Raw genomic sequence first — 57,671 nt, 5'->3', positions numbered from 1 at the left:
TATATTGGAATGAGCTTTAGGTATCCTAACAACGTAAACTCCAGATCCTTTCTTAACTTCTACTAATTTTTCAACTTCCAGCATTACCATTGCTTCGCGAACAATAGTTCGACTTACTCCAAATTTTTCAGAAATTTCTCGTTCAGTCGGTAGCTTATCTCCAACAGCATAAATGCCTTGAGATATATCTCGCTTAAGATACTCCCCAATTCGGGTATATGTTCTATTAGTGATATTTTCCATATTTTTTCCAAAATTGGTATTCCAATTTTTTATTTTTGTGATTTGTGTCACAAAAATAATATTTTGGTATTCCAAAATGATTTTTAATGTCCCATAATCATATCATAGTTAAATACAACAAGTAATTTTTATTCCGTCAAGAAAACATGGGGAGTCTAAATATGACAAAGTTAATTAGAGCTATATGCTTAGAAGAGCCTAATAAAGTATCAGTAAAAGAAATTACGTACCCTCAAAAAGGCAATAATGACGTACTTATTCAAGTTGAATCAATGGGAATCTGTGGGTCGGATATTGGGGCATATAGAGGTACAAATCCGTTAGTAACCTATCCAAGAATACTGGGCCATGAGATTGTAGGCAGAATTATAGAAAGTGGAATTGGTATGCCTGAAAATGTAAAAGTTGGCGATCGCGTTATAGTCGATCCCTATGTTTACTGTGGTAAGTGCTATCCGTGCTCAATTGGTAGAACAAATTGTTGCGAATCATTAAAAGTTATTGGTGTACATATTGATGGGGGGATGCAAGAGGTTATTAGACATCCTGCTCATCTTATAACGAAAGTACCCTACAATCTACCGATCAACCAACTACCTCTGGCTGAACCTTTAACTATCGCTTTACATGCTTTACATAGAGCAAACCTAAAAGAGAATGAGCATATTGTTATTATTGGTGCGGGAGCTATCGGATTAATGGCTGCATTAGTTGCAATTCAATATGGAGCAACCCCTATTTTAGTCGATATTTTAGATGAACGACTTGAGTATGCGAAATCTTTAGGAATAGAGCATATCATCAACCCTCAAAAGGAAGATGACAGGAACAAAATCAAAGAAATCACAAACGGTCGCATGGCAGAAGTCGTAATGGAGGCTTCTGGTGCAAATAGTTCTATAAAAAACACTCTATATTATGCATCTTTTGCCGGTCGAATTGCACTAACAGGGTGGCCAAAAGCAGAAACACCATTACCAACTAATTTAATAACATTCAAAGAACTAAATATCTATGGTTCTAGAACAAGTAAAGGTGAATTTGAAGAAGCATTAAATATGCTTTCTACACATAAAATTAATGCATCTAATATCATTACCAAAAGTATAAATTTTGAGGAAATCCCTAAATTTATTTCTGAATTATCAAACAACCCAGAGAATTATTTAAAAATTAATGCTATTTTCTAGATAGAAAATCAAGAATGAGGATAAAATCATGAGAAAAAATATATTGAGTAAATTATTGCTCGCTTCTAGCATACTATTTAGTGGTAGCGTTTTTGCAAAAACAATTATTAAATTAGGTCATTATAATTCTGATATGCATCCATCGCATATAGCATTGCAAGAATATTTTAAGAAAACAATTGAAGATGAAACAGATCATCGATATGAAATTAGAATTTATCCTAATAACCAATTAGGTGGAGAGGATCAAATTGTAAATGGTTTACGTAATGGTACTATTGAAGCTGGTATTACAGGTTTATTATTACAAAATGTCGATCCTATTTTTGGTGTATGGGAGTGGCCCTATCTCTTTAAAGACAATCAAGAAGCAAAAAAAGTATTAGAGTCTCCAATTGCAAATGAAATTGGTCAAAAAATGGAAAAATATGGTATTAAATTACTTGCTTATGGTATGAATGGATTTCGTGTCATTTCATCAAATAAAAAATTAGAAAAATTTGATGACTTCAAGGGGTTACGCTTAAGAGTTCCATTAAACTCATTATTTGTAGATTGGGCAAAAGCAATGAATATTAACCCACAAAGCATGCCGCTTAGTGAGGTATTTACGGCATTAGAACAAAAAGTTATTGATGGTCAAGAAAATCCTTATATGCTAATTAAAGATTCTGGTTTATACGAAGTACAAAAATATATTATTCAGAGTAACCATATCTTCTCTCCCGGCTTATTACAAATTAGCTTAAAAACATGGAATAAAATTCCTAAAGAAGATCAAGTTATTTTCCAAAAAGCAGCTAAATTATATCAAGAGAAAGAATGGGAATTAGCAATAGAGAAAGAATCTGAAGTTAAAGAGTATCTTGCTAAGCATGGAAATGAAATCATTGTCCCTAATGAATCATTCAAGACTGACATGATAAGTGCTTCAAAATCTTTATATGATGATTTTTATAAAAAGTATGATTGGGCCAAAGATATTGTTCAGAAAATTAATGATGCTAAATAATAAAATATAAATATATCCTCCACTTTAATTCTATTAAAGTGGAGGAGTAAGGAAATAATCTCATGAAAATAGTAAAGTATTTGGATAAAATATTAGAATATATTTCTATATCGGCTTTAATTATTATGATTTCACTCGTCTTTTTCAATTCATTACTAAGATACTTTTTTGATTCTGGTATTGCTTTTTCGGAAGAGTTTTCCAGGATTTGCTTTGTATATATGATTTTCTTAGGAATAATTTTAGTTGCTAAAGATAAAACCCATTTGACAGTTGATATTATTACTTCATCCTTGCCTGAAAAATATAAAAAAATAGTATCACTTATTTCTAATTTATGTGTTCTGGTTTCAATGATATTCATCGCTTTTGGTGCATTACAATTAATGGCTTTAACATATACACAAAAAATGCCTGCAACAGGAATATCCTCATCTTTTCTATATTTTGCAGCAGTTATCTCATCAGTCTCATATTTCTTTATTGTTATATTTAGTGTAATAAAAGATAACAAAAAGTTTTTGGATAAATAGGAGATTAAAATGTTACTATTATTTTTAGGTAGTCTATTTTTCTTATTATTTCTTGGGGTTCCCGTTGCTTTATCAATGCTACTAAGTGCAAGCATTATGCTATATCATCTTGATATGTTTGACACACAATTAATTACAGAAAATTTTGTAATGGGAACTAATAATTTTCCCCTAATGGCTATTCCGTTTTTCATGCTTACTGGGGAAATTATGAAACACGGTGGAATATCAGAAAGAATCATTAATTTTGCTACAAGTATGGTAGGGCACATTAAAGGTGGATTAGGTTATGTTGCAATCATTTCGGGGTTAATCTTTGCAGGTTTATCCGGTTCTGCTGTTGCAGATACCGCAGCATTGGGTGCAATACTTATTCCAATGATGGTTTCAAAAAAATATGATGCAGCCCGTTCCACAGGACTTATTTGTGCTGCAGGTATTATCTCTGTTGTTATCCCTCCTAGTATTCCTATGATTATTTATGGCATTACTGCAGGTGCTTCTATAACTAAGCTATTTATGGGGGGGACCGTTCCCGGTTTGTTAATGGTTTCAGGATTATGGTTTGTCTGGAAAATTCTTTATCGGAATAATGATTTAAGTTTAGAAAGAAAACAAAGTGGAAAAGAGAGATGGTGCGCATTCAAAAAAGCATTCTGGCCTTTACTTCTACCTGTAATCATTATTGTTGGGTTAAGAGGAGGAATTTTTACACCAACGGAAGCGGGAGTAGTGGCAGCAATTTATGCTGGATTAGTTAGTGCAGCTTATAGAGAATTAACATTAGCTAAATTAAGAGAAGTTTTTATCGGAACGATTAAAACAACCTCAATGGTAATGTTTGTTGCAGCGGCAGCAATGATCTCAGCCTTTGCAATAACAGTTGCTCAAATCCCAACTGAATTAGTTCAAACAATTAAGGGATTAACTGATAGTCCAACAATTCTAATGCTAATTATTATGCTATTTTTATTATTAGTAGGGTGTGTGATGGATTTAATTCCGGCTGTATTAATCTTTGTACCGGTATTATTACCTCTATTAAGAGCATATAATATTGACATTGCTTATTTCGGTATCATGATGGTAATTAATTTATCTATTGGACTAATAACTCCACCGGTTGGAACTGTATTATATGTTGGTTCCGGAATATCTAAATTAGGAATTGGAAAGTTATCTAAAGGTATTTCTCCATTCTTACTAATATACGCAATTATTATGCTGTTAATGGTATTTTTCCCTAATATCGTGATTGTTCCAATGAATTGGTTATCTTAATGGAGTAGAAATATTATTTCTAATTTAATAATGAAAAAAGTTGTATTTATCGGCAAATGTATGATTGAACTGAACAGTAAGCCATTCAGTGAAATGAGGCAAAGTTATTGTGGTGATACATTAAATTCAGCTACTTATCTGAGTCGAATTAGTTCTCATGATATTCAAGCTCATTATGTTTCTGCATTAGGTACGGATAACTTAAGTTTGCAAATCCTAATGTAGTGGTTTGTGGAGAAACAATTAATCAGGTCAAAAAACTGGGATGAGATGGAGTGTTTAGTCAAAGAAGTAGTTGATTTAACAAGATAAAATGAGAAGCTAAAGGAAAAGTGCGGTCATAAAAATTATTGTTTTTTGACCGCACTTTTTCACTATGCCTTTTTTAAAAACTCAGATTTCAGCATGATTTTGCCACAATCGATATTATGATCGCCCTTGGCTAAACGGATATTTTTGAATTTTGTGCCTTTTTTCAGGACTTCAGATGAACCTTTCAATTTTAGATCCTTGATTAAAAGTACATCATCACCATCCGCAAGTAGGTTGCCGTTACTGTCTTTCACAATAAGTTGCTCGTCATTAGATTCAACGGGTTCAGCACTGTTCCATTCATAAGCGCAATCCGGACAAACAAAGTTTACTGAATCATGATAGACATATTCACCGTGGCATTTTGGGCAAGCAGGCATTTGTTCCATAAATTATTCCTTTATTATTCAATTATGATGAATGCGCAAGTATAGCAAAAAATGAGACATTCACCAAAAGTGCGGTTGCTTTTGAATAGTAGTTTTTTAGGTGAAATGGGAACAACATTTCGTGGCTTCTTTGTTTCAGAAAATATTCTATGTTTATAATCTGAAAGACTATATTTCTGGGCTGGTTTAAACCATTACAAAGCGGATTGAGTCTATATTTATAAATATAAAACCAGCTAGTAAGCTGGTTTTATTGGTTTAGAGGGGATTAGTTCAAATCGTCAATGATAACGTAAATTTGAGAAACGGGACCGTGAACACCGACAACTTTAATTAACTCAATATCTGCGGTAGCACTTGGGCCGGAAATAATATTGATGCATGATGGCATACGTTCTCCGACCAGGGCTTTTTCATGAAGAATTTGAGCTAATTGAGCGACACGGGGAAGAACTGCACTTTTACGAATGACGACAATTGATTTTTCAGGCAATAAACTTGTTGAGCGACCATTTCCCTTAGCGGAAAATAAGACGACACCGCCTGATTCCGCAAGCCCATATTCGCCATGTACGATACCAATATTTGCCTTGGCTGATTTTATGATATTTTCGTCACTACTATCGTAGTTCCACACGTAACTATCGAAAGTGTTTTTTACAGCATCTATAATACCAAGATTTTCGAGGCGGGAATCATGGTTAAGTACAATGCTACCGCCACCATATTTTTCACAGACATCTAAGATCGCTTTTGTAACATTTTCTTCCGTTGTTTCAACGATATCCACTAATAAAACTTTAGCGAAATTCATAAATTCATCACAAAGCTCGCTTTGAGATAAATGTGTTAAGCGAGTCGAAGGATAGTCATTTAACGGCTCTTCCATCGGGGTTGGCTCTAGTTGTCGAGCTCTGCCCATTTTATTTGCAAGTTTATTTAAGAAATTTTCTCTGTTTTCTAAATTCATTGTTATTAATTCCTTTGTCTGAATTATTTCCGTTTTGCAAACCATTCACGGAAGCTTTCACCATCGCTAGTCGGTAAATCACGGGCTTTTGTCCATTCCCCCAATGCACCCGCTTTAATAGCAGGTTTCCCATTTTTGATAAATTTACTTATGACTTTTGCACCTACTTTAACTCCCATATTCCAAACACTAGGGTGGGAATTAGCAAATGTGAATCCTTTAATTTCCAACTGTTCGATTTTTGGGGTAATACCTTGATCTACCATTTTTTCACGATGTTTAAGAATGAGTTGGGCTAGCGGAATTTTAACCGGACAAACACTGTTACATGCATTACACAGTGAACAAGCATAAGGTAATTCTTTAAACTCTTTATAACAGCCTAGCAGGGGAGATATGACAGCACCGATTGGTCCCGGGTAGATTGAACCATAGCCGTGTCCGCCGATTTGACGATAAGCAGGACAGGTGTTTAGACAAGCTCCACAGCGAATACAGCGTAAAACTTCTTTGAATTCACTTTCTAAAATCGCCGAGCGTCCATTATCGACAATTACTAAATGGAAATCCTCCGGACCATCAGCTTCATTTTCTAGACGCGGACCGGTGAGCCAAGTATTGTAGGCGGTTAATTTTGCGCCTACGGCACTGCGACAAAGCATTGTAATTAGTACATCGACTTCTTTAAAGGTTGGTGCGATACGTTCCATTCCCATTACAGCAATATGTGTTTTCGGAACCGTCGTGGCTAACCGTAAGTTTCCTTCATTGGTTACTAAACAAACCGAACCTGTTTCAGGTACGGCAAAGTTACAGCCTGAAATTCCAATATCCGCTTTTAAGAAATCTTCTCGTAAAACTTTACGGATAAACGCATTCATTTCTTCCGGTTGCTCAGTACCTTCATAGCCCAATACTTCATGTAATTCTTTTCGAATACGGTGGCGATCTTTATGGATAGCCGGTACAACAATATGAGAGGGCTTATCGCCAACAATTTGGAGTAAATATTCACCTAGATCCGTTTCAACGACTTTTATTCCTTCGGTTTCTAAAACTGAATTTAAACCGATCTCTTCCGTTACCATTGATTTTGATTTAACAATCGTTCTAGCCTTTTTCTCTAGCGCAACTTTACGGATATAATCGCTTGCTTCTTCAGCCGTTTCAGCGAAAAAAACGTGTCCCCCATTTTGAGTAACTTTTTCGCTTAATTGATATAAATAGGCATCTAAATTAGCTAAAACGTGATTACGGAATTGTTTAGAAAGATCACGCCATTCTTCCCAATGCCCTAATTCATCAACCATTTTTTGGCGGTTGGCACCAATGGTTTCCTGAGCCTTGATTACCGCTTTACGCATGATTTCATTGTGAATCTGCTGTTCGACACGTTCTTTAAAAGGAAGGTTGCTAGTTTGTAAATGGGACATATTAAACTTCTCCTTGTTGCATTAGAACTTCTGCAATATGCATAACTTTTACTTTTTTACCTTCGCGTTGTAAACGCCCGCCAATATTAATTAAGCAACTCACATCTGCACCAATTAAATAATCCGGTTCAACCTCAGTAATATTTTTTACTTTCTCTGTAACCATTTCTCCGGAAATTTCCGCCATTTTAACTGAAAATGTTCCGCCAAAACCGCAACAGGTCTGTTGATTGTGAATAGGAAGAAGTTCTAAACCTTTTACGTTTCGAAGCAAAGCGAGAGGCTCATCGACAATACCGAGTTTACGGCTTAAACTACAAGAAGGATGATAAACAGCTTTGCCCGTTAATGTGGCCCCGATATTGGTTTTTCCGAGAACATTGACGATAAAATCCGTAAGATCATAAAAGCGTTTTGATATATTTTCTGCTCGTTTTGCCCATTCGGTTTCACCAAATCGATTAAAATATTCAGGATAATATTTAATTGCAGAAACGCATGAACCAGCTGGAGAAACGATAGGATGATCATTTACTTCAAAGGTTTCAACTAAATTTTTCATTCCGGCTAATGCTTGTTTAGTATAACCGCTATTTATAGCTGGTTGCCCACAACAACCTTGTTTTTCTAGGAAAATGACATTGCACCCTAATTTTTCGAGTAAGAGAACGGTGTTTTTTGCAACACCGGCTTTTACAACATCTGCAATGCAAGTTACATAAAAATTTACATTCATTTGATATGCCTATTAAAATTAAGAATAAGAAAAAATCGTATTTATAATACTGTTATAGTACAAAAGGAAGTATAAATACTTCCTTTTAGGTTGAGTAAAATCTAAGTTTGTAGTGTTATTTCTCTACATTAAACGTTGAAAAACATTGGAATAATAGTTAATGCCACTACCGCTGCAATAACACCATACACAAACATTGGTATGACAGTTTTCTTAATAATCGCACCTTCTTGGTTTTGAATATTTAAAACTGAGTTTACCGCAACGATATTATTAATACAAACCATGTTCCCCATCGCACCACCAACAGATTGTAACGCTAGAATGAGGCTTGTCGATAACCCGGTAATTTCTGCGGTTGATAATTGAACACTACCGAAGGTGAGATTTGAGACGGTATTGGAACCTGAGAAGAACGCCCCCACCGCTCCTAAGTAAGAAGCGAAGAGAGTCCAATATTCTCCGGTTGCTTGAGCAAAGCTTTTACCGATAATTTTCACCATTGAAGCATCACCGCCAACAAGCATCAAGTTTACCATGATTAACGCACCGACAAGTGCATAAAATGGGTTTCTGGATTGTTTCAAACTACCAATAAAAATCTCTTTGGTTTTTTGAGTGTTCATTGTAAACAACGGTATACAAATTAGAACGGTAATAATAAATGGAATTAAAGCCGGAACATAAAGTAACTTGTAGCTGGCACTTACATTTGTCCCGAAAATTTCTTTTAAGCTGAAAATTAAGCCTTTGCTGATTTCAAATTGTCCGAGAGAGCCAAGTTGTAATGCAAACCAAGTTGTTGCATCGTTCATCATTGCTTTGAATGGCAACTGTTGAATACGGGTTACGATTAAAAACAAAATCAGCAAGCCTGTTGGCAATAATGCTTTAGCTACTTCTTTACCTCTGATTCCCGTATTATCTAATGTATTTTCTACTTTCGTTAAACCGATACCTTTATTAGCTACAAATACGGAAATAAACATACCGATTGCACCGCCAACTAAAGACGGGAATTCATAATTTATTTGTGCAAGGAAGAAATAAGGGATAATGCACGCAAAAATACTAATATAAATAAACACAATATTTTGGCGGATTTCCTTTCCTGAAACGATAAAACGTAACGCAATGAGTGGAATGACTAATGCGGCAAAAGCATGAATAATTGCCGTCATTGAACCTATTTCAAGTATTTGACTCTCTGCTAAATTTAACGGACCAAAGCCAAACCAAGTTGGCGTACCTACCGCCCCAAAAGAAACGGGAACTGAGTTCATAATTAATGCTAAAACGGCAACTTTTATTGGATTAAAGCCTAAGCCGACAAGAATAGGAGCGGCAATTGCAGCAGGTGTACCAAAACCACTGGCACCTTCAATCATAAAAGCAAAGGCCCAACCGATAATCATTATTTGTGCGACCGGATTTGGGTTGATTTTACCTAACCATTTACGCAATGTATCGGTTACACCGGACGTTTCTGAAAAACGATTGAATAAAATCGCTCCGAAAATAACCGTAATAGGAGTTTGCACCGCAATGATTGCAGAAACGATATTGGCACTGACTGTTGAAATATCGGTACCAAAATAAATAAGTTGAATAATCAGCACAACCACGGCAATCCAAGGAAGAGCAACATAAGAAGGGAGAGCATTACGTTTTACCATTAGATAAATAAGTAAAACAATTGGAAAGATACTAAAAAAAAGAGCCATAGGATTCCTTATATAACTAGGGGTTCTTTAAGATTGTTACGTCAATTGGTAGTGAATTGTAAATAAGTTATTAGATAAATAAAGTAAAATGTTGAAAAATTGTGACTTTGATCATAAAAATTATTCAAACCTATTGAATGGGTACTTAAAAATAGTTAACTAAAAAGTGCAATCAAAATTGACCGCACTTTTTAGTTTTTTAACATTATTGTTTACGCCAAATTGTACCGCTTGGTCCGTCTTCCAAAATAATGCCCATTGCATTGAGTTCGTTGCGGGCAGTGTCGGCAGCAGACCAATCCTTGGCTACTCTGGCATCATTACGTTGCTTGATTAAATTTTCTATCTTAGCGATTTCTTCATTATTAGCTCCCGACTGCAAAAATTGTTCGGGATCTTGTTCAAGTAATCCGAGAATGTTTGCCAATTCGCGTAAGCGGGCAGCCAAACCGTCTGCCAACTCTTGATTTTCTGATTTTAATTTATTGATTTCTTTTGCCATTTCAAATAAAACAGAAATCGCATTGGGTGTGTTGAAATCATCATCCATTGCATTACGGAACACTGCAACAAAATTTTCTCCGCCAAAAGCGACCGCACTTTGATCCGTTCCTCTCAATGCAGTATATAATCGTTCTAACGCACTGTGAGCGAGATTTAAGTTTTCCTCACTATAATTTAGCTGGCTGCGATAATGGGCGGATAACAGAAAATAACGTACACTTTCGGCATCATAATGGCTCAGTACATCACGAATCGTAAAGAAATTGCCGAGAGATTTCGACATTTTTTCTTTATCGACCATAATCATTCCGGAGTGAATCCAGTAGTTGACATATTTCCCGTCGTGAGCACAGCATGATTGGGCAATTTCGTTTTCATGGTGTGGGAACATTAAATCGGAACCGCCACCGTGAATATCAAAATGATTACCGAGTTGTTTACTGTTCATCGCCGAGCATTCAATATGCCACCCCGGGCGACCGGCTCCCCAAGGTGAATCCCAACTCGGTTCGTTCTCTTTTGACATTTTCCATAGTACGAAATCCATCGGATTTTTCTTCACATCGGATATATCAACCCGTGCGCCGGCTTGTAATTGCTCTAGATCTTGACGGGATAATTGGCCGTATTCTTTGAAACTTTCCACATCGAACATTACATCCCCGTTTTGTGCGACATAAGCATGCCCTCGCTGAATTAATTTTTCAACGAGTGCAATAATTTCAGGAATATGATGGGTGGCGCGCGGTTCAAAATCCGGACGTAAAATATTCAATGCATCGAAATCCTTGTACATTTCAGCAACCATGCGATCAACTAATTGTTCGCAGGTTTCTTGGTTTTCTAATGCTCGTTTGATGATTTTGTCATCCACATCGGTAATATTGCGTACATAGGTTAAATTGTAGCCTAAATAACGTAAATAACGGGCGATCACATCAAAGGAAACAAACGTTCGTCCATGACCGATATGGCATAGGTCATAAACCGTGACACCGCACACATACATTCCCACGTTATTTTCACGAATAGGTTTAAAAATTTCTTTTTCTCGGGTTAGGGTATTGAAGATTTTTAGCATGGTTAAGCTCGTAGAATATGGTAAAAACTGACCGTACTTTATAGCACTTTTAGCTTGATTGTGGAATAATGTAGCCCTCAATTTTTCATAAGGAAAACAAAATGGTTACGTTACACACAAACTTTGGCGATATTAAAATTAAATTAGATTTTGATAAAGCCCCTGTTACGGCAGAAAATTTCTTAAATTACTGTAAAGAGGGCTTTTATAATAACACAATTTTCCACCGCGTAATTGATGGATTTATGATTCAAGGTGGCGGTATGGAAAGCGGAATGAAAGAGAAAAATACCAATGCGCCAATCCAAAACGAAGCGGCAAACGGATTGAGCAATAAACGCGGCACTATTGCAATGGCACGCACCTCTGACCCGCATTCGGCAACGGCACAATTTTTTATTAATGTAGCGGATAATACTTTTTTAGATCATCGTTCTAAAGAAATGTTTGGTAAAAACGTTGTGCAAGAATGGGGCTATGCCGTGTTTGGTGAAGTGGTTGAAGGCATGGATGTGGTAGATAAAATCAAGGGTGTAAAAACAGGGAGTAAAGGTTTTCACCAAGACGTGCCGACGGAAGATGTGGTGATTAATTCCGTTAGCGTAGAATAAAGAAAGAAACCTGAGCTTTGTCTCAGGTTTTCTTACTTAAAATAACCAATGGGGAAAACATTAATGGAAGAATTGATTAAAATTGTTGAAGCAGAATATGAGGATTATCAAAGAGAATATTACCTTAATGCAATTCATTCTCTTACGGAACAAGAACAAAATAATTTGCTTGCTTTGATAAATAAAATGAGAAAAGCAGGTTCAAAGAAACCGTTTTCTTGGGCAATCAGTGAAATTAAAGAAAATATCCCTCAATTTGCTCGATTTGCTGTTTTAAGAGAATTGGAAAAAATTAATCGTGAGGTGAGCAAGCATATTTACTATACCCAAGAATATGCGGAGGAAAGCGATGAATTTATCGCATTACATAAAAAAGTGAAACAATGCCTTTCTCCTGAAGAGTTAGAAAGGTATTTGCAACTCTATACACAAACAGTTACTGAGCAATTTATTTCTTTATTAGATGAGGGGAATCCTCGTGCAGGAGAACCTAATTGGGCATTATCGGAATTGGATAGTGATTGTTGTCATTCCCGTTTTATAAATGGGTTACATGAGGAAGAGGATATTAGCGATGAAATTGATTGGCTGTTGATTGAGCAGGAAGATCAAGAGTAAAATAATAGCGTTTGACTAAATTAAATAACTATGCTTTTTTTCGATACTCATACCCACCTTGATTATTTGCAGCAATTTACCGGCGAATCCCTTTCACAATTAATAGGAAATGCCAAGCAAGCCGATGTACAAAAAATTTTGATTGTTGCGGTGCTCGAACGGGATTTCAAAACAATCCAAAAAATGACCGCACTTTATCCGCAAAATTTATATTACGGGCTAGGCTTGCACCCGCTTTATATTAGAGAACATTCGGAAAATGATTTATCACTGTTAGAACAAGCGTTGGGACAGCGCGATAGAAATTGTACGGCGCTGGCGGAAATTGGTTTGGAACGAGCGATCCCCGATTTATTAACGGACGAACTTTGGCAAAAACAATGCCATTTTTTTGAAAGTCAGCTTTATTTTGCGAAACAATTTGCTTTGCCCGTGAATATTCACAGCCGAAAATCTCATGATCAAGTGTTTACCTTTTTAAAACGCATTTCATTGCCTAAATATGGCGTGATACATGGTTTTGCCGGTAGTTATGAGCAAGCCAAACGGTTTGTGGATCTTGGTTATAAAATCGGTGTCGGTGGCACCATTACTTATCAACGGGCTAATAAAACCCGCCAAGCGATTGCAAAATTACCTTTGGATGCCTTGGTGTTGGAAACGGATAGTCCTGATATGCCGGTGTTTGGTTTCCGAGGGCAACCGAATCGTCCTGAGCGGATTGTGGAAAGTTTTAAGGCATTGTGTTCGTTACGCAATGAATCACAGGAATTGGTCAAACAGGTGATTTGGGAAAATAGTATAAAGTTGTTTGGCTAAAGTTTAAACCGATGAATCACCTGATTCGCCGATCCCCGCCAAACCAAGCTTGGATCGGCTTTTTCTTGTTCAAATTTTCCGTCAATGAGGACATCAATATAGGGTAACATAGCTCGCTGATTTTCATCCAGCTCTGCTAATTTGTAACCTGTCCATACCCAAATATCTTTGTCGGGGCATTCACGTTTTACCCGTTGTACGAAAGGCAAGAGCGTTTCTATGTTGCGAGGATGTAATGGATCGCCACCGGACAGTGTTAAACCTTGGCGTTTGATACGGGTATCCTTTAAATCACTGATAATCTGTTGTTCCATCGCCTCATCAAATACTACGCCGGCACTGAACGACCAACTTTTTTGGTTGTAGCAAGCCTTGCAGCCATGGGTACAGCCACTCACAAAAAGAGTACAGCGTGTTCCTTCGCCATTCACTACATCAACGGGGTAATATTGTAAATAGTTCATTTTGCCCATTCCTGAAAAGTGCGGTTTAAATTCTCGTCAAATTCATCATTGTGTGCAATTAATCTTTGCAATGGTCATTTAATTCTTGCATAATAGCGCGCAGTCGCATTGCGATATCAATGGAAACCTTCTCGGTCTCTCGCAACGGTGTCCGGTTTACCCGGTCAGGTTCGGAAGAAAGCAGCCAAAGTCGGAATTTCTGTGTGCCGAGAATAAGCTGGGAAGGTTTCCGCCCAATTTCTTCTTTTTCTTATATCCGTTCCACTAATCGTTTGAAAAATCCGTTTTCTTTTTTGATTAGACTGTCGTAATTGCCTTTTTCAATCAATTTCCCTTCATCTATTACACAAATTGTGTCAAATTGTTCAATTGCAGTTAAACGGTGGGTAACCATGATCAGGGTTTTGTTTTCCGCATGTTGTAAAATTAAACGTAAAATTTGGCATTCCGTATCGCGATCAAGCCCCTCTGTGGGTTCGTCTAACAATAAAATCGGCGCATTATTTAATAATATTCGTGCAATTCCCAGGCGGCGCTGTTCACCGCCGGAGAGAGGGCGACCGCCGTCACCAAGCCATATATTTAATCCCTGTGTTTGATCTAATAATTTGCCCAATCCCACTTGGTTGAGTACCTCGATCATTTTCTCATCGGAGATTTTTTCGTGGGCGGCAAACTGTAAATTTTGACGTAGACTATCGCTAAACACATGTACCCGCTGAGTTAAAAAGCAAAATTGCTCACGTAACGTCTGTTCGGAATAGAGTGAAACGGGTTTATCTGCGAGTAAAAGCTCTCCCTGATTGGCATCATAGTTGCGTACCAATAATTGCAGTAATGTTGATTTTCCGCTCCCCGTTTTACCAAGAACAGCAATTTTTTGCCCTTGTTCCAAATCAAGCATGAGGTTGTCCAGTGCAAGATTTTCTCTTTCAGGATAGGTAAAACTCAAATTCTTTGCAGAAATTAATCGCTCTTGCGGTTTAAATTCGGCGTTGCCTTGAAATTCAACTAAGGGTTGTTGTTCAATAATATCGGTTACTCGTTCTGCTGCGGCGATGATTTGACCGATATGCAAAAATGCTGTACCCAGTGGCATAATAATTTCAAAAGCAGCTAACGCCGCAAAGGTGAAGAGAGCAATAAAGGCAGCTCGATATTCGTTCGTACCAAAATCCGCTTGGCTGCTAAACCACAACATTGCACAAATGAGCAAGCCGTTTAGGAAGAGGACAAGTGCGGTGGAAAATCCGCTTAATTTTGCTTCTTTGGCTTGATCCGTTTGCCAATTTCTCTCAGTTACCGCCATTTTTTCTTTTACTTGTTTTTCCGCATTAAACAATAGGAGTTCGGCTTGGGCCTGAATAAATTCCAAAAATTGTGTGCGGTAATTGGCTCTAGCATGGATTAAAGGTTCGCCAAACTGTTTCCCTAAACGATAGAAAATGATTGGAATCAGCACTAATAAGAACAATAAAAATGCCCCTAAACCCAATGCGAGCGGTACATTAATAAAGCTTAAACCAATTGTCATGGCAATCGTGATAAAGATTGACGTGAAAAAAGGGGCAAGTAAACGTAAATAAAGGCTGTCTAGGGTATCTACATCAGAAACCAGGCGATTTAACAAATCACTGTTACGATAGCGATTGAGTACGGCTGGGCTTAAGGGAATAATTCTCTTAAATACTTGGACGCGTAATTGAGCTAAAATACGAAAAGTGGCATCGTGAGTGACGATTTTTTCAAAATAACGTGCGATCGTGCGTCCAATCGCCAACCCTCGCACGCTGGCGGAAGGATAAAAAAAGTTAAACAGCGTACCAAGTCCGGCAATAGCGGTTGCTGCCAAGAACCATCCCGATAAGGTAAGCAATCCCATACTGGAAGCCAATCCGGAAATCATTAACACTAAACCTAAAATTAACGGTAATTTGGCAAACTTAAATAAACGTATAAAAGGCAGTAATGCACGCATTATTGGATATCCTGTTGTCGTTGAGCGAGTAATTCGGCAAAAAAACCGTTATTTCTGAGTTGTGAAAAATCACCTCTCTGAACTATTGCACCTTGTTGCATCACCAAAATTTGATCGCATTGTTTTAATTCTTCAATGCGATGGGTAATCATCAACGTGGTTTGATAACAGCTTATTTCACTTAAAGTTTGTAGCACTAAATTTTCAGATTGGGCATCGAGGCTTGCTGTCGGCTCATCAAGTAAGATCAATTTCCCTTTTCTTAAAAGTGCGCGTGCAATGGCAAGACGTTGCGCCTGCCCTACCGAAATGCCCAAACCGCCGTCTTTTATCTCGTGGTCTAAGCCTAGTTTATCGGTAAACTCTTTAGCCTGTGCGAGAGATAAGGCCCGATCAATTTCTTCATCACTTGCCTGAATATCGCCAAGCAGCAGATTTTCTTTGATTGTACCTTGCAATAACAAGGGATTTTGCCCTACCCAAGCGATATGTTTGCGCCAGTTTGCGAGATCGCTTTCACGTAGTTCTTGCCCGTTGATTTTTAATGAACCTTGATAAGGCAAAAAACCTAAAATAGCATTTATTAGAGAGGTTTTTCCGGCTCCGCTTTGCCCGACTAACGCCACATTGTGATTGCTCGGAATATGAAAACTAAGCGGTTGGGTGAGTGGTACTCCTTGGGAGGAAAGTACGACTAAATTTTCTGCCCGAATTTCAACCGCACTTTCAAAGGTGATCGTACGCTTATTTTGTTGAGTGGTGAGGTAATCGGTTTCTAAAAAATCGACAATGACATCAGCCGCCCCGATACCGGCGGCGCGATCGTGATAATAAGTGCCGAGGTCGCGTAGCGGTTGATAAAACTCCGGTGCGAGAATTAAACAAAAGAAACCGATAAAAAGGGTAAGCGGTGCGCTGTAAGTGCCAAATTCTATTTGTCCTAAATAGCTGAAACCAAAATAGACTGCCATTAACGCAATAGAAATAGAGGTAAAAAATTCCAAAACGGCAGAGGATAGAAAGGCGAGTTTTAGCACATCCATTGTGGTTTCACGGAAATGCTCCGTTGTTTTTTCAATGTGTTGGATTTGTTCGGAAGAGCGGTTAAAAAGCCGTAAAGTTTCAAGTCCGCGTAAGCGATCCAAAAATTGCGCACTTAAACGGGCGAGAGTGTCCATATTCTTCTGGCTACTGTCTGCCGCAGCAATCCCCACAAGAATCATAAAGAGCGGTATTAAGGGCGCCGTAACCATTAGGATTAATGCTGCTGCCCAATTTAGCGGAAAGACCGAGATCAAAATAACTATCGGGACAATCACGGAAAGGCTTTGTTGCGGTAGGAATCGGGCATAAAAATTATGTAAATTTTCTACCTGTTCCAGCATAATGCTTGCCCAGCTTCCGGCCGGTTTTTGATTGATTGTCGCCGGCCCGACAAGGTGAATTTTATCCAGAATTTGCCGGCGAATATGATTGCGTAATTGGCGGCCGGCTTCAAAACCGATTTTTTCGCGCATCCATAAAATTAAGGCGCGTAAAGCAAAACTGAAAATTAAGCCGATAAAATAAGGAATGAGTTCGTCACGCGGTATATTCTGCATGATAAGTTTATCAAGCAAGGTTGCAAGGAGATAAGTCTGTATCACCAAAATGATGGAAGAGAATGTGGCAAGGGCAATATTAGCGCGCATTAATTTTTTTATTGGTTGCTGTTGCGCATGTAGCCATTTTTGCAGGTATTTTTGACGAAGTTTGTCCATAGGTTCTCGTTCATCCTAATTCGGATAGAATAGACGGGCGTGAATTTAGAAAATCCACGCACAATGATGAGTAACGGGATGTGTTAAGTTTTACCTTACACATCCTGCAATTTATTTCTGAGCATCTAGATAACGTTCGGCATCCAGTGCAGCCATACAACCTGTTCCGGCAGAGGTAATCGCTTGACGATAATTGTGATCCATTACATCGCCCGCAGCAAAAACTCCTTCCACGGAAGTAGCGGTAGCATTGCCTTCAAGACCGGATTTTACCACTATGTAACCGTTATTGAGTTCGAGCTGCCCTTGGAAAATCTCTGTATTTGGTGAATGTCCGATTGCCACAAATAAGCCGTCAAGATTCAATTCTTCTTTCTCGCTGGTTTTGGTATTTTGCAGGCGTAAACCTGTAACACCCGTATTATCGCCTAATACTTCGTCTAAAGTGCGGTCGGTATGAAGCACAATTTTTCCTTCCTCAACTTTTTTGTAGAGACGGTCGATGAGGATTTTTTCTGCGCGGAAACTATCGCGACGGTGGATTAAATGAACACAGCTTGAAATATTGGCTAAATAAAGTGCCTCTTCCACCGCGGTATTACCGCCGCCAATGACTGCAACGGGTTTGTTGCGGTAAAAGAAACCGTCACAGGTCGCACAGGCAGAGACACCACGACCTTTATAATTCTGTTCCGAAGGCAATCCCAAATAGCGAGCGGAGGCGCCGGTTGCAATAATTAAGGCATCGCAAGTGAATTGTTGCACATCACCATAAAGTTTGAATGGGCGGGTAGATAAATCAACACGGTTGATATGATCAAAAACAATTTCCGTATCAAATTTTTCCGCGTGTTGTAACATACGTTGCATTAAGCCTGAGCCGGTCGTCATTTCAAAATCACCCGGCCAATTTTCTATTTCATCAGTCGTTGTGAGCTGTCCGCCTTGTTGTAAACCTGTTACGAGTACCGGTTTTAAATTTGCCCGTGCAGCGTAAATTGCCGCGGTGTAGCCGGCAGGACCAGAGCCTAAAATTAAAAGTTTTGCATGTTTAATATCTGACATAAAGTATCCTTAATTTTTAATGAGTTAGTAGACAAATTAATTCAATTTGCATGGCGGATTATCCGTTTTTTTAATAGAGTAGGGAATAAAGCAAGCGCCGAAACTTGTTTGTTAATGGATCGGCGTTGCCCATTGCACTCAAAATAGAGAGAAATTGCTGTTTTACTTCGCCATTTTGAGCATCTAATTCTTTCTTTAATATGCTAAAAAGGAGAGAAAGTGCCTCTTCATTGCGGTTTGCTTGATGAAGTTGTATGGCAAGTTTAATGGCAATTTCCGTTGTCGGGGTTTGGGCATAGTCTGCAGCTAATTGTTGAATTTCCGGTGTATCGGCAGCTTGAATTAGTAATTCTATCTGTGCTTGTAAGCCTTGCCAGCGGCTATCACGGTCTTGTAATGGAATCTGGTTTAAGATTTCTTGTGCCGGTTCGGTTTTTTTCATTGCAATGTAGGTTTCCGCATAGAGTAGAGCAATATCACTGTTTTTCTTGTCGGAGAGTTCCCACGCCTCTTTTAATAGAGGTAATGCGGCATCATAATTTTCAACTTGCAAGAAATCCAAGGCTTGGTGAAATTTAATCTCTTCTTCTTTTGGTAAAATGACGCTTAAGCGTTGTAACAGCGATGGCTGATCCAACGCACCGGGAAAGGCATCCAAGGCTTGTGCTTCTTTGAATAAATAAGTGGTGGGTAAGGCTTGAATACGGAATTGTGCAGCGATAAGCTGTTCTACCTCACAATTCACTTTACCGAGAGTAAATTGTCCTTGATATTGTTCCGCCAAGCGTTCCAATAACGCTAAAAAATCCGCCGATTCTTTATGGCTCGGCGCATAAAAGTTTACTACAAGCGGTTTTTCAAGAGACTGTTGAAGAACTTCGGTGAGATTTTGTTCATTAATCTCAATAATAAAAGGAAAATCAGCCATTGTTTATCCTTGTTCGGAAAAAATAATGGCTGATTTTAGCAAAGTGCGGTCAATTTTAGAAATGTTTTACAAATGGAATCGCTCTTTCGGGTTAGAGAATGATACTGCCGATTAGCGAGATAATGAAGCCGACTAAGCCAATTAATGTTTCTTGAACCGTCCAAGTTTTAAACATCGTTTTCGTATCAATTTCTAAAAAACGACTAACCAACCAAAATCCACTGTCATTTACGTGTGCCAAGACTGTTGCTCCGGAGGCAATTGAAATAACAATGAAACAAAGATCGAATTGGCTAAGTCCCGTTGTTGCAGCGACAGTTGGGGCAATTAAAGCAGATGTCGTTGTGATGGCAACGGTAGCGGACCCCTGTGCTACACGTAATGCTGTTGATATAACAAATGCCGCAACAATAATAGGCATCCCTGTATCGGATAACATAGAGGCTAATTGATCGCCGATACCGCTAGCTCGTAAAACGCCGCCGAACATTCCGCCGGCTCCGGTTACTAAAACGATAGCGCAAATCGGACCAAGTGCGTTATCACAGATTTTTTCGATTTGTTCGTAACTTCTTTGTTCTTTGAGTAAAGCAATTGAGACAAGTAATGTAATTAACAATGCGATTGGCGTTTTTCCTAATAAACGTAAACTTTGTACTAATAATGAAGAACCATCAACCATTTTCGCTACGGTAAGCGTATATAAAACAGTATCTAACATGATTAAACATAATGGAAGTAATAGAATGAAAAGTACTTTTTTAAAACTCGGAGGGGTTAAAGTCGTTTCATTTATTGGTGTGACATTTAAAAATGATTTTGGTAGCTCCAGATGAAATTTTTTACCCAAATATGTGCCGTATAGATAAGCGGCAAAGTACCATGTTGGAATAGCAACAACTACTGCAACGATTGTTAGTAAACCGATGTTTGCACCGAGTAGTTCTCCGGAAGCAACTGGGCCAGGATGTGGCGGAAGGAAAGCATGAGTGACAGCAAAGGCACCTGCAGCAGGAAACGCATATTTAAATAAAGAACCGCCAAATTGTTTTGCGACACTAAATATTATAGGAAGCATCACAACTAAACCGGCATCAAAGAAGATCGGGAAACCAAATAAGAGAGAAGCGATACCTAAAGCAAAAGGTGCCTTTTTTTCTCCAAATTTATTGATGAGTGTATCGGCTAATACTTTTGCACCACCGGTTATTTCAAGTAGTCGGCCTATCATTGCACCAAGCCCGACTAATAGTGCCACTGAAGCAAGAGTATTTCCAAAACCGGTGAGAAGGGTTGGTAATATTTTGTCTACGGGAATGCCTGTTGCGATTGCGGTAAGTAAACTAACAATTGTTAAAGCAACGAATGCATGGACATTAAATTTAATAATTAATAGCAATAAAACTGCTATTGAGGCGACAAGAATGAAAATTAGCATAAATTATTTCCCTTATTTGATGTAATAACCTAAACAGCCGCAAGCATTCCGCCATCGACAAATAGCAAATGACCATTGACAAAATCAGATGCTTGTGACGAAAGAAATATAGCCGACCCGATTAATTCTTCCGGATCTCCCCAGCGTGCAGCCGGTGTTCTTTTACATAACCATTCTGTGAATTCTTTATTTTCTACCAAAGGTTTTGTCAATTCTGTTTGAAAATATCCCGGAGCGATAGCATTCACTTGAATGTTATAACGAGCAAGCTCGACACACATTCCTCTTGTGAGCATTTTTACCGCACCTTTTGATGCCGCGTATGGCGTAATGGTATCCCGCCCTAACTCACTTTGCATTGAACCTATATTAATAATTTTTCCTCTTTTACGCTGCACCATATATCGAGCAACGGCTTGTGAAATAATAAAAACAGCTTTTTGATTGACTTGAATAATGTCGTCAAAGTCTTGTTCGGGAAATTCACAAAACGGATAGCGACGCTGAATGCCTGCATTATTAATTAATACATCGATTGGACCGATATTTTGTTCAATATAGTCAATAGCTGTATGGACTTCAGCAGTATTTGTCACATTAAAAGAAACGGGATAAGCAATAAACCCGTTGTCATTGAATTCTTTGGCTATTTTTTCAACATTTTCTTGTTTTGTACCGTTAATGATAATTTTGGCCCCTTGTTCGGCGAGCCCTTTTGCTAGTAAGTATCCAATACCTCGTGTAGATCCTGTAATTAAAATATTTTTATCTTTTACTGAAAAGAAGTTTTTCATAGTGATTTTTCCTCTATGAGAATATTATTTGTACTTTTGAAATGTCATTTTTATTTCCCGCCATTTTTAGTGCATCTTCGAAATTTTTAAATGAAAATTTAGCGGAAAGTAGCGGTAGCGGATTGACTTTATTGGTTGCCAGCCAATTGACTGCTGTATTAAATTCTTCAACAAAACGGAATGAACCTTTCCAATTAATTTCCTTGGCAATTAAGGTCATTAATGGAAAGTTAGGGATATTGCCCCCCATGCCAATTTGTACAATTGTGCCCTTTGCTTTAGTCACTTCTAAACAACGTTCAATTGAAGAAGGATGACCTGAAGCTTCAAAAGACACATCAAATTCACCTTTGTGTTGCGCATACTCTGAAAAATCATCATTAGCATGAAGTACTCTTGTTGCCCCCATTTCTAGGGCTAAATTTAAGCAACGCTGACTAATATCGGTACAAATGATTTCTTGGGCTCCTAATGCCTTTACTGAAGCGACAACCAGGCAACCGATTGGACCGACACCGGAAATAAATACACGTTTTCCTCTAAGATCTCCTCCTTGTTTTGCCGCATGAATCGCCACTGCAAGAGGTTCTGCAAAAACCATTATTTCATCATCAACATCCTCCGGATAAGTAATACATTGGGCGTTATCAACAATTTTATATTGTGTAAACCCGCCGTCTACGTGAGGGTTATACATAGCGCTACCGAAGAAACGCATAGTTTCACATTGATTAATTTCTCCCGATAAACAATATTTACAACTGTGGCATGGTTTACTCGGATTTATTGCCACTTTTTGATTTATACGTAAATTGGGGTCATTTGTTTTTACGATTCTACCAATCACCTCATGTCCTAAAATCATGGGATGTTTTACCGCAAAATTTCCAACTTTTCCGTGTTGATAATAATGTAAATCTGAGCCGCATATTCCTCCGCGAGAGATTTGAACAAGTGTTTGGTGTTGATCGTTATCATCGTATTGCACATTTTGTTCAATAATTCCTACATTCTCTGCACTTTTAACCACACAGGATAATGTTTTAATGTTCATATTTTCTCCTTTTACACATAAGATATGTTACTGGTAACATATCTATTTATCACAATTTGGTAAAGGTACTTTTTTCATAAATGTGATCGACTTCAAAGAAATTGTGATAATTGTTTATAAGTGAGCGTAAAAATGTAGAATTTTTGTGATGTTTGTCACAAAATAAAATGTTACCAGTAACAATTTATCAAAATTCTTATATGATTAAGAAAAATAGTTGTGAGGCATGTTATGAGTAAAGGAAAAAGTTTCATCCTTATGGGTGTTTCAAGCACAGGCAAAACTTCCGTTGGAACAGAAATTGCACACCGTTTAGGGATTAAATTGATTGACGGCGATGATCTTCATCCGCGTGCGAATATTATTAAAATGGGGAACGGGTACCCGCTCAATGACGATGATCGTGCCCCTTGGCTTGAGCGCATTCGCGATGCCGCATTTAGCCTCGAACACAAAAGTGAAGTAGGTATTATTGTTTGTTCGGCATTAAAGAAAACGTATCGGGATTTGATTCGTGAAGGTAACGAAGGTGTCAAATTTTTATTTTTGGCAGGATCTTTTGATTTAGTGCTTGAGCGTATGAAACAACGCAAAGGACATTATATGAAAACGGAGATGTTAAAAAGTCAATTTGCTACCCTTGAAGTTCCGGGGGAAGATGAGCCGGATGTGATTCATATTGATATTGACGCTAGCTTTGAGGAAGTCGTAGAGCGCTGTATTAACGCACTTAAATCACTATTTTGACGATAAAAGTGCGGTTAAAATTGACCGCACTTTTACATACTCTCGCCAAGATGAATATGAAAGCCAAGATCGATCATTTTTTCGGTGAGAGGTTCATTATTCAATCGGGCTAAGAGTTCTTGGGCTGCCGTTTTACCGATTTCCAAACGCGGTGTGATAACAGTGGCCAATTGGGGGCTAACGGAAAAGCCCGCATCATGTCCGTGAAACCCGGCAATAGCAATTTGTGTAGGAATCGTAATACCTAAGCGTTGGCATTCAAATAATGCGCCAATGGCTAAATCATCGTTTGTGCAAAAGATACCATTGGTTTCAGGGCGTTTTTCGAGAATTTGACGAAGCTGTTTTCCGCCTAAGGTAAAAGATGAAGGTTCTTCGGTGATTAAGCTATAGGGTTCAAGCCCATATTTTTTCATGGCTTGTTCATAGCCCTGCATTTTTAGCTGGGTACGTTTATCCATTCGGGCGGTGAAATAGACTACATTTTTATACCCGCGTTTAATCATGGTTTCCACCATCGCTTGTGCCGCAGCGACATTATCAAATCCAATCACTTGTTGAATACCGGGTTGTGTACTATCCATAATTTCAATCACCGGAATATTTGCTACTTCAATCATTTTGAGGGTTCGCAAAGAGTGGTAATTTTCTGACAAAATCAGCCCGTCCACATTGTACGAAAGTAAACTTTCAATACGTTCTTCCTCTTTTTTAACACTATATCCGTAATGTGCCAGCATAGTTTGGTAACCGGCTTGGTCTAGGATAAGCTCAATCCCTTTTAATACATCGGCAAAAACATGATTGGTTAGTGAAGGAAGCAATACGCCAATGGCTTTACTCTTGGCATTTGACAGAATTTCAGGTGCTCGATTGGGAATATAACCAAACTGTTCAATCGCCGCCGCGATTCGGGTTTGGGTTTCTTGTGCGACGGAATCGGGGTTACGCAGATAACGGCTTACCGTCATTTTGGTGATACCGAGGTGAGCCGCAATATCTTGTAGGGTAGGGCGTTTATGTTTCATTGAAAGTCAGACTGAATAATGTATTGCGAAAGTATAGCAAAAACATTTGATTTTTTGACCGCACTTTTGTGTGAAAAAAGGTATAATTTGCCATCAATTTATCATAAGGAAACGGTATAGTGAACGAAATTCGTTTAACACAATACAGTCATGGTGCCGGTTGAGGCTGTAAAATTTCGCCTAAGGCGTTAGGGACAATTTTACAAACGCAACTTAAACATTTTGTCGATCCTCATTTATTGGTCGGCAATGATACGGCAGATGATGCGGCGGTGTATGACTTGGGAAATGGTACTGCGATTATCAGTACCACGGATTTTTTTATGCCTATTGTGGATGATGCCTTTGATTTTGGTTGTATTGCGGCAACCAATGCTATTAGTGATATTTTTGCGATGGGCGGTAGGCCAATTATGGCGGTTGCTATTTTAGGTTTCCCAATCAATAAACTACCGGCAGAAATTGCGCAAAAAATTGTGGAAGGGGGGCGATTTGCTTGCCACCAAGCTGGTATCTCCCTTGCAGGGGGGCATTCTATTGACGCTCCGGAGCCGATTTTTGGTTTGGCGGTAACCGGTGTGATTAATACCGAAAAAGTGAAAAGAAATGCTTCGGCTCAAGCCGGTTGTAAACTGTACTTAACCAAACCTTTGGGAATTGGGGTACTTACCACTGCAGAGAAAAAAGGTAAATTAAAACCCGAACATCAAGGATTGGCGACCGCAACAATGTGCCAAATGAATATTATCGGTAGCCAATTTTCTGAAGTGGACGGTGTAACCGCAATGACGGACGTAACGGGTTTTGGTTTACTCGGACACCTACTTGAAATTTGCGAAGGTTCAAACCTAAATGCCGAGCTATTTTTCGATAAAATCCCTATTCTTGGAGGCGTATCGGAATACATTTCGGAAGGTTGCATACCGGGCGGTACGATACGTAATTATGACAGCTACAGGCATAAAGTAGGCGGATTAACGGATTACCAAAAAGCCGTATTGTGTGATCCGCAAACCTCCGGCGGTTTGTTAGTTGCGGTGAAAGCGGAAAGTGAAAAAGAAATATTAGCGATTGCGCAAAACGCCGGTACTGATGTTTATGAAGTGGGCGTACTGAAATCAAGGGAAACGGAAAGCCCAATCTTTATTGAAGTGGATTAAAAAAGCGGGGAATGAATTCTCCGCTTTTTGTTAGATTCTTTGTAAAATCAAATTACCCATCATTGAAATATGTGCCGGTTCGGCATTGAGACAGGGAATATATTGATAAGATCGCCCGCCGTTATTGAGAAAGTTTGCACGATTTTCTTCATCAATTTCTTCAATAGTTTCTAGGCAGTCCGCAGAAAAATTAGGGCAAACGACAGCAACTTTTTGAATACCTTGCATACTGGCGGATTGTAAGAATTTATCGGTGTAGGGCTGTAACCATTCTTCGCGTCCAAAGTGAGATTGAAAGCTCATATTCCATTGATTTTCCGTTAAACCGAGCCTATCCGCTACGGCAATGGTTGTTTCTTTACAATGTTTACGATAATAATCGCCCGTATTTTCGTAACGTAGCGGAATACCGTGATATGAAAATAATAAAAATTCGTCAGGATTTAACCGCACTTTAATGGATTCAACCAAGGCGTTGATGTAGTTTTCGTCTAAATGATAAGAGTGAATAAATTCAAAAGGAACAATATTGCGAGTGCTCTTTAATGCTCTTGCGAAAGCATCGAATAGTGCGCCGGTCGTAGTACTGGAATACTGAGGATAAAGCGGCAACACAATAATTTTTTCCGGCTGATTTTCAAGTAATTTATCAACCGCACTTTGCATAGAAGGATTGCCGTATGTCATGGCAATTTCTATCTGTACATCAATATCTTTTGCATCAAAATAGGCTTGTAAGGCTTTTTGCTGTTGTTTTGTAATGGCCAGCAACGGTGAACCCTGTTCTGTCCAGATCGCCTGATAATTTTTAGCAATGCGTTTGGAGCGTAAAGGAAGAATTACGGTTTTGAGTAAAGGTAACCATTTCCAAGAGGGTAAATCGACAACGCGTGGATCGCTTAAAAATTCCCATAAATAACGGGAGATTGCCGAAGGGGTTGGTTGGTCAGGCGTCCCTAAATTGGCTAAAATAACACCGATTTTTTTTGTTTTTGTCATAAATTTATAATAGAAAGGGTTAATCGTGAAACGTGGCAAAGTTTATCCTGATCGTTGCGGATGTCAATTTGCCAAACATGGATATTTTTACTCAAATTGATAGGCGTAGCCTTTGCTGTAACCTTGCCTTCACGTACCGGACGAAGATGATTTGAGCTAATATCCAATCCCACAGCGGCTTTACCTTCCTCCACACAAAGCAATCCGGCAAGCGAACCGACGGTTTCCGCCAGAGCAACAGAAATCCCCCCGTGTAATAGACCAAAAGGTTGTGTTGTGCGGTGATCTACCGGCATTGTCGCCTCAAGCCAATCTTCACCGAAAGCAGAAATTTCAATTCCAAGATGCCCAACGGCACAGTTTTTACCCATTTCGTTGAGTTGTGAAAGAGTAAATGTTTTTTTCCAGATCATTTATTGTCCTTAATGTAAAATCCCTCTTATCGGTAAAAGAGGGATAAGAAAGAGGGGTTATTTTTGACCGATTAATACTTCCAACAGTGCTTGTATCGGATGTTTTAAGGTAATATTCTCATAGCGTTTTACCTGGCTACGGCAGGAGTAACCGGTTGCTAAGCAAAAGTGCGGATCTTTTCCATGGAGTTTTTTACCCCATGAAATATCGTAAATTTCACGGCTCATGGTTTGGTTTTGTCGTTCGTGGCCAAATACACCCGCCATACCGCAACATCCCACTTTTTCTACCGTTAGTTGTTGCCCGAATTTTTCAAAAATTTGTTGCCACTCTTTTGGGCTGTTCGGCATAAATGTGGATTCCGTACAATGAGGAAAGAAATGCCAAAGGAAAGTGCGGTCAAAAGCCGGGGTATTTTTCAATTGAGGGTTTAAATCCGCAGAATGGAGTTGTATTTTTAACCATTCGTGCGCACTAAGCACATGAAAATCACCACGTTTTTCCTGTAATGCTTCCTTATATTCGTCACGATAGGAAAGCACAATAGCAGGATCAACTCCCACCAGTGGTACACCCAGTTTGGATACACGGTTAAGAAATTCCGCCTGATTTTCGGCTGTTTTGGCAAAACGGCTTAAGAAGCCTTTTACATGTAGTGCTTTGCCGTTTGGTTTAAAGGGCAGAACGATAGGTTTAAAGCCTAACATTTGCGTGAGTGCCACAAAATCCCGTACGACTTTGGCATCGTAGTAAGAGGTGTAAGGATCTTGCACAATGAATAACATTTTTTCTTTTTCTGTCGTGCTTACACTTTCTAATTCTTCCAATGATTTACCATGATAGCCAATTTCTACGAGCTGTTGTTGTAAATTCGGTATAGAAAGTAGCGGCAAATCCGTCATCCCGATAACTTTCTCCGCTAATCGTTGAGTTGTCTTTAATTTTGTAAAATAATTGAAGAAGTTAGCCTGTTTAGCCATATAGGGGGCGGCAAATTCTAAATTTGCTACAAGATGATCTTTCACAGGGCGTAAATAGCGGCTGTGGTAAAAATGGAAAAATTTTGCACGAAAAGCCGGTACATCGATTTTTATCGGACATTGGCTGGCACAAGCCTTGCAGGCGAGACAGGTATCCATAGCAGTTTTTACTTCGTGGGAAAAATCATAATCCCCCCGCCATTTTTGTACGCTATGGCACAGACGGGCTACAAGTGCGGTCAGTTTTATTTCGGTTTTTTTGAAATCTAACTTATCTGGCGTGATATTTTCATTGGCGAGTAAGCGTAGCCATTCGCGTACCATAGCGGCACGACCTTTTGGGGAGAAAACACGGTTTTTGCTCACTTTCATGGAAGGGCACATAATGCTGTGTTCATCAAAATTAAAGCATAAACCATTACCGTTGCAGTTCATTGCCCCTTTAAATTCATTCCGTATTTGAATCGGAATCTGACGATCATAGTCGGCCCGCATAGGGGATAAAATGGCATAAAGTTCATCTGCGGAACCTAAAGGAGTGCAGATTTTGCCGGGGTTTAGGCGATTATGGGGATCAAAGAGCGATTTTATATAGCGGAGTTCATTCCAAAGTTCCGGCGTGAAGAATTTTTCACCATAGTGGGAGCGAACGCCTTTACCGTGTTCGCCCCACAATAAACCGCCGTATTTAACGGTAAGTTCTGCCACTTCATCGGAAATTCCTTTGAAAAGTTTGACTTGTTCTTTATCGCATAAATCCAATGCCGGGCGAACGTGTAATACACCCGCATCTACATGACCGAACATACCATATTGTAGGTTATGACGGTCTAATAGGGCACGAAATTCCGTTATGTAATCGGCAAGATGTTCCGGCGGTACACAGGTATCTTCCACAAAAGGAATAGGTTTTGCACTACCTTTAGCATTGCCGAGTAAACCTACGGCTTTTTTACGCATTGCATAAATACGCTCAATGGAGGGTAAGTCGGTACAGACTTGATAGCCGATAATATAATCTTTTTGCTCGGCTATTTTTTCATCTAATTCTTGGCAAAGTGCGGTCACTTGGCGATGAATTTTTTCTTTATTGTTACCGGCGTATTCCACGATATTTAAGCCAAGAATCGGATTGTTTTGTTCTTCCGTTAAAAGTTCGCTTACCGAGTGCCAAATAATGTCTTGTTTTGCAAGATTTAGTACTTTGGAATCCACCGTTTCGACAGAAAGTGCGTTAGCTTTCAGCATAAAAGGCGCATTGCGTAGCGCAGCATCGAAAGAGCTATACTTTATATTAATAAGAGTACGATATTGCGGAATCGGTAATAAATTAAGTTTTGCTTCGCAAATAAAGGCAAGAGAGCCTTCAGAACCGGTAAGTAAACGGGTGAGATTAAATTCGGTTTCATCTTCATTAAAAACATTTTTTAAATCATAACCGGTCAAAAAACGATTAAATTGTGGCAAATTCTTAACAATACTGCTACGTTTTTCTTTACAACGTTGTGCGATAGTTTGATGGAGTGTTTTGGCCGTTTCATTTAAACCGAGGGTATCAATATGATCGAAAACAGCCTGAGATTTGACCGCACTTGTATCAAGAATTTCTCCATTGATTAAGACGCTACGTAACGCTAATACGTGAGTGGAGGTTTTTCCATATTGTAGAGAACCTTGTCCGGAAGCATCGGTATTAATCATTCCGCCCAAGGTGGCACGATTACTGGTGGAAAGCTCGGGAGCAAAAAATAAGCCATATGGTTTCAAAAATTGATTGAGTTGATCTTTCACTACACCTGCTTGTACCCGTACCCAACGTTCTTCAACATTCAGTTCTAAAATAGCGGTCATGTAACGGGACATATCTACAATAATGTTGTGATTGAGTGCTTGTCCGTTGGTGCCTGTCCCACCGCCGCGCGGGGTAAAAGTGAGCGATTGAAAGTCGGGTAGATTCGCTAATTTTGTGATACGCACGACATCCGCCACTGTTTTTGGGAACAATATAGCTTGCGGTAGATATTGATATACGCTGTTATCTGTAGCGAGACTTAATCTATCGGCATAACCTGTCGCAATATCCCCTTCAAAATGTTGTTTTTTTAGCTCTACAAGGTAACGTTGAACGCTTTTATCAAGTTGTGGCGTGTTGGAAAGACGAGGTAGCATAGTATCATTCGTAAAATAGGAAAAAAGAATAGGGTGATGATATATGATGTAAAAAAGAATGTCGATTTTTACAGTGGCAACCTAATATAAAAAAGGGGGAAAGCAAGGTAAAACAGACGAGATTATTACTGAACAAGAATTCATTTATTGCATTGATTGTTTGATAAATAAACAAAAATGACAAAAAAAGTTTGATCTTTGAGTTTTTTATAGGATAATAATCCTACTTTTGAGCATTCCTTTGGCGATACAAAGGAATTGAATTTGTCAAAAGGATAGATATAGGGCAAATTCAAAACCCTAGTTAAGCAAATGTTTAGAGTGTTACTTATTTTATAAAGTTCATTGTAGACAAGGAAACTTTTCTTATTTTTATCAATCGATGACTAAATAGAGGACATCAAAATGAAAAAAACTGCAATCGCATTAGTAGTAGCTGGTTTAGCAGCAACTTCAGTAGCTCAGGCAGCTCCACAAGAAAATACTTTTTATGTTGGTGCTAAAGCAGGTTGGGCATCTTTCCATGATGGTTTAAAACAATTCGATTCAAAATATGTTGGTCACGAAGATGGTTTCGGTGTTAACCGTAACTCTGTAACCTACGGTGTTTTCGGTGGTTACCAAGTTTTAAACCGTGACAATTTAGGTTTGGCTGTAGAGTTAGGTTACGATGATTTTGGTCGTGCTAAATTCTCTAAAGGCGAAAAAGTTGTTTCAAAACACACTAACCATGGTGCACACTTAAGCTTAAAAGGAAGCTATGAAGTGTTAGAAGGTTTAGATCTTTACGGTCGCGCTGGTGCGGCATTAGTTCGTTCAGACTATAAAAATGCTAAAGGTAGTGCTCAAGATGGCGCTTGGGAGGGTGTTCGTGCCCACAGCTTAAAAGTATCTCCGGTATTTGCAGCAGGTGTTGAGTACGCATTACCTTCATTACCAGAGTTAGCATTGCGTGTTGAATACCAATGGTTAACTTCAGTTGGTAAAGATAACAAAATTGTAGAAAATGCAGACTATACTCCGTGGATCGGTTCTGTAACTGCTGGTTTATCTTACCGTTTCGGTCAAGGTGCTCCGGTTGTTGCACCTGAAGTTGTAAGCAGAACTTTCAACTTAAATTCTGATGTTACTTTTGCTTTCGGTAAAGCAAACTTAAAACCGCAAGCACAATCAACTTTGGACGGTATCTACGGTGAAATTGCACAGGTAAGTAGTGCTAAAGTAGCAGTTGCAGGTTACACAGACCGTATCGGTAAAGATGCAGCAAACTTAAAATTATCACAACGCCGTGCAGACACTGTTGCTAACTATTTAGTAGCTAAAGGTGTTGCAGCACAAGATATTACTGCAACCGGTTACGGTGAAGCAAATCCGGTTACTGGCGCAACTTGTGATGCGGTTAAAGGTCGTAAAGCGCTTATCGCTTGCTTAGCACCGGATCGTCGCGTTGAAATCGCAGTTAACGGTACTAAATAATTTTATTTAGCTGTCCGTTGATGGATTAAATAGAAAAAGGCCTAAACTTCGGTTTAGGTCTTTTCTTTTAGTAAGAAGAATTTTTTAAATTTTATTAATGGGAACATTATCATGAAAAAATGGCTTGTTATTATCCTTGTTGTTATCGTGGCAGGATTTACTTTAATGTCTAGTTATAACGGTTTAGTTAAAGCGGAAGAAGAAATTGATTCTGTGTGGGCAAACGTAGAATCTTCTTATCAACGCCGTGCGGATCTCATCCCAAATTTAGTAAATACAGTGAAAGGTCAAGCAAATTTTGAACAGCAAACCTTAACGAATGTGATTGAAGCAAGAGCAAAAGCGACACAAACTAAAATTGATCCTTCAAATATGACAGAAGAACAACTTGCACAATTCCAACAGGATCAAAATCAAGTGGGATCAGCATTATCCCGATTGCTTGTTACTGTTGAACAATATCCACAGTTAAAAGCCCATGAAGGATTTATGAATTTACAAGCACAGCTGGAGGGAACGGAGAACCGTATTAATGTTGCTCGTAATAAATTTAATGATGCAGCTCGAGTATATAACCAGAAAGTGCGTCAATTTCCAACAAAATTTGCCGCATTGATTTTTGGGTTTAAAGAAAAACCTTATTTTAAATCTGCATCTGGTGCTGAAAACGCTCCTACTGTGAATTTTAATTAAGGTAGAAATGATGAGATTCTTTTCAAGGATTCCTGTCGATAAAAAACAAATAGAGGCGGCGATTGCTCGCCTTGAAAATGAAAGTTCGGCGGAGCTACGTGTTTATATAGAGCGCAAATTGCCTAAAACTTCAGTAGGATTCTCAGCAGTAGAACGTGCTTTGCAAGTGTTTGATGAACTTGAAATGCATAGGACCTCCGCACAAAATTCGGTATTGATTTATGTGGGATATAAGGATCATCTTTGTGCGATAATTGGGGATAAAGGGATTCATCAATTCGTTAATGAAGCTTATTGGCAGCAACAATGTGATTTAATGATTGAGCAATTTAAGTTAAAGGCTTACACAAAAGGTATTGTAGAGGCAATTGAGCGCATTGCCGATAACTTAAAAACACACTTTCCTATTCAAGTTGATGATAGAAATGAATTGCCAAACGAGGTGATTATTCATGACTAAACTTTTGCAAATAATGAAAAGTGCGGTTGTTTTTATCTTCGTTTTTTGGGGATCTTTTGTCTTTGCCGCACAGTTTCCGCCTACGCCAAATCCTTTCCATTATGTGAATGATTACACCAATACGCTTTCCTCACAGCAACGGCAACTTCTTGAAAATAAACTGGCCTCTTATGGAGAGGCAACCAGCTCGCAAATTGCCGTTGTGCTTGTACCGACTACAGGTGAATATGAAATTGCGGATTATACTTTTGCCTTAGGAGATAAGTGGGGAATTGGGCGTAAGCAACTAAATAACGGCATTTTAATGTTAATTGCAAAAAATGATCGCAAAGTATTTATTGCGACAGGGCAAGGTTTAGAAGGGGTATTACCGGACGCTTTTTTATCTCAGGTTATCCGCAATGCAATTTTACCTCAATTTAAACAAGGGCAGTATGCACAGGGTATTAATGACGGATTAAATGACATTATTGCCGCGAGTCAAGGGGAATACGGTGCTTATCAAATGGAAGATAGTGAGTTTGATAAATATATTCCTTTCATTATGGCGTTAGTGTTTATTGCTTTTGTTGTGTTTGGCGAATATCAATATCATAAAGATGAAATTTATATCAGCCCGAATCAGCGTGATCAATTAAATAGAATTGTGCGTCAATCCACATTATCCCGCCGTCGCGGAGGCTCTCGTTTTGGTGGGGGATTCGGTGGATTCGGCGGCGGTGGTTCATCGGGAGGCGGTTTTGGCGGCGGAGGATTCGGTGGCGGCGGTGCCGGCGGAAGCTGGTAAACCTGACATGATTACTCAAGTTCTAATTTGTGATACCTCTAACTTATGTTAGAATACACGCCTATATTTTTTACGGGGAACATTATGGAAACGTTAGACAAAATCAAAAAACAAATCAGCGAAAACCCGATTTTAATTTATATGAAAGGTTCACCAAAATTGCCTTCTTGTGGCTTTTCTGCTCGTGCGGCAGAGGCATTAATGAACTGCAAAGTGCCTTTTGGTTATGTGGATATTCTTCAGCATCCGGATATTCGTGCAGAGTTACCTGCTTATGCTAACTGGCCGACTTTCCCACAATTATGGGTGGAGGGTGAATTAATTGGCGGCTGTGATATTATTTTGGAAATGTATCAAGCAGGCGAGCTGCAAACATTATTAAGCGAAGTTGCAGCAAAACACCAAGAAGCGTAATTTTCAGTCCTTAAAACCCGTTTATTGCGGGTTTTATTTTGTCTAAATTTAACAGTTTTGTTTTAAGGTGCTTGTATATTTTTAAAAGTTTATATAGACTTTTAACCCTTAGTCGGGGTGCTAACATTGTTTGGCTGAGAGATACCCGTGAACCTGAAACAGATAATGCTGGCGTAGGAAACTAACTCTTTTCATTAGGCTGTTTCTTCATTTCTATTTTTATAAGGACAGTACAATGAAGAAAATAATCCTCATTTCAACCGCACTTTTTGCCTCCTCTGTATTTGCGCAAACTACCGTACAATCGCTCACTGTTTATACTTATGACTCTTTTAGTGCCGATTGGAGTGCCGGGCCGAAAGTCAAAACCGGCTTTGAAAAACAATTTCCACAGTGTCGGTTAAATTACGTTGCCTTTGATAATAACGGTACTTTGTTTAATCGCGTACGCTTAGAAGGAAAAAAAATTAAAGCGGACGTCGTATTAGGTTTAGATAATCATCAAATTGATGAAGCCAAGAAATTAGCAATGTTTGAACCTAACCAAGTAGATCTCGGTAAATTGGCATTACCGCTAAAATGGGATGATCACACATTCTTACCTTTTGATTTTGCAAAATATGCCTTTATTTACGATAAAAATAAATTAACTAACCCGCCAAAAAGTTTGAAAGAATTGATTGAGCGTAAAGATCTAAAGGTGCTATATCAAGATCCGCGTACCAGTAGTATCGGGCGCGGTTTATTACTTTGGGTAAATGCCCTTTATCCGCAAGCGGAAGCACAAAATGTCTGGAAAACCTTGTCAGAACACACGGTAACGATTACAAAAGGTTGGACAGAAGCCTACGGTGCATTTTTAAAGGGAGAAGGGGATCTCGTGTTAAGCACAAACACCTCGCCGATTTACCATATTCTTTCTGAGCAAAAAGATAATTATATGGCTACGGAATTTAGTGAAGGCGGTGTATTGCAAGTGGAAGTCGTTGCTAAAGTGGCGAACCGTAATAACGCTTGTGCGGATCACTTTCTTGATTATTTGATTTCACCGGAAGCACAAGCCGATATTGCGAAAAATAATGTGATGCTACCGGTTATTGATAGCCCTATCGAAAGTCATATTGATGCGCTAAAAAAACATACTCAAAATACGCCGGTACTGGATACCTCAAAAGTCACGGGAGAACAATTAAAAACTTGGATTAATCAGTGGCAAAAAGCACTTTCTAAATAGTTTCTAATGATATCGTTGTTTTCTCATCCGCATTTCCGTCCTCGTCATTATATTGGCGGAAGTGCGGTTATTTTTTTCATTGTTTTGCTTTATAGCACATCGCTTTCTGCGGTATTTTCCGTCGGTGGAAATTATTCTTGGGAGGCTTTCAAGCAAGATGATTATTTACATCAAGTTATCTTTTTTAGCTTCGGGCAAGCCTTTTTATCGGCGTTGTTTTCCGCACTAATCGGGGCATTATTTGGAAGTGCATTTTTTTATCAGCCTTTCCCGGGAAAACCCCTTATTCAGCGTTTACTTTCCCTTACTTTTGTGTTGCCTGCGCTTTTAGCGATCTTTGGTTTACTCGAGGTTTATGGCACGGAGGGTTGGCTAAGCCGGCTAATGCAGTGGCTAGGGATTAATTGGAAACCGACAATTTATGGGTTGAAGGGTATATTAATTGCACACCTCTTTTTTAATATTCCCCTTGCCGCTAGGGTAACACAACAAGCCTTGCAAGCTATTCCCTCAGAGCAACGTCAATTAGCCGCACAATTAAATATTCAAGGCTGGCAATTTTTTCGTTTAATTGAAATACCTTATCTTAAAAACCAGCTTTTACCGACTTTTGTCCTCATTTTTATGCTGTGTTTTACCAGTTTCACCATAGTGCTTTCTCTCGGTGGCGGACCACAAAATAGCACCTTGGAAGTTGCTATTTACCAAGCGGTTTTTTTTGAATTTGATTTTCCTAAAGCAGCTTTATTTGCCTTGCTTCAATTTGTTTTTTGTTTTGTATTATTTGGGGTATCCCAAATTTTTGCTAAACCGCCAGAAACTAATCTTTCCCAGCGCTATATTTGGTTGATGCCACCATCAAGTGTGGTCAAAATTTTTAATATTTTTGTGTTGTTTAGCGTATGTTTATTTCTTTTCATACCATTGCTGAGTATTGTGGTGGAAGGTTTGAGCGCACCGGAATGGCTTAGTTTTTGGCAAGATCCCCAAGTATGGAAAGCGTTAATCTACTCTCTTTCGATGGCACCTGCTTCAGGTGTATTGGCGATAGTATTTTCTTTTTTATTACTTTTGCTTTCTCGTCAGCTACAATGGCTTCATTTCTCTGTGCTTGCAACGCTTGTTCAAACCGGTGGTATGATGATTTTAGCCGTACCGACGCTAATTCTCTCGGTGGGATTGTTTTTACTTTTACAGGAAATTGATTTTAGCAATATTCATTTATTTTTAATTGTCGTGCTGTGTAATGCGTTAGCCGCAATGCCTTTTGTCATTCGAATTTTAAACACGCCGATGATGCAAGCCATGCAGTATTATGAAAAATTATGTTTATCGCTAAATCTTAAAGGGTGGCAGAGATTCAAATTAATTGAATATCCCTTATTAAGAACACCGTTAAAATATAGCTTTGCTTTGGCGACAACACTCTCTTTAGGCGATTTTACGGCAATTGCATTGTTTGGCAGTCCGGATTTTACTTCTTTACCGCACTTGCTTTATCAACAAATCGGACAATATCGGAGTCAAGACGCAGCGATTACGGCATTGATTCTGCTTAGTTTATGTCTTGGATTATTTATGTTTATTGAACGCAATAGGGAGAACAATGATTAAATTAAAACAGGTGAAATTTAATTATCAATCCATGCCGATGATGTTTGATTTACATATTTGTAAGCACGAAAAAATAGCGATTATCGGTAAGAGTGGTGCGGGTAAAAGTACTTTATTAAATCTGATCGCAGGTTTCGATTATGCCAATGAGGGGGAAATTTGGCTTAACGGTGAAAATCATACGAGAACTGCACCTTATGAGCGCCCAGTTTCCATGTTATTTCAAGAAAATAATTTGTTTACTCATTTGACTGTTGCGGAAAATATTGCGTTAGGCTTAAAACCGAATTTATCCCTTTCAAAGGAAGAGAAAATACAAATTGAACAAGTGGCAAGTGCGGTTAATTTACAGGATTTTTTAACGAGAAAATCGACCGCACTTTCTGGTGGACAAAAACAGCGTGTTGCACTGGCACGTTGTTTGTTACGTGATAAACCCGTTTTATTATTGGACGAGCCTTTCTCCGCACTTGATCCGCAATTACGGATGGAAATGTTAAAATTGCTCGACCGGTTATGTGATGAAAAGATGCTAACCTTACTGCTTGTTACCCATCAGCCGAAGGAATTGGAAGGGTATATTGATCGTATTATTCATATCCATCAAGGACAAAATTTATAGGAAAAAAGTATGACAACCACACAATCTATTCAATTAACTGAAATTACCCGTCATCCCTCAGTGGAGTATTGGTCTGTTTGTAAAGTAGAAGCATTGTATGAAACGCCTTTTTTGGAGTTGATTTATCGTGCTGCACAAGTGCATCGTGAACATTTCAATCCGCAGGCAATTCAACTTTCGACATTAATGTCAATTAAAACCGGTGGTTGTCCGGAAGATTGCGGCTATTGCCCGCAATCGGCACGTTATCAAACCGGTGTGCAAAATCAGCAATTATTGGATGTGGACGAAGTGATTGCCAAAGCCAAAATTGCCAAATCTCGAGGTGCGGGGCGATTTTGTATGGGGGCGGCGTGGCGCGGTCCAAAACCCAAAGATATGGGTAAAGTAACGCAAATTATTAAGGCGGTGAAAGAACTTGGTTTGGAAACTTGTGGTACGTTCGGATTATTACAAGACGGAATGGCTGAGGAATTGAAAGATGCGGGATTGGATTATTATAACCATAATCTTGATACGGCACCGGAACATTATCATGAGGTTATCGGCACGCGCCGTTTTGATGACCGTTTAAGTACCTTAGGTAAAGTGCGTAAAGCAGGTCTAAAAGTATGTTGTGGCGGTATCGTGGGAATGAATGAGAGCCGTAAAGAGCGTGCTGGTTTAATTGCCAGTCTTGCGAATTTAGAGCCTCAGCCTGAATCAGTTCCCATTAATCAGTTAGTCAAAGTGGAGGGAACCCCCCTTGTTGATGCGGAAGATTTAGACTGGACGGAATTTGTTCGTACAATTGCCGTTGCACGAATTACGATGCCAAAAAGTTATGTGCGCTTATCGGCAGGACGCCAAGGGATGACGGAAGAAATGCAGGCTATGTGTTTTATGGCAGGCGCTAATTCTATTTTCTATGGTGATAAATTACTCGTTACCGGTAATCCTGAAGAAGATGGCGATCAATTACTTATGGCAAAACTCGATCTTGAACCCGAAACAGAAGAAAATCGAAAAATATTTGAACGATAGAGCAAAGGGGATAAAAAGTGCGGTTAATTTTAACTGCACTTTTAGTTTTTAGTTATTTTCTAGATTCAAATTCCGCTAATGCTTCGTCAAATTGTTCGGCAACAAGTGGGTGCACAGGGGCGAACACAGAGGAGCTGAGCGTAATAAATGAACAAACTAAGAAACCGGGGATAATTTCGTAAAGTTGGGATAAATCTTCCCAACCTAAGAATTTCATTAATGGGCTCCAACCGACTACGGTTACTGCCCCTGATAACATTCCCCATAATGCTGCTTTGGAACTAATATTACGGTTGAATAGCGAAAGAATAACTACAGGTCCGAATGCCGCACCAAAGCCTGCCCAAGCATAAGATACCAAGCCCATTACTTTAGAGTTGGGATTTTGAGCGATTACAATGGCAACAACAGAAATGACTAACACCATTACGCGACCAATCCATACTAATTCTTGACTTGATGCATTTTTACGGAAGAATCCTTTATAGAAATCTTCGGTAATTGCAGCGGAACACATTAATAATTGAGCGGATAACGTACTCATGACTGCGGCTAAAATTGCCGATAAAACTACTCCGACAATCCATGGATTAAACATCACTTTTGAAAGTTCAATAAAAATAGATTCTGCGTTTTCGAGCGAGATATTTTGGTGAGTGAAATAAGCCAAACCAAAGTAACCTGCCGATACGGCTCCCCCTAGACAGAGGAACATCCACACAATACCAATAGTACGTGCCTTATTAAGTGCTGACACAGAATCTGCAGCCATAAAGCGAGCTAATATATGTGGTTGTCCAAAATAACCTAAACCCCAAGCAAGAGCGGAAATGACGCCAATTCCTGATACATTATGTAACCAGTTACTATATGGAATATTTGTTGCGGCGGACTTGGTGGCTAACGCTGCGTTGAGTTCTTCCCACCCGATATTCACGAACGCCATTACCGGTGCAAGAATGAGTGCAAAAATCATTAAAGAGGCTTGAATAGTATCACTCCAAGAGACAGCCAAATAACCACCGATAAAGGTATAAGCGATAGTGGCAATTGCACCCAACCAGAGAGCAGTATAATAATCCAATCCAAGTAAACTTTGGAACAATTTTGCGCCTGCGACTACACCAGATGCACAGTAAATAGTGAAGAAAAATAAAATAATGGAGGAAGAAATAATTTTTAACGCTTTTTTCTGGCGCGGGAAGCGTTGGGCGAAAAATTCAGGTAAAGTAAGAGCGTTGTTATACTTTTCAGTGAAAATACGTAAACGACCGGCGACAATTTTATAGTTCAGAAAAGCACCGATAGTCAGCCCGACAGCAATCCATGCTTCGGATAAGCCGGAGAGGTAAATTGCACCCGGCAATCCCATTAAGAGCCAACCGGACATATCGGAAGCTCCGGCGGACATAGCCGTTACAAAGCTTCCCATTTTTCGTCCGCCGAGAATATAATCGTCAAAGTTCCGGGTTGAACGGTAGGCATACAAACCAATGCCTAAAATGACCAATAAATACAAGCCAAATGTGATGTAAATCTGCATAGCTTTACTCCTGTTATTAAGGTACTGTTTTTGTAGGAAATTATTCAGCCATTTAAATAATGATCTATTAGGCTAAATAAATTCCATTTTACAAAAGGCGATATTTTCGCTTGTTAATCATAAAAAGAAAACAAAGATCGCTATTTTTTATAAACTTTTTAAATCAATGTTCTTCTGCTGCCATTAATGATGTATTTCCTCCGGCAGCTGTTGTGTTATAGCTACGAGAGAACTCATCATATAAAGGTAATAAGTCTTGTATTGTACGCCAGTCGAAACATTTAAAAATGGCTTTACTGTTTTCTGCTAACCATAGACGACGTTGTGTATCAAGTGCGGTCAAATACACACCTTTTTGACAGTGTCCGAGTTTGGTACCGACTCGAATACCAGCTAGGTGACTTTGGGCAAGCGAATGACTAGGTTCAACCAAAACAGTAAAACCTGCTGATAATAGTTTTTCTGCCGCAGACTGAGAAGCTGATAAATCGCCATTAAGGATTGCAACCTCGCAAGGTAAATAGGCAAGGCTATTATGTTCGCCGGTAATACTTTCCAATACCGGTTTAGATTGTGGGAGGCTGTTTTCATCACCAAATTGGCTGTAATAGTTTGGTGTACGGGTTAGGCGTTGGAGATAAAATTCTCCGCCTGCTTTAGGCCCCGTACCGGATAAACCGTGCCCTCCGAATGGTTGTACTCCCACGACCGCACCCACGATATTTCGGTTGATGTAAAAATTACCGCAATTGAGGTGTTTTTCCACGAAATTCATTTGTTTACGAATTCGACTGTGGCAACCTCCGGTTAGGGCATAACCTTTTTCATTGACTTTGTCGAGAATATTGACGAGGTCTTCTGTGCGATAGCGAATAATATGAAGAAGAGGGCCAAATACTTCTCTTTGTAGCTGATCGAGATTATCCAACAGATAAACGGACGGAGCGATAAAATACCCGCCTTCCGGCACAGCCAGCTCAGTATAAGCAACTGCCACTTTACGCATATTGGCTTGATGATTGAGCAAGTTTTGTTTTGCTTCTTCGTCAATAACAGGGCCAATATCGGTTTCAAGTAAACGCGGATCTCCGAGGCTTAACTCTTTCATTGCTTCGCTAATCATTCGATAGTATTGATCGGCGATTTCTTCTTGTAATAACAGAATACGAAGGGCTGAGCAGCGTTGACCGGCCGAATCAAAAGCGGAGCTTAATACATCTGCAACCACTTGTTCCGGTAAGGCAGAGCTATCGACGACCAGTACGTTTTGTCCGCCTGTTTCCGCAATCAAAATGGGATCATTATCTGCAACAGCTAAACGTTTTTCGATAAGTTTTGCCACTTCTGTTGAACCGGTGAATACGACGCCGTCAAACGGTTGTCGGACGAGTGCCGCCCCGAGCTCTCCTGCCCCTAATACTAATTGTAAGGCTTCTAGCGGAATACCGGCTTGGTGAAGTAATTTTACCGCAGCATAAGCAATGAGTGAGGTTTGTTCCGCAGGTTTGGCAATAATCGCATTACCGGCAGCGAGAGAGGCGGCAATTTGACCGGTAAAGATTGCTAATGGGAAGTTCCAAGGGGAAATACAAAGTACTTTGCCACGGGCCTCACCAAGTTTATTGATAGTAGCTAGACTTTCAAGTTGATTTGCATAATAGCGGAGAAAATCAACCGCTTCACGGAGTTCCGCAATAGCATTCGGTAACGTTTTACCTGCTTCAATCATCGCTAATTTCATCAATAAACCGTGATTTTCTTCATAGAGATCGGCAGCCTTGCGTAAAATATTGGCTTTTTCGACCGCACTTTTCATATTCCAGTTTTGGTTATTAGCGGCTGAAAATACTGCTTGCGCTTGATCGATTTCTAAGAAACGTATTTCACCGACAGTTTCTGTTAGTTTTGCAGGATTTTTCACATACTGTGCGGCTTGTTGGTTTGGGGCTGTTAGTAGGGTAAGAGATTCCGCATTTTCAATTTGAGCGTTATTCAAGGCTTGTTCAAGTTTTTCCAATACCAGCTCGTTGGTTAAATCAAAGCCGGCGGAATTAAGACGATCGTGAAATAATTCAAGGGGTTTACGTACCAGTTTATTGGGTTCGCCATTGGATTTACTATACAGTTTCCACGGCGGTGTAACTAACTGAGAAACAGGAATACTCTCGTCCACTAATTGATGAACAAAGGAAGAATTTGCACCATTTTCAAGCAAACGACGAACGAGGTAAGCAAGCAAGGTTTCATGAGTACCTACCGGAGTATAAACACGTACTTGTTGGTTGAAGTTTTCATTACCTACGATATTGTCATAAAGGTTTTCCCCCATACCGTACAAGCATTGAAACTCAAATTTTTTTCCTTGTCCGAGTTCATAAATGGTACACATTGTCAGAATATTGTGGGTAGCGAATTGTGGGTAGATAACATCCTGTGCCTCCAACAATTTTTTGGCGCAAGCAACATAGGCAATATCGGTATGGTTTTTACGGGTGAAAAGTGGGAAATCATTTAAACCGTCGGTTTGCGCCCATTTGATTTCACTGTCCCAGTAAGCGCCTTTTACTAGGCGGATCATCAAATAATGTTGTTTTTCCCGGGCAAGATTGATCAAATAATCTAAGACATAAGGACAGCGTTTAGAGTAGCTTTGTACAACAAAACCAATCCCCTTATAATCTTTGAGTTCCGGTTCATCAAGTAATTTTTCGACTAAATCAAGAGAGAGTTCAAGGCGATTTGCTTCTTCCGCATCAATATTTACACTAATGTTATATTTTTGTGCCAGTAAGAAGAGTTGTTTTACACGAGGATAAAGTTCATTCATTGTGCGAGCATATTTTGCTCGATTGTATTTCGGGTGAATGGCGGAAAGTTTCACAGAGATACTATTACCGTTGTAAATATTTCGATCAACGGCATTTTTACCGACTTCTTCAATGGCATGTAAATAATCATTGAAGTAACGATCCGCATCGATCGCGGTCATTGCCGCTTCACCCAGCATATCGAATGAGAAAGTAAATCCTTTTTTGTAACGGGGTTGGATGTGTTTAAGCGCTTCATGTATATTTATGCCTGCGACAAATTGTTTCCCTATAATTTGCATAGATTTCACCATGATTTGACGCATGATAGGTGCTGCGAAACGGGAAAAGATATTTTTTAAATTATCGGTGAGTTGAGCCTCTGTAAGATTTTCACTGATTTTTCTACCGAACATCAAACCATAACTGGCGGCATTAATGAAAAAAGATTTTGAGTTGCCCAGATGAGATCGCCAATTACCGTCTTGCAGTTTTTCGTAGATAAGATCATCACGGGTTTTGTCATCGGGAATACGCAATAAGGCTTCGGCCAAACACATCAATGCAACACCTTCTTCAGAACTTAAAGAAAACTCTTCCATCAAGGCGTCCGCACCATATTGTTTTTGTTTAATATGACGTAGTTTATTAATGAGTTTGGTTGCATGATCCGTGATACGTTTTTCTTGTTGTTCGGTAAAATCAAGCGTTGTCATTAGTTGATCAACTGCTATTTTTTCATCAAGACGATAATTTTTAGTAATGATTCGGCGTTTGGGAGAATAAGTTCTAGAAAGTGAAATAGACATTTGATAATCCTTTGTTTCTATTGTGTTGCAAGATTATTTTTTGAAAGTAAATCTATTTAAATAAAATGTAAATAAGAGCTTTTGAGATTTGTGAGTAATATCACAGAAAAAACGTGTAGTTAGAGAGGAATATAAAAAAATCCTCTTATTTATAAGTTTAATAAGAGGATTTGGAGTGATTAAAGATGTTGATTAATGAAGTTAGCTAACTGACCTTTTGGTAACGCGCCTACCTGTGTTGCAACCACTTCACCGTTTTTCATTAAAAGTAAAGTCGGAATGCTGCGTACACCGAATTGACCGGCAACCAGCTGGTTTTCATCAACATTGATTTTTACAATTTTTACTTTGTCTGCAAACTCCGGTGCAAGTTCGTCTAATACCGGTGCAATCATTTTACAAGGGCCGCACCATGGCGCCCAAAAGTCAACTAAAACCGGAACATCCGAACGTAATACATCCGCTTCAAATGTTGCATCTGTTGTGTGTAATACTTGGCTCATTTTTATTTCCTTTGTCTGTGAATGATGCCCTTATGTAAGGGCATTTTGCGAAATTACAAGTGCGGTCAGAATAGCACGAGTTATTTAAAAATACACTTATTAATTTAATTACTAAAAGCTAAGAGGGGTAAACTAAGTTTTCACAAGGTTTGCCTGATTTTAGTTTATATACATTGTCAAGTGTGACATCAGCAATACTGGTTAATGCTTCTTCCGTTAAGAAAGCTTGATGACCGGTAAGTAGCACATTATGACAAGAAGAAAGGCGGCGGAACACATCATCTTGAATGACTTCGTTAGATTTATCTTCAAAAAATAGATCGCGTTCATTTTCATATACATCCATACCTAAGGCACCAATTTTGCGTTGCTTTAGCGCATCAATTGCCGCCAATGTATCAATGAGAGAACCGCGGCTTGTATTTATGATCATGACTCCATCCTTCATCTTTGCAAAAGCTTCACGATTGAGTAAATGGTAATTTTCCAGCGTAGCGGGACAATGTAAAGTAATTACATGAGATTTTGCATAAAGCTCGTCAAGTTCGACATATTTTGCACCGAGTTCCTCAGCTACAGGGTTTTTAAAAGGATCATAAGCAAGAATATGCATACCAAAACCTTTTAAGATTCGAATAACGGCAATCCCGATTTTACCCGTACCGATGATTCCTACTGTTCGTCCGTACATATTAAATCCAATAAGTCCTTCTAAAGAAAAATTGGCTTCACGGGTACGTTGATAAGCACGATGAATCCGTCGATTAAGTGTCATCATGAGACCGACGGTATGTTCAGCCACGGCTTCGGGAGAATAAGCCGGTACCCGAACTACTTGAAGTCCAAGGTCCTGTGCGGCCTTCAAATCCACATTATTGAAACCGGCACAACGCAGAGCGATGACTTTTACGCCAAGTGCGGTCAATTTTTCCAGTACTTTTCGGCTTCCGTCATCATTGACAAAAATACAAACCACTTCGCAATGTTCCGCCAGACGGGCTGTGCTTTCATTCAACATGAAGTCGAAAAATTCAAGACCAAAACCATATTTTGCATTAATTAATTCAAAGTATTTACGGTCATAATTCTTTGTACTGTAAACTGCAATTTTCATCTTACCTCCAAGGATTATTTCAGGTGAGAAAAGGCCTGAAGTAAATCTGCTTTGATATCTTCTATATTTTCAATACCTACTGAAAAACGCAATAAGGTATTGGTGATACCACGAGCAATACGTTCTGTTTCCGGAATATCCATATGGGTTTGGGTTGCCGGATAAGTAATAAAACTTTCTGTTCCGCCAAGACTTTCCGCAAAAGTGATGAGCTTGATAGATTTTAAGAACGTGTTGATCCAGTTTTCATTTTTCAAACGAAAAGAAAGCATTCCCCCTTTATTTGGATAAAGAACCGATTCAACATGTGGTTGGGATTTTAAAAATTCAGCGATCGCCTGAGCATTTTCTTGATGACGTTTCATGCGTAGAGAGAGGGTTTTCATTCCACGAATTGTTAACCACGAATCAAAAGGAGAAAGTACTGCACCGGCGCCATTTTGAATATAAGCGATACGCTCACAAAGCTCTTGACCTTTTGCCACAATTAAACCGACAAGGACATCATTATGACCTGCAATGTATTTCGTACCGCTATGAATAACAATATCTGCCCCTAAATCTAATGGGCGGGAAAGCACGGGGGTTAAGAACGTATTATCGACGATTAACATTAATTGATGTTTTTTAGCAAGTTTTGCGATTTCCGCTACATTGCATTCTTCCATTAATGGATTGGATGGTGTCTCAATAAAAATTGCTTTGGTATTGGATGTAATAGCAGCTTCAATTTCTGCGGTAGAAGCTGTATTAACGTAAACCGGTTTGACACTATTATTCTTTTTGTAAGAAAAATCTAAAAGGCGATAAGTTCCGCCATAGACATCGTTTGAAACAATCCACTCATCCGGTGCGGTAAAAAGGGTCATTAATACTTGGATTGCCGCCATACCGGATGAAAATGCAAAGCCCTGCTCTCCGTTTTCTAATTGGGCGATAGTCTCTTCTAATACGGCACGAGTCGGGTTTTTTGTACGTGTATAATCAAACCCCGTGCTTTCACCAATGCCACGATGCCCGTACGCAGTAGAAAGAAAAATTGGAGTAGAAACCGCACCGGTGCGTTCATCGCTACGATTACCTACTTGGGCGAGTAAGGTATCAATAGAGTATTGTTGTGTTGTCATAATATCCTCGAAAATAATTTGAAAAAAGCGACCGCACTTTTTTATTAAAAAACAATGAAAACATTTTGGCATAAAGCCTAAAGTGATAAAAGAAGAAATTAAGGGATGGCAGTAAATTTCATTTTTTCATCATTTATTGTAAATAATTTAAACGAAATGAAGTTTTTTTAGACGGTTAAGATTTTTTTTAAGATCTATGATTGACAGCGTTTAAAATTTCCGTAAAATGCGCACCACTAACAGCGAATGCGGGAATAGCTCAGTTGGTAGAGCACGACCTTGCCAAGGTCGGGGTCGCGAGTTCGAGCCTCGTTTCCCGCTCCAATTACTGGCGTGTTAGCAAAGCGGTTATGCACTGGATTGCAAATCCATGTAGCTCGGTTCGACTCCGGGACACGCCTCCATAATACGCTATAAGTTAGTTTGCCCGAGTGGTGGAATCGGTAGACACAAGGGATTTAAAATCCCTCGCCTTTCGAGGCGTGCCAGTTCAAGTCTGGCTTCGGGCACCATCTAATAGCTGCTAACTATTCGCTGAAAAACCTCTTTAATATCCTATTCTTAGGGTCGTTAGCTCAGTCGGTAGAGCAGCGGACTTTTAATCCGTTGGTCGAAGGTTCGAATCCTTCACGACCCACCAACTATTTATTTCTAAATTCAATTGTAAAATCCTAGTATTTCTGTCATTGATAGTTATGTACTAAAGGCGGCTCTACTAAAAGTACAAATACTGCGAATAGTAGTGCGTTTTACACTTATCATTAACAGTTCTTAGCGAAAGAATTACTTTTAGGGCACCGCGTTGAAGAATGCTCTCGTTCAGGTAACTCTCCAATACGTTTTTAATTGTAGATTGCGCATATACTTTATCCTGTTCCAAAGGAATTCCTTTTTCCTGCTTCTAATTCAGCACGACTTTCGAGTTAATTTTGTGAGCTAAAAACTACTCATATCCAGTCTCTTTAAATATCATATTTTTCTCCAGTAATGTAATAAAAGTAGCTTTTTCCAAAGAGAAAGGTCTTATCTGGAAAGGCCAAAAGGCTTATATGTATTTAGATATTTTTTACAGTACAAAGAAGGCTAAGGGACATGAGGATATTGCTGTACGAGTTTAATTTATTTTGTATGAATATTAACAAAGATTATAGTGTATTTTATAATCAAGCGCATAAATTCAATCATTTAGTTTAAAGTATGAAAACAGTATTTAATAAACTCTATACCATTACATTATTTTCGACCATGCCATTATTTGCTTTTGCTAATAAACCGGAAAATTTTTCCCGTTTAAACCAAATGGATGCACTTCAGCAGCAACGTCAACAACAAAATCAACAGGCACAAGAGAAAATCCTGCAATCTAAGCCTGATGTTCGTTTAGAGACGACAGATCACAAAAGCTTAACCTTATCTGACAAAGAAACGCCTTGTTACCCTATTCATCATATCACGTTGGTTGATTATTCAGCCAAACACTCCTCTTCTGAAAGCCAATTCCAATGGGCATTAAATCAAGCTTACAACGATTTAACACTTACTCTACCGCATTGTTTTGGCGGAGAAGGAATAGGGATTTTGATGAAACAAATTCAAAATCGAATTATTGAAAAAGGATACGTGACCACACGTGTTGTGATACAAGAGCAAGATCTGAAAAGTGGTTCCTTAGTGTTAACGGTTATTCCCGGCAAAGTAGGGAATACCATCGTTGAGGATAGAGGCAATGTTCCACGTTTTAGCCATTTACATGCTTTAACAGGATTCACCTTTTCAAAAGGTGATCTTTTGAATATAAGAGATATAGAACAGTCGCTTGAAAATCTTAAACGTGCGCCAACAGTAGAGGCGAATATTGAGTTATTGCCAAGTGAGAACGAGGTAGGTGTTAGTGACATTAAAATTAGTTATCAACAAGCATTGCCTTTCCGAGTGAATTTAAGTTTGGATGATTCGGGTTCGAAGTCAACGGGGCAATATCAAGCAAGCGGAACCTTATCTCTTGATAATATGTTTTCTGCTAACGATCTTTTTTATACTTCTTTTACACACAGTTTAAAAACTCACAATGATGAAAAAGGTAACCGTGCCAGTAAAAATTTAACCTTTTATTATTCCATCCCTTTCGGCTATTGGACGTTATCGGCTTCACAAACCTACAATCGTTATCGTCAAGAAGTTTTTGGCGCTTTCAATAATAACTATCTCTATTCGGGAAAAAGTAATACTACAAAGGCTACGCTATCTTATTTAGTTTATCGAGATAGTAAACGTAAAACATCCGCTTTCGGCGGTTTTTGGTCTCGTCAGTCTAGTAACTATGTGGACGGTTCAGAGATCGGAGTGCAAAAGCGTCGTATGGCGGGCTGGGAGGCCGGATTTTCTCATAAAGAATATATTGGTGATGCCGCTCTTGAATTATCCGGTAGTTATAAACGGGGAACCGGCGCAAGAGGGGCATTATCGGCTCCGGAAGAACTTTGGGGAGAAGGAACTTCTCGCCCGGAAATTATTTTTGCCTCCATTAATTTTACTCAACCGTTTATGTTGGGTAAACAATACTGGCAATATCAAACCGCTTGGAGTGCTCAATGGAATAAAACCCCTTTAATTGCTCAAGATCGCTTTAGTATCGGCGGGCGTTATACCGTAAGAGGTTTTGACGGTGAACTTACGCTTGCTGGTGAGCGAGGCTGGTTATGGCGTAATGAATTAGCTTGGAATGTGAATGGTAAGGGGCAGCAACTTTATTTTGCTCTTGACGGAGGACGCGTTATGGGATGGGCAACCCAATCTCAGTTAGGTCATCATCTTATTGGGAGTGCGATAGGGTTAAAAGGGGGATGGCGAGGTTTTTATTATGATGTTTTTGTCGGAAAACCAATAAGTAAACCAACAGGTTTTAAAACATCAAATACCGTTGCCGGTTTTAGCGTAGGTTATAGTTTCTAATTAAACGTATTATTAAAAAAGTTAAAGGATAATTAAAATGAATAAAAATTGTTTCCGTGTCATTTTTAGTAAAACTTTACAGTGTTTGGTCGTTACCTCGGAATTAGCAAAAACAGAAGGAAAATCAACCGAGCGGGCAGCATCCGGTTTTCCTCAATTGTTTGCGAAAATTCAACCGCTTACTTTCGGTCTTTTCTGTGCGCTAGGATTTGTTTCGTTTTCTAGCACGGTATCCGCTAATTTGATTATCCAAGCAGATAAATCCGCACCTAAAACTCAACAACCAATCGTGCTGCAAACGGCAAACGGTTTACCACAGGTAAATATTCAAACGCCTAATGAGCAAGGGTTATCTCATAATAAATACAGTAAATTTGATGTTGATACCAAGGGCGCAATATTAAACAACAGTCGAACTAATGTTCAAACACAGCAAGGTGGATGGGTACAAGGCAACCCTTATCTTGCCAGAGGCGAGGCGAAAGTTATTTTAAATGAAGTAAATTCATCCGATCCCTCTGTACTTAAAGGTTATGTTGAAGTAGCAGGTAAAAAAGCTGATGTAATTATCGCGAACCCGTCAGGTATTCATTGTGAAGGTTGTGGGGTCATTAATTCGGATCGTACTACGTTCACGACAGGTAAGCCTCAAATCCAACATGGTAATCTTGAAAGTTTTGTTGTGGAAAAAGGCAAAGTCAGTGTATCCGGTAAGGGCTTAGATAACAGTCGTGTGGATTATACGGAGATTATTGCTCGAGAAGCACAAATTAATGCGGGCGTTTGGTCGAAAAAAGAAATGCGGGTTGTTATCGGTAAAAATACGGTTAAGCGTACGGGTAAAGCGGGAGATTTACAAATTATTCATACAAATCAAGCGACAGCTCAAGAATCTAAGCCGCAAGTTGCTATTGATGTGGGGCAATTGGGAGGAATGTATGCAGGAAAGATCCATTTAATTGGTACTGAACAAGGTGTTGGTGTACACAATGCAGGGCACATTGGTGCGAATGCCGAAACGCTTAAGATTGACAGCCAAGGTCGAATTGTAAATAGCGGTACGTTAAATGCGAATAAAGAGGTTCGGCTCACCGGTACAAACGGTATTGAAAACACAGGTAAGATTGAAAACCGCCAACAGGATATTCGCCTTTCAAGCGGCGCCGACATTAAACAGGACGGCGCCGTTATCGCACGTAGCGGAAACGTACAAAAACAGGCAAAACGCACCATTCGACAACAAGGCGAAACGGTAGCGAAAGGTTCAATTCGCTATGAGGCAGCAACGGTAAATACGGCGCAATCCGCACTGATTGCCGCCGGTATGCAAACTCACACGCAGGAAGAAAATGAAAGCCGAACCCTTGAAACTTCATCGGCACAAGGCAAAACTATTCAAATTCAAGCTAGCGGTAATGCGACCTTACAAGGTAAGCACTTCGCGTCTGGGCAATTAAATATTAATGCCACAGAAGTCAATTTAGACCACAGCCGGAATCAAGCCTATGACATTCACGTTCAAGCACGGCAGGGCGATATTCAGGCAAATGAAGCATGGTTGACGGCGCAACAAAATCTTGTTTTAGATACACCGACAACGCTTTCTACGTCGAATAGTCATTTGACGGCAAATAAAATTCGGACAAAACAGACCGCACTTACCAATACTAATGGCGTTTGGGTGCAAACCGGTACTGAGGATTTTAAACTGTCCGCTCAATCTATTAATAATTCGGGCGGAACATTTTCAACACAAGGACATTTCTTTATTGATACAAAACGGGTTGATAATACAAAAGGTAAATTAATTGCCGGGGGAAAACTGGAAGTTGATACCCATCAGGGGCAATTTCTTTCTTCATCGGGATTATTATTTGCCAACCAAACCCTTTCTCTTTATACCGGGCAATTAGATAACCAACAAGGTAGAATTCAAGGCGAGCAAGGTGTCCGTATTGAAACACACAATCATTTATTCAACAACCAAGCAGGTAAATTATTCACACGCGGTGATTTAACCCTTAACAGTGCGGCATTATCTAATGCTCAGGGGAATATTCAAGCCGACGGACAGCTCAATATTGAAACTGCCGGAAGTCAGCTCGATAATGATAAAGGCATTATATCAAGCGGTACGGCGTTAACGTTGAACAGCGGTAATCTGACCAATCATCAAGGCATCATTCGTGCACAACAGGCAACCATTCAAGCCGCTTCGCTAACTCAAAGCGAAGGCGTAATCAAAGCTGATAACGCTCTGACAGTATTGACGGAAAAAGATTTAACCAGCCAAGAGAAGAGTTTAATTGAGGGCGGTAAGGTTGATTTAACGATAGGCGGTTCGTTTATCAATAACAAACAAAGTGATGTGGTGGCTAATACACTAATTAATATCACTGCTGCCGAACTGGATAACCAACAAGGGCAAATCGTCAGTCGCGGAGATTTGATGATGAAAATGCACCGTGGCGGAATTCGTAACGAACAGGGAAAAATCAGTGTAGGGGGGAATACCTCTGTCTCTGCTCAAGACTTCATTAATACGCAAGGATTGGTTCAAAGCCAAGGTGCGATTCATTTGGCGCTACAAGGCAATCTTGATAATCGTCAAACCCATCCGGCATCTGCTACGCCGTTCGGCATTATTAGCTTGGATAATTTATCCGTTCGGGCTGAACAATTAGATAACCGATTGGGATATATTGCGGCAGGTGGAAATCAGATTCTGAATATTCGCGGGTTGGATAATCGACAAGGCGTAGTAACCGCTAAAGCCACCCAACAAATTCAAGCGGCAACAACCATCGATAATAGTCAAGGGCGACTAAGCGGCGCTGATAGTCGGCTGAGTGCGACGGAAACGATCAATCGCGAAGGGCGAATTTTAGCGACCGATCAGCTTCATTTAACAACGACGCAAGGTATTGATAATCAGCAGGGCGATATAAAAGCGAGTAACGCCGTTACGCTATTTGCCGACCGTCTTGATAATCAAAACGGCACGATTGCGGCGACACAAGGCACGGCAACGATTAAGATTACGCAGGCATTACAAAATCTTAACGGTACGATCAACACAAAAACATCTCTCAATTTGACCGCACTTGGGGTGAATAATGCTCAAGGTCGAATCACGACGGAGCAAGGTGCGATTCAACTTAATGCACGGGGAGAGGCATTTGATAACCGTAACGGCAAATTGCTCAGTGGCGGTTTGCTTGCATTATCCGCCGGAGATATTGATAACCGAGCCGGATTTATTCAGGCGGTAGGCGATGCGGATATCACCGCGCCCGGTTTGAATAACTCTCGTGTCGGTGCATTGGGTTCGGCAGTCATTTCTCATCAACATTTGCACCTCAACGTGCCTAATATTGATAATCAAGCCACGAAAGCGCAACAAGATAATCCGACACAGGGTATTATTGCCCGAGAGTTGACAGTAAGCGGTCATCAGCTCAATAACCAAGACGGCGGCATTTATAGCCTAAGCCGGGCGGATTTTCGTCTTGATTCGCAATTAAACAATCATCAAGGCGAAATACTGAGCTGGGGCGATTTGCATATTAGCGGCTCGCCGAATAGTTTGGATGTCAATAATACGCAAGGCATTTTACAGGCAAATAATCAATTGAATTTAACCGCTCGTGCTTTTAGCGAGGACGGACATATTGAAGCCGGACATATTGATATTAATGTTCAATCGGATGTGCATACCAAACGAGATATCAATGCTTATCACAGTTTGAAATTAACGACTGCCGGGCAGTTAGTGAATCAACACCACTTATCGGCGAATGATCGCCTGCAACTTCAAGCTAACAAAATAACCAATCATCAAAGCGGAAGAATCAGTGCGGCACAAACCCAAGTGGTTTCCGCTTCAACATTACATAACGAAGGCTTGATTAATAGCTTTAATGAAACGGAAAACGCCACTACGCTGATTCGAGCTAAACAAATCGACAATATTGGCACAGGGCGGATTTACGGCGATTATGTTGCGTTACAAGCGGATAGCCTATTAAACAAAGATCAACGAGGTAACGACGGTAAGGTTTATGCAGCAACGATTGCAGCGAGGAAGCAATTAGACATAGGGGCGCAACATATTACCAACTTAACCGAAAATTATGAGGCGAGCAGAAAAAGCGGCGCGCTCATTTATAGTGAAGGCGGTATCTTCTTTGGTAATCGTTTGGACGAGAATCACTATGCCGTCGGTCAAGCCTTGAGTTTGAAAAACTTCAGTAGCATTATTGAGGCGGGAAAAGGGATTGGATTAAATATCAAAGATGTGGCTAACACTAATATCCATTACCAATCTGCTATTCAAGAAACCTCAAATGTTTCGGTATCCAAATCCTATATTTTGCCGGATTATTTAGCAACAGGCAGCGCACCTTACAATAACGGTAAATTACCTTATATTGATACCAAAGGCTTAAGACGCGTTAATTTCAGTCGGGCGTGGAAATATGTGCGAAGCTACGATCCAAGCCGTTTGCAAGTCATTACCGACAGTAGTCAATTAACCAAAGACCAATTGCTTGCCATACCGAATACGGCGGACTGTGTCAAAGGCGAGTGTCGGGTTATGCCGGAAAGCGTTTACGGCAAGGATAATCCGGTTTGGCAATATTTTAATTTAACTGCGCCGGCGGAAGATATGCCGACGATTACGCCGGCAATGGCAGAAGCGATGAATCGTCAAAAACAAGAGGGCGTGAGTAGATTGACGCCGTCGAATTTAAGCGAAGAAGAAATCAATGCGTTAGACGAGCAGCAAGATGCACAAACGGATTATGCGCCGGTTGTGCCGGCAAAACCGGTTGAGCCGAAAAAAGAGAATTATCCAGGTTTCTTCGCATATAGACAGGCAAAAAGCAAATATAAGCGAGATTTAGTTGCTTATAATAAAGCTGTGCAAGATAAAGCGGATTATGAAACCTTATTGCCGTTAATCGCTTGGACGGCAAAATACGGCGATAATTTAAAAGCACTCGGCGATGCGATAGATAAACATAACAAGCCGTTATTGGGCGAGGAGTTTTACCGTTTTTGGGAGCTTTTTGTCAACCGTGAACGCGTGGAAGAAAACATTACTACCGCCTCATTACCGGCACAAATTTTAGCCGGAGAAAATATTACCTACCAAAGCGACCGTTTTCTCAATGATAAAAGCTGGGTCATTAGCGGGGCGGACATTCGCAATGCGGGAAGCGGTACGTTAAAAAATTTAGATGATGAAGACGCCATTACACGCAATATAGAAGAAGGACGGCGAGATTACACCTATACTAAATGGCGCGGAGGTTTTCGTCGTTATCATCAGCGCAAACATACCCAAGGCGGTGCATTGAAACGGGTTGATGAACAACACAAAGATATGGGCATTTTTGTTCAGCTTGAAAACACACAGCCGGCGACTTATCAACACTATCAAAATGGTAAATCCCGTAATGAGATTGCTGAGGTACAAAACGGTGTCAATAGTACGGATATTGGCAAACTGAATGTCTCATCATTGACCAATGTCGAGCGTGATCAGAATGAAGTCAACTTTGACAATAACACGAACCAAACCAAACTGTCGGTCACCGAATTAGCCTTGGAGCGGATTCCGACTATTGATAAGGATAAAGGGATTGAAGTACGTAGTATTCCGGTTGATACCCGCCTGCCAACACAAAGCCTATACCGCATAAACCCGAATGCGGACAGCCACGTGCTTATCGAAACCGACCCGAATTTTGCCCAATACAAAAAATGGCTGAGTTCGGATTATATGTATAAAGCGCTGCGTCACGACCACGAAAATGTACATAAACGCTTAGGCGACGGTTACTATGAGCAACGTTTGGTTCGAGAGCAAATCAATTTACTGACAGGCAGACAATATTTAGGCGGCTATCAAGATTTTGAAAGCCAATATAAAGGTTTAATGGATGCGGGTATTACCTTTGCGAAATCTTTTCATCTTACGCCGGGCGTGAAATTATCCGCCGCCCAAGTCGCGGCATTGACGACAGACATTGTGTGGCTGGAAAAAGAGCGTGTCAGACTGGATGACGGCAGTCAAGCGGAGGTGTTGGTACCGAAAGTGTATGCCGTGGTTAAAAAAGGGGATGTCGCCGGCAACGGCACCTTACTGTCTGCTCATGATATTCAACTTAAAACCCAAGAGCTGGTCAATCAAGGCACGGTTGCCGGACGGCGGTTAGTGATGTTAGACAGCCAATCAGTTCATAATAGCGGCAACATTTCAGGCGGAACGGTTGCAGCGCAAGTGTCGGGCGATATGCACAATATTGGAGGCGTGTTTGAGGCAGATGAAGCATTATTATTAAACGTCAAAGGTGATTTAGCGCATCAAAGCACGAGCAAAACCACTGAAGTCAATCTTAACGACTATCAACGTAGCCAAACCCATCTTGACCGCCAAGCGTTGTTACACGTTAAAGGCGAAAACGGCACACTTGCCGTGAGTGCCAATCGAATTAACCTATTAGGGGCAGCGATAATCAACGAAGGTAAAGGTGAGACCCAAGTGAGTGCTAAAACTGACCTCAATTTGACCGCACTTTCGGTCGGTTTTGATGAAAAAATGGGTAGTGGCAACCATTATCGTAACGAACGCAAAGACGATGTAGAAATCAGCCGAATTAAAGGGGGCGGTAATGTCCACTTAGCGGCAAACAATATTTACTCGCAAGGAGCATTACTTGAATCGGCACAAAGGCTGACGGCATTGGCACAAAATGAGTTAGTGTTAGACAGTGTGGCAAAAGCCTATGAGCTTGAGGAATATCACCATATCAAGAGCGGGTCAGGCATTTCAAAATCAAGTAAAACCCGTTTTGCGGCGGCAAAAGGCGAACAGCAACAAGGCAGTGAGCTTAAAGGTGAAAGTATCACATTAGTAGCCGGTCAAGATGTGCGTGCACAAGGGGCAACCTTGCAGGCGCAATCGGATATGGTGTTATCGGCGGACAATAATTTGACCTTAGGTGTGGCGGAAAACAGCCATTTTGCGACCCAGTGGGAGAAACGTAAAAAATCCGGTTTTGGCGCGAGTTTCTCAGGCGGCGTGGCGGCATTGGGCTATCAACGCAGCAAAGAAAACCGTCAAGGGCAATATGACAGCGCGACGGTAAATAGTACGGTGTTAGTTTCGCAATCGGGCAATATCGAACTGTATGCCAAACAGACCTTAAAAGGCGAAGGCGTATTGGCTGATGCGGGAAAAGATATTTTAGTGCAAGGCGGCAATGTGACGTTAGAGGCGGCGTATAACCGCCTATACAGCCAACATCAATCGTCGCGTAAGACAAGCGGAGTGGGTGTAAGTGCGGTGTATAACCCGGTTAAAGTGGCGAAAGCCAATTATGGCGAACAGGCGGGACAGGGTTCGGCAAGCGGGATTGTGGGTAAAATCATCACCACAGCGGAAGCGGTGGATAAAACCGGGCGCCAATTAACCAGCCCGTTTAGCCCTTATATAAAACATCAACAGGAAACCGCCAACAGTCAAACGACAAGCCAGCAAGCGGTAGTGAGTGAATTGAGTGCAGGCGGCAACTTAACGATTACGGCTGGAGCAGGCAACATTACCACACAGGGAGCCTTGTTATCGGCAAAAGGAGAGGGGGCGTTATGGGCAAAAGAGAACATCGACTTAAATGTGGCGGTCAATCGAGAAAGCCAAGACAATCGTAAACGAAATTGGGGTGTTGGACTGGATTTATCGAAATCGGCAACATCCATGACGACCTCTTATAGCGGAGAAGGTTTAGGCGAAGGGGAACGTTATCAAGAACAGTCGAGTACGCTTTCCTTTGGCGGAAACGGTAGTGTAACGGCACAACAAGGCGATATTCGTTTAGCCGGCACACAATTTGTGAGTGAGGGAGACAGCACTCTTACGGCGGGGAAAGACATTCATTTAACCACCGCCCAATCACGTTTCGGACAAAGCGAACATAACCGTTTCCAAGGTATTGGTGAGGCGGTCATCTCGGAGACGGAGCGTTTTGCGGGTTATAACCGTAAACTGAAT

Annotated in this window: 44 protein-coding genes, 4 tRNA genes, 1 other RNA gene, 1 pseudogene and 1 riboswitch (1 of these 51 running past the window's edge); of the genes and pseudogenes, 26 read left to right on the top strand and 24 right to left on the bottom strand. The window is 39.9% G+C overall.

The window, feature by feature from the left end:
• Positions 1-243, bottom strand: the start of a protein-coding gene (locus BKL51_RS07360) for a GntR family transcriptional regulator (protein WP_077466072.1). Its footprint begins 510 nt before the window's first position; the window shows 243 of its 753 coding nt (coding positions 1-243); the start codon lies at positions 241-243; its stop codon lies beyond the left edge, outside the window.
• A 161-nt stretch (positions 244-404) separates the two neighbouring features.
• Here BKL51_RS07360 and BKL51_RS07355 point away from each other — a divergent pair, with 161 nt between their 5' ends.
• From BKL51_RS07355 to BKL51_RS07335, 5 genes and pseudogenes are all read left to right on the top strand, one after another.
• A complete protein-coding gene (locus tag BKL51_RS07355) occupies positions 405-1,433 on the top strand; it encodes a zinc-binding alcohol dehydrogenase family protein (protein WP_077466071.1) in 1,029 nt (342 codons plus the stop codon).
• Between the two features lie 28 nt (positions 1,434-1,461).
• Positions 1,462-2,445, top strand: a complete 984-nt coding sequence (locus BKL51_RS07350; protein WP_077466070.1) for a TRAP transporter substrate-binding protein — start codon at positions 1,462-1,464, stop codon at positions 2,443-2,445.
• A gap of 62 nt (positions 2,446-2,507) precedes the next feature.
• Entirely contained in the window at positions 2,508-2,978 is a 471-nt protein-coding gene (locus tag BKL51_RS07345; RefSeq protein ID WP_077466069.1) for a TRAP transporter small permease, read from the top strand.
• A 9-nt stretch (positions 2,979-2,987) separates the two neighbouring features.
• Positions 2,988-4,259, top strand: a complete 1,272-nt coding sequence (locus tag BKL51_RS07340; RefSeq protein WP_077466068.1) for a TRAP transporter large permease — start codon at positions 2,988-2,990, stop codon at positions 4,257-4,259.
• 30 nt (positions 4,260-4,289) lie between these two features.
• Positions 4,290-4,478: pseudogene (locus tag BKL51_RS07335) on the top strand (PfkB family carbohydrate kinase); the annotation flags it as partial.
• A 155-nt stretch (positions 4,479-4,633) separates the two neighbouring features.
• Here the strand turns inward: BKL51_RS07335 and BKL51_RS07330 are convergent.
• From BKL51_RS07330 to cysS, 6 genes are all read right to left on the bottom strand, one after another.
• Entirely contained in the window at positions 4,634-4,960 is a 327-nt protein-coding gene (locus tag BKL51_RS07330; RefSeq protein WP_077466067.1) for a zinc ribbon domain-containing protein YjdM, read from the bottom strand.
• A 268-nt stretch (positions 4,961-5,228) separates the two neighbouring features.
• Complete coding sequence (locus BKL51_RS07325; protein WP_077466066.1) at positions 5,229-5,930, bottom strand: lactate utilization protein C; 702 nt, start codon at positions 5,928-5,930, stop codon at positions 5,229-5,231.
• Between the two features lie 23 nt (positions 5,931-5,953).
• Positions 5,954-7,363, bottom strand: coding sequence for a LutB/LldF family L-lactate oxidation iron-sulfur protein (locus BKL51_RS07320; RefSeq protein ID WP_077466065.1), 1,410 nt, complete (start codon positions 7,361-7,363; stop codon positions 5,954-5,956).
• 1 nt (position 7,364) lies between these two features.
• Entirely contained in the window at positions 7,365-8,099 is a 735-nt protein-coding gene (locus BKL51_RS07315) for a (Fe-S)-binding protein (RefSeq protein ID WP_077466064.1), read from the bottom strand.
• A 128-nt stretch (positions 8,100-8,227) separates the two neighbouring features.
• On the bottom strand, positions 8,228-9,823 hold the full coding sequence (locus BKL51_RS07310; RefSeq protein ID WP_077466063.1) for a lactate permease LctP family transporter: 1,596 nt from the start codon (positions 9,821-9,823) through the stop codon (positions 8,228-8,230).
• Positions 9,824-10,028: 205 nt separating this feature from the next.
• Positions 10,029-11,408 (bottom strand): cysteine--tRNA ligase, encoded by a 1,380-nt coding sequence (gene cysS, locus BKL51_RS07305; protein WP_077466062.1) that lies wholly within the window; start codon positions 11,406-11,408, stop codon positions 10,029-10,031.
• A 101-nt stretch (positions 11,409-11,509) separates the two neighbouring features.
• On the opposite strand from cysS, the gene BKL51_RS07300 reads away from it, so the two are divergent.
• The 3 genes from BKL51_RS07300 to BKL51_RS07290 all read left to right on the top strand — a co-directional run bounded on the left by BKL51_RS07300 (position 11,510) and on the right by BKL51_RS07290 (position 13,456).
• Positions 11,510-12,019 (top strand): peptidylprolyl isomerase, encoded by a 510-nt coding sequence (locus BKL51_RS07300; RefSeq protein ID WP_077466061.1) that lies wholly within the window; start codon positions 11,510-11,512, stop codon positions 12,017-12,019.
• A gap of 63 nt (positions 12,020-12,082) precedes the next feature.
• Positions 12,083-12,637: a hypothetical protein gene (locus tag BKL51_RS07295; RefSeq protein ID WP_077466060.1), complete on the top strand. Its 555-nt coding sequence runs from the start codon at positions 12,083-12,085 to the stop codon at positions 12,635-12,637.
• 30 nt (positions 12,638-12,667) lie between these two features.
• Positions 12,668-13,456: a TatD family hydrolase gene (locus tag BKL51_RS07290; RefSeq protein ID WP_077466059.1), complete on the top strand. Its 789-nt coding sequence runs from the start codon at positions 12,668-12,670 to the stop codon at positions 13,454-13,456.
• Here the strand turns inward: BKL51_RS07290 and nrdG are convergent.
• The gene (nrdG, locus tag BKL51_RS07285; RefSeq protein WP_077466058.1) at positions 13,453-13,920 is read right to left on the bottom strand and encodes an anaerobic ribonucleoside-triphosphate reductase-activating protein; all 468 of its coding nucleotides are present in this window, start codon (positions 13,918-13,920) and stop codon (positions 13,453-13,455) included. The genes BKL51_RS07290 and nrdG overlap by 4 nt on opposite strands.
• A gap of 128 nt (positions 13,921-14,048) precedes the next feature.
• Here nrdG and ffs point away from each other — a divergent pair.
• Positions 14,049-14,147: signal recognition particle sRNA small type (gene ffs / locus BKL51_RS07280), an RNA gene on the top strand.
• A gap of 23 nt (positions 14,148-14,170) precedes the next feature.
• Here the strand turns inward: ffs and cydC are convergent.
• The 7 genes from cydC to idnD form a co-directional block, all read right to left on the bottom strand.
• Positions 14,171-15,898 (bottom strand): cysteine/glutathione ABC transporter ATP-binding protein/permease CydC, encoded by a 1,728-nt coding sequence (gene cydC, locus BKL51_RS07275; protein ID WP_077466057.1) that lies wholly within the window; start codon positions 15,896-15,898, stop codon positions 14,171-14,173.
• Positions 15,898-17,658 (bottom strand): cysteine/glutathione ABC transporter permease/ATP-binding protein CydD, encoded by a 1,761-nt coding sequence (gene cydD / locus BKL51_RS07270; protein WP_077466056.1) that lies wholly within the window; start codon positions 17,656-17,658, stop codon positions 15,898-15,900. Before cydD ends, cydC begins: the two co-directional genes overlap by 1 nt.
• Positions 17,659-17,769: 111 nt before the next feature.
• Complete coding sequence (gene trxB / locus BKL51_RS07265; RefSeq protein ID WP_077466055.1) at positions 17,770-18,723, bottom strand: thioredoxin-disulfide reductase; 954 nt, start codon at positions 18,721-18,723, stop codon at positions 17,770-17,772.
• A gap of 70 nt (positions 18,724-18,793) precedes the next feature.
• A complete protein-coding gene (locus BKL51_RS07260) occupies positions 18,794-19,651 on the bottom strand; it encodes a co-chaperone YbbN (protein WP_077466054.1) in 858 nt (285 codons plus the stop codon).
• Positions 19,652-19,742: 91 nt separating this feature from the next.
• Positions 19,743-21,089: a GntP family permease gene (locus BKL51_RS07255; protein ID WP_077466053.1), complete on the bottom strand. Its 1,347-nt coding sequence runs from the start codon at positions 21,087-21,089 to the stop codon at positions 19,743-19,745.
• Positions 21,090-21,118: 29 nt separating this feature from the next.
• Positions 21,119-21,883 carry a gluconate 5-dehydrogenase gene (gene idnO, locus BKL51_RS07250; RefSeq protein ID WP_077466052.1) on the bottom strand — a complete coding sequence of 255 codons (765 nt, stop codon included), beginning with the start codon at positions 21,881-21,883 and terminating at the stop codon, positions 21,119-21,121.
• A 13-nt stretch (positions 21,884-21,896) separates the two neighbouring features.
• Positions 21,897-22,937, bottom strand: coding sequence for an L-idonate 5-dehydrogenase (gene idnD / locus BKL51_RS07245; RefSeq protein ID WP_077466051.1), 1,041 nt, complete (start codon positions 22,935-22,937; stop codon positions 21,897-21,899).
• Between the two features lie 231 nt (positions 22,938-23,168).
• Here idnD and BKL51_RS07240 point away from each other — a divergent pair, with 231 nt between their 5' ends.
• Positions 23,169-23,684 (top strand): gluconokinase, encoded by a 516-nt coding sequence (locus tag BKL51_RS07240; protein ID WP_077466050.1) that lies wholly within the window; start codon positions 23,169-23,171, stop codon positions 23,682-23,684.
• Between the two features lie 32 nt (positions 23,685-23,716).
• On the opposite strand, the gene gntR is transcribed toward BKL51_RS07240, so the two are convergent.
• Positions 23,717-24,712, bottom strand: a complete 996-nt coding sequence (gntR, locus tag BKL51_RS07235) for a gluconate operon transcriptional repressor GntR (RefSeq protein WP_077466049.1) — start codon at positions 24,710-24,712, stop codon at positions 23,717-23,719.
• A 116-nt stretch (positions 24,713-24,828) separates the two neighbouring features.
• Here gntR and selD point away from each other — a divergent pair, with 116 nt between their 5' ends.
• Positions 24,829-25,872, top strand: a complete 1,044-nt coding sequence (gene selD / locus BKL51_RS07230; RefSeq protein WP_083717943.1) for a selenide, water dikinase SelD — start codon at positions 24,829-24,831, stop codon at positions 25,870-25,872.
• Positions 25,873-25,902: 30 nt separating this feature from the next.
• Here selD and hemH read toward each other — a convergent pair whose 3' ends face one another.
• The 3 genes from hemH to BKL51_RS07215 are packed head-to-tail and all read right to left on the bottom strand — an operon-like array spanning position 25,903 to position 30,434.
• Positions 25,903-26,871, bottom strand: coding sequence for a ferrochelatase (gene hemH / locus BKL51_RS07225; RefSeq protein WP_077466047.1), 969 nt, complete (start codon positions 26,869-26,871; stop codon positions 25,903-25,905).
• Positions 26,868-27,284 carry a hotdog fold thioesterase gene (locus BKL51_RS07220; RefSeq protein ID WP_077466046.1) on the bottom strand — a complete coding sequence of 139 codons (417 nt, stop codon included), beginning with the start codon at positions 27,282-27,284 and terminating at the stop codon, positions 26,868-26,870. Before BKL51_RS07220 ends, hemH begins: the two co-directional genes overlap by 4 nt.
• Before the next feature lie 57 nt (positions 27,285-27,341).
• The gene (locus BKL51_RS07215; protein ID WP_077466045.1) at positions 27,342-30,434 is read right to left on the bottom strand and encodes an FAD-binding and (Fe-S)-binding domain-containing protein; all 3,093 of its coding nucleotides are present in this window, start codon (positions 30,432-30,434) and stop codon (positions 27,342-27,344) included.
• Between the two features lie 405 nt (positions 30,435-30,839).
• Between BKL51_RS07215 and ompA the strand changes: the two genes are divergently transcribed.
• From ompA to bioB, 9 genes are all read left to right on the top strand, one after another.
• Entirely contained in the window at positions 30,840-31,910 is a 1,071-nt protein-coding gene (gene ompA, locus BKL51_RS07210) for a porin OmpA (protein ID WP_077466044.1), read from the top strand.
• 111 nt (positions 31,911-32,021) lie between these two features.
• Positions 32,022-32,603, top strand: a complete 582-nt coding sequence (locus BKL51_RS07205; protein ID WP_077466043.1) for a LemA family protein — start codon at positions 32,022-32,024, stop codon at positions 32,601-32,603.
• A 10-nt stretch (positions 32,604-32,613) separates the two neighbouring features.
• Positions 32,614-33,063 (top strand): TPM domain-containing protein, encoded by a 450-nt coding sequence (locus BKL51_RS07200; RefSeq protein WP_077466042.1) that lies wholly within the window; start codon positions 32,614-32,616, stop codon positions 33,061-33,063.
• Entirely contained in the window at positions 33,056-33,850 is a 795-nt protein-coding gene (locus BKL51_RS07195; RefSeq protein ID WP_077466041.1) for a YgcG family protein, read from the top strand. The genes BKL51_RS07200 and BKL51_RS07195 overlap by 8 nt, the downstream gene beginning before the upstream one ends.
• An 84-nt stretch (positions 33,851-33,934) precedes the next feature.
• On the top strand, positions 33,935-34,264 hold the full coding sequence (grxD, locus tag BKL51_RS07190; protein WP_077466040.1) for a Grx4 family monothiol glutaredoxin: 330 nt from the start codon (positions 33,935-33,937) through the stop codon (positions 34,262-34,264).
• A gap of 103 nt (positions 34,265-34,367) precedes the next feature.
• Positions 34,368-34,461: riboswitch (TPP riboswitch) on the top strand.
• 38 nt (positions 34,462-34,499) lie between these two features.
• The gene (gene thiB, locus BKL51_RS07185) at positions 34,500-35,498 is read left to right on the top strand and encodes a thiamine ABC transporter substrate binding subunit (protein ID WP_077466039.1); all 999 of its coding nucleotides are present in this window, start codon (positions 34,500-34,502) and stop codon (positions 35,496-35,498) included.
• A 6-nt stretch (positions 35,499-35,504) separates the two neighbouring features.
• Positions 35,505-37,112 carry a thiamine/thiamine pyrophosphate ABC transporter permease ThiP gene (thiP, locus tag BKL51_RS07180; RefSeq protein ID WP_077466038.1) on the top strand — a complete coding sequence of 536 codons (1,608 nt, stop codon included), beginning with the start codon at positions 35,505-35,507 and terminating at the stop codon, positions 37,110-37,112.
• Positions 37,105-37,734, top strand: a complete 630-nt coding sequence (gene thiQ, locus BKL51_RS07175; RefSeq protein ID WP_077466037.1) for a thiamine ABC transporter ATP-binding protein — start codon at positions 37,105-37,107, stop codon at positions 37,732-37,734. Before thiP ends, thiQ begins: the two co-directional genes overlap by 8 nt.
• Positions 37,735-37,743: 9 nt before the next feature.
• Positions 37,744-38,757, top strand: coding sequence for a biotin synthase BioB (gene bioB, locus BKL51_RS07170; RefSeq protein ID WP_077466036.1), 1,014 nt, complete (start codon positions 37,744-37,746; stop codon positions 38,755-38,757).
• 52 nt (positions 38,758-38,809) lie between these two features.
• Here bioB and putP read toward each other — a convergent pair whose 3' ends face one another.
• The 5 genes from putP to BKL51_RS07145 form a co-directional block, all read right to left on the bottom strand.
• Complete coding sequence (putP, locus tag BKL51_RS07165; protein ID WP_077466035.1) at positions 38,810-40,300, bottom strand: sodium/proline symporter PutP; 1,491 nt, start codon at positions 40,298-40,300, stop codon at positions 38,810-38,812.
• Between the two features lie 163 nt (positions 40,301-40,463).
• Complete coding sequence (gene putA / locus BKL51_RS07160; RefSeq protein ID WP_077466034.1) at positions 40,464-43,916, bottom strand: bifunctional proline dehydrogenase/L-glutamate gamma-semialdehyde dehydrogenase PutA; 3,453 nt, start codon at positions 43,914-43,916, stop codon at positions 40,464-40,466.
• 179 nt (positions 43,917-44,095) lie between these two features.
• Complete coding sequence (gene trxA, locus BKL51_RS07155) at positions 44,096-44,419, bottom strand: thioredoxin TrxA (RefSeq protein WP_077466033.1); 324 nt, start codon at positions 44,417-44,419, stop codon at positions 44,096-44,098.
• Positions 44,420-44,537: 118 nt separating this feature from the next.
• Entirely contained in the window at positions 44,538-45,533 is a 996-nt protein-coding gene (locus BKL51_RS07150; RefSeq protein ID WP_077466032.1) for a 2-hydroxyacid dehydrogenase, read from the bottom strand.
• Positions 45,534-45,547: 14 nt separating this feature from the next.
• Positions 45,548-46,660, bottom strand: a complete 1,113-nt coding sequence (locus BKL51_RS07145) for a methionine biosynthesis PLP-dependent protein (RefSeq protein ID WP_077466031.1) — start codon at positions 46,658-46,660, stop codon at positions 45,548-45,550.
• Between the two features lie 248 nt (positions 46,661-46,908).
• Here BKL51_RS07145 and BKL51_RS07140 point away from each other — a divergent pair.
• The 6 genes from BKL51_RS07140 to BKL51_RS07115 form a co-directional block, all read left to right on the top strand.
• Positions 46,909-46,984, top strand: a tRNA-Gly gene (locus BKL51_RS07140).
• A gap of 6 nt (positions 46,985-46,990) precedes the next feature.
• Positions 46,991-47,064 (top strand) — tRNA-Cys (locus BKL51_RS07135).
• 21 nt (positions 47,065-47,085) lie between these two features.
• Positions 47,086-47,172 (top strand) — tRNA-Leu (locus BKL51_RS07130).
• Positions 47,173-47,224: 52 nt separating this feature from the next.
• Positions 47,225-47,300 (top strand) — tRNA-Lys (locus BKL51_RS07125).
• A gap of 605 nt (positions 47,301-47,905) precedes the next feature.
• Complete coding sequence (locus tag BKL51_RS07120) at positions 47,906-49,612, top strand: ShlB/FhaC/HecB family hemolysin secretion/activation protein (protein ID WP_143530562.1); 1,707 nt, start codon at positions 47,906-47,908, stop codon at positions 49,610-49,612.
• Positions 49,613-49,649: 37 nt separating this feature from the next.
• Positions 49,650-57,671 (top strand): hemagglutinin repeat-containing protein (locus BKL51_RS07115; protein WP_077466029.1); only part of this gene is annotated, 8,022 nt, incomplete at its 3' end.

The organism is Rodentibacter sp. Ppn85 (assembly GCF_001999335.1).
Lineage (GTDB): Bacteria > Pseudomonadota > Gammaproteobacteria > Enterobacterales > Pasteurellaceae > Rodentibacter.
The sequence above is the reverse complement of the archived record's forward strand: the minus strand, read 5'-3'. Positions and strand labels throughout refer to the sequence as shown.

What these genes read in the sequence shown, in the direction of transcription:
- BKL51_RS07355 (WP_077466071.1), top strand. Translation starts at nt 405, where the DNA reads ATGACAAAGTTAATTAGAGCTATATGCTTAGAAGAGCCTAATAAAGTA.
- BKL51_RS07350 (WP_077466070.1), top strand. Translation starts at nt 1,462, where the DNA reads ATGAGAAAAAATATATTGAGTAAATTATTGCTCGCTTCTAGCATACTA.
- BKL51_RS07345 (WP_077466069.1), top strand. Translation starts at nt 2,508, where the DNA reads ATGAAAATAGTAAAGTATTTGGATAAAATATTAGAATATATTTCTATA.
- BKL51_RS07340 (WP_077466068.1), top strand. Translation starts at nt 2,988, where the DNA reads ATGTTACTATTATTTTTAGGTAGTCTATTTTTCTTATTATTTCTTGGG.
- BKL51_RS07330 (WP_077466067.1), bottom strand. Translation starts at nt 4,960, where the DNA reads ATGGAACAAATGCCTGCTTGCCCAAAATGCCACGGTGAATATGTCTAT.
- BKL51_RS07325 (WP_077466066.1), bottom strand. Translation starts at nt 5,930, where the DNA reads ATGAATTTAGAAAACAGAGAAAATTTCTTAAATAAACTTGCAAATAAA.
- BKL51_RS07320 (WP_077466065.1), bottom strand. Translation starts at nt 7,363, where the DNA reads ATGTCCCATTTACAAACTAGCAACCTTCCTTTTAAAGAACGTGTCGAA.
- BKL51_RS07315 (WP_077466064.1), bottom strand. Translation starts at nt 8,099, where the DNA reads ATGAATGTAAATTTTTATGTAACTTGCATTGCAGATGTTGTAAAAGCC.
- BKL51_RS07310 (WP_077466063.1), bottom strand. Translation starts at nt 9,823, where the DNA reads ATGGCTCTTTTTTTTAGTATCTTTCCAATTGTTTTACTTATTTATCTA.
- cysS (WP_077466062.1), bottom strand. Translation starts at nt 11,408, where the DNA reads ATGCTAAAAATCTTCAATACCCTAACCCGAGAAAAAGAAATTTTTAAA.
- BKL51_RS07300 (WP_077466061.1), top strand. Translation starts at nt 11,510, where the DNA reads ATGGTTACGTTACACACAAACTTTGGCGATATTAAAATTAAATTAGAT.
- BKL51_RS07295 (WP_077466060.1), top strand. Translation starts at nt 12,083, where the DNA reads ATGGAAGAATTGATTAAAATTGTTGAAGCAGAATATGAGGATTATCAA.
- BKL51_RS07290 (WP_077466059.1), top strand. Translation starts at nt 12,668, where the DNA reads ATGCTTTTTTTCGATACTCATACCCACCTTGATTATTTGCAGCAATTT.
- nrdG (WP_077466058.1), bottom strand. Translation starts at nt 13,920, where the DNA reads ATGAACTATTTACAATATTACCCCGTTGATGTAGTGAATGGCGAAGGA.
- cydC (WP_077466057.1), bottom strand. Translation starts at nt 15,898, where the DNA reads ATGCGTGCATTACTGCCTTTTATACGTTTATTTAAGTTTGCCAAATTA.
- cydD (WP_077466056.1), bottom strand. Translation starts at nt 17,658, where the DNA reads ATGGACAAACTTCGTCAAAAATACCTGCAAAAATGGCTACATGCGCAA.
- trxB (WP_077466055.1), bottom strand. Translation starts at nt 18,723, where the DNA reads ATGTCAGATATTAAACATGCAAAACTTTTAATTTTAGGCTCTGGTCCT.
- BKL51_RS07260 (WP_077466054.1), bottom strand. Translation starts at nt 19,651, where the DNA reads ATGGCTGATTTTCCTTTTATTATTGAGATTAATGAACAAAATCTCACC.
- BKL51_RS07255 (WP_077466053.1), bottom strand. Translation starts at nt 21,089, where the DNA reads ATGCTAATTTTCATTCTTGTCGCCTCAATAGCAGTTTTATTGCTATTA.
- idnO (WP_077466052.1), bottom strand. Translation starts at nt 21,883, where the DNA reads ATGAAAAACTTCTTTTCAGTAAAAGATAAAAATATTTTAATTACAGGA.
- idnD (WP_077466051.1), bottom strand. Translation starts at nt 22,937, where the DNA reads ATGAACATTAAAACATTATCCTGTGTGGTTAAAAGTGCAGAGAATGTA.
- BKL51_RS07240 (WP_077466050.1), top strand. Translation starts at nt 23,169, where the DNA reads ATGAGTAAAGGAAAAAGTTTCATCCTTATGGGTGTTTCAAGCACAGGC.
- gntR (WP_077466049.1), bottom strand. Translation starts at nt 24,712, where the DNA reads ATGAAACATAAACGCCCTACCCTACAAGATATTGCGGCTCACCTCGGT.
- hemH (WP_077466047.1), bottom strand. Translation starts at nt 26,871, where the DNA reads ATGACAAAAACAAAAAAAATCGGTGTTATTTTAGCCAATTTAGGGACG.
- BKL51_RS07220 (WP_077466046.1), bottom strand. Translation starts at nt 27,284, where the DNA reads ATGATCTGGAAAAAAACATTTACTCTTTCACAACTCAACGAAATGGGT.
- BKL51_RS07215 (WP_077466045.1), bottom strand. Translation starts at nt 30,434, where the DNA reads ATGCTACCTCGTCTTTCCAACACGCCACAACTTGATAAAAGCGTTCAA.
- ompA (WP_077466044.1), top strand. Translation starts at nt 30,840, where the DNA reads ATGAAAAAAACTGCAATCGCATTAGTAGTAGCTGGTTTAGCAGCAACT.
- BKL51_RS07205 (WP_077466043.1), top strand. Translation starts at nt 32,022, where the DNA reads ATGAAAAAATGGCTTGTTATTATCCTTGTTGTTATCGTGGCAGGATTT.
- BKL51_RS07200 (WP_077466042.1), top strand. Translation starts at nt 32,614, where the DNA reads ATGAGATTCTTTTCAAGGATTCCTGTCGATAAAAAACAAATAGAGGCG.
- BKL51_RS07195 (WP_077466041.1), top strand. Translation starts at nt 33,056, where the DNA reads ATGACTAAACTTTTGCAAATAATGAAAAGTGCGGTTGTTTTTATCTTC.
- grxD (WP_077466040.1), top strand. Translation starts at nt 33,935, where the DNA reads ATGGAAACGTTAGACAAAATCAAAAAACAAATCAGCGAAAACCCGATT.
- thiB (WP_077466039.1), top strand. Translation starts at nt 34,500, where the DNA reads ATGAAGAAAATAATCCTCATTTCAACCGCACTTTTTGCCTCCTCTGTA.
- thiP (WP_077466038.1), top strand. Translation starts at nt 35,505, where the DNA reads ATGATATCGTTGTTTTCTCATCCGCATTTCCGTCCTCGTCATTATATT.
- thiQ (WP_077466037.1), top strand. Translation starts at nt 37,105, where the DNA reads ATGATTAAATTAAAACAGGTGAAATTTAATTATCAATCCATGCCGATG.
- bioB (WP_077466036.1), top strand. Translation starts at nt 37,744, where the DNA reads ATGACAACCACACAATCTATTCAATTAACTGAAATTACCCGTCATCCC.
- putP (WP_077466035.1), bottom strand. Translation starts at nt 40,300, where the DNA reads ATGCAGATTTACATCACATTTGGCTTGTATTTATTGGTCATTTTAGGC.
- putA (WP_077466034.1), bottom strand. Translation starts at nt 43,916, where the DNA reads ATGTCTATTTCACTTTCTAGAACTTATTCTCCCAAACGCCGAATCATT.
- trxA (WP_077466033.1), bottom strand. Translation starts at nt 44,419, where the DNA reads ATGAGCCAAGTATTACACACAACAGATGCAACATTTGAAGCGGATGTA.
- BKL51_RS07150 (WP_077466032.1), bottom strand. Translation starts at nt 45,533, where the DNA reads ATGAAAATTGCAGTTTACAGTACAAAGAATTATGACCGTAAATACTTT.
- BKL51_RS07145 (WP_077466031.1), bottom strand. Translation starts at nt 46,660, where the DNA reads ATGACAACACAACAATACTCTATTGATACCTTACTCGCCCAAGTAGGT.
- BKL51_RS07120 (WP_143530562.1), top strand. Translation starts at nt 47,906, where the DNA reads ATGCCATTATTTGCTTTTGCTAATAAACCGGAAAATTTTTCCCGTTTA.